The 52785-nt window shown below is 32.8% G+C and carries 45 protein-coding genes, 3 tRNA genes and 4 rRNA genes; 46 read left to right on the plus strand and 6 right to left on the minus strand.

The window, feature by feature from the left end; translation table 11 throughout:
- From C7N71_RS06870 to C7N71_RS06895, 6 genes are all read left to right on the plus strand, one after another.
- Nucleotides 1–317: ribosomal RNA gene (locus tag C7N71_RS06870) — 16S ribosomal RNA — on the plus strand; the annotation flags it as partial.
- Between the two features lie 88 nt (nt 318–405).
- Nucleotides 406–480: transfer RNA gene (locus C7N71_RS06875), tRNA-Ile, on the plus strand.
- A gap of 34 nt (nt 481–514) precedes the next feature.
- Nucleotides 515–587 (plus strand) — tRNA-Ala (locus tag C7N71_RS06880).
- A 171-nt stretch (nt 588–758) separates the two neighbouring features.
- Nucleotides 759–3648 (plus strand): 23S ribosomal RNA (locus C7N71_RS06885).
- A 60-nt stretch (nt 3649–3708) separates the two neighbouring features.
- A 5S ribosomal RNA gene (gene rrf, locus C7N71_RS06890) occupies nt 3709–3825 on the plus strand.
- A 55-nt stretch (nt 3826–3880) separates the two neighbouring features.
- Nucleotides 3881–3953 (plus strand) — tRNA-Thr (locus C7N71_RS06895).
- 44 nt (nt 3954–3997) lie between these two features.
- Here the strand turns inward: C7N71_RS06895 and helD are convergent.
- Nucleotides 3998–6301 (minus strand): RNA polymerase recycling motor HelD, encoded by a 2304-nt coding sequence (gene helD / locus C7N71_RS06900; RefSeq protein WP_105988370.1) that lies wholly within the window; start codon nt 6299–6301, stop codon nt 3998–4000.
- Between the two features lie 318 nt (nt 6302–6619).
- On the opposite strand from helD, the gene trpS reads away from it, so the two are divergent.
- The 16 genes from trpS (at nt 6620) to C7N71_RS06980 (ending at nt 22067) form a co-directional block, all read left to right on the plus strand.
- Nucleotides 6620–7639, plus strand: coding sequence for a tryptophan--tRNA ligase (trpS, locus tag C7N71_RS06905; RefSeq protein WP_404799027.1), 1020 nt, complete (start codon nt 6620–6622; stop codon nt 7637–7639).
- A 36-nt stretch (nt 7640–7675) separates the two neighbouring features.
- Nucleotides 7676–8608, plus strand: coding sequence for a Ppx/GppA family phosphatase (locus C7N71_RS06910; protein ID WP_105988372.1), 933 nt, complete (start codon nt 7676–7678; stop codon nt 8606–8608).
- A gap of 95 nt (nt 8609–8703) precedes the next feature.
- Nucleotides 8704–9960 carry a hydroxymethylglutaryl-CoA reductase, degradative gene (locus C7N71_RS06915; protein WP_318530535.1) on the plus strand — a complete coding sequence of 419 codons (1257 nt, stop codon included), beginning with the start codon at nt 8704–8706 and terminating at the stop codon, nt 9958–9960.
- Between the two features lie 19 nt (nt 9961–9979).
- Complete coding sequence (locus C7N71_RS06920) at nt 9980–10942, plus strand: IpaB/EvcA family protein (protein ID WP_105988374.1); 963 nt, start codon at nt 9980–9982, stop codon at nt 10940–10942.
- Nucleotides 10943–10961: 19 nt separating this feature from the next.
- Nucleotides 10962–11669, plus strand: a complete 708-nt coding sequence (locus tag C7N71_RS06925) for an NAD-dependent protein deacylase (RefSeq protein ID WP_404799028.1) — start codon at nt 10962–10964, stop codon at nt 11667–11669.
- 15 nt (nt 11670–11684) lie between these two features.
- Nucleotides 11685–12536, plus strand: a complete 852-nt coding sequence (locus C7N71_RS06930) for a DUF72 domain-containing protein (protein ID WP_105988376.1) — start codon at nt 11685–11687, stop codon at nt 12534–12536.
- 79 nt (nt 12537–12615) lie between these two features.
- Nucleotides 12616–14658, plus strand: coding sequence for a methionine--tRNA ligase (gene metG / locus C7N71_RS06935; protein ID WP_105988377.1), 2043 nt, complete (start codon nt 12616–12618; stop codon nt 14656–14658).
- 90 nt (nt 14659–14748) lie between these two features.
- Nucleotides 14749–15516 carry a TatD family hydrolase gene (locus C7N71_RS06940; RefSeq protein ID WP_105988378.1) on the plus strand — a complete coding sequence of 256 codons (768 nt, stop codon included), beginning with the start codon at nt 14749–14751 and terminating at the stop codon, nt 15514–15516.
- Nucleotides 15516–16067 (plus strand): ribonuclease M5, encoded by a 552-nt coding sequence (rnmV, locus tag C7N71_RS06945; protein WP_105988379.1) that lies wholly within the window; start codon nt 15516–15518, stop codon nt 16065–16067. The genes C7N71_RS06940 and rnmV overlap by 1 nt, the downstream gene beginning before the upstream one ends.
- A 10-nt stretch (nt 16068–16077) precedes the next feature.
- On the plus strand, nt 16078–16965 hold the full coding sequence (gene rsmA, locus C7N71_RS06950) for a 16S rRNA (adenine(1518)-N(6)/adenine(1519)-N(6))-dimethyltransferase RsmA (RefSeq protein WP_105988380.1): 888 nt from the start codon (nt 16078–16080) through the stop codon (nt 16963–16965).
- A gap of 85 nt (nt 16966–17050) precedes the next feature.
- A complete protein-coding gene (locus C7N71_RS06955) occupies nt 17051–17305 on the plus strand; it encodes a Veg family protein (RefSeq protein ID WP_105964048.1) in 255 nt (84 codons plus the stop codon).
- 125 nt (nt 17306–17430) lie between these two features.
- Entirely contained in the window at nt 17431–18279 is an 849-nt protein-coding gene (gene ispE / locus C7N71_RS06960; protein ID WP_105988381.1) for a 4-(cytidine 5'-diphospho)-2-C-methyl-D-erythritol kinase, read from the plus strand.
- Between the two features lie 107 nt (nt 18280–18386).
- A complete protein-coding gene (purR, locus tag C7N71_RS06965) occupies nt 18387–19232 on the plus strand; it encodes a pur operon repressor (protein WP_105988382.1) in 846 nt (281 codons plus the stop codon).
- A gap of 1 nt (nt 19233) precedes the next feature.
- Nucleotides 19234–20607 carry a bifunctional UDP-N-acetylglucosamine diphosphorylase/glucosamine-1-phosphate N-acetyltransferase GlmU gene (glmU, locus tag C7N71_RS06970; protein ID WP_105988383.1) on the plus strand — a complete coding sequence of 458 codons (1374 nt, stop codon included), beginning with the start codon at nt 19234–19236 and terminating at the stop codon, nt 20605–20607.
- Nucleotides 20608–20739: 132 nt separating this feature from the next.
- Nucleotides 20740–21720, plus strand: coding sequence for a ribose-phosphate diphosphokinase (locus tag C7N71_RS06975; RefSeq protein ID WP_105957355.1), 981 nt, complete (start codon nt 20740–20742; stop codon nt 21718–21720).
- An 89-nt stretch (nt 21721–21809) separates the two neighbouring features.
- Nucleotides 21810–22067, plus strand: coding sequence for a DUF3899 domain-containing protein (locus tag C7N71_RS06980; RefSeq protein WP_157944379.1), 258 nt, complete (start codon nt 21810–21812; stop codon nt 22065–22067).
- A gap of 53 nt (nt 22068–22120) precedes the next feature.
- Here C7N71_RS06980 and yidA read toward each other — a convergent pair whose 3' ends face one another.
- Nucleotides 22121–22939 (minus strand): sugar-phosphatase, encoded by an 819-nt coding sequence (gene yidA / locus C7N71_RS06985; RefSeq protein ID WP_105988385.1) that lies wholly within the window; start codon nt 22937–22939, stop codon nt 22121–22123.
- 18 nt (nt 22940–22957) lie between these two features.
- The gene (locus C7N71_RS06990) at nt 22958–24301 is read right to left on the minus strand and encodes an HD domain-containing protein (RefSeq protein ID WP_105988386.1); all 1344 of its coding nucleotides are present in this window, start codon (nt 24299–24301) and stop codon (nt 22958–22960) included.
- A 155-nt stretch (nt 24302–24456) separates the two neighbouring features.
- Between C7N71_RS06990 and C7N71_RS06995 the strand changes: the two genes are divergently transcribed.
- The 5 genes from C7N71_RS06995 to C7N71_RS07015 all read left to right on the plus strand — a co-directional run bounded on the left by C7N71_RS06995 (nt 24457) and on the right by C7N71_RS07015 (nt 29101).
- A complete protein-coding gene (locus C7N71_RS06995) occupies nt 24457–24891 on the plus strand; it encodes a DUF1934 domain-containing protein (protein WP_157944380.1) in 435 nt (144 codons plus the stop codon).
- Nucleotides 24892–24980: 89 nt separating this feature from the next.
- Nucleotides 24981–25508 carry a DNA-directed RNA polymerase subunit delta gene (rpoE, locus tag C7N71_RS07000; RefSeq protein ID WP_404799029.1) on the plus strand — a complete coding sequence of 176 codons (528 nt, stop codon included), beginning with the start codon at nt 24981–24983 and terminating at the stop codon, nt 25506–25508.
- A 186-nt stretch (nt 25509–25694) separates the two neighbouring features.
- Complete coding sequence (locus tag C7N71_RS07005) at nt 25695–27311, plus strand: CTP synthase (RefSeq protein ID WP_105988389.1); 1617 nt, start codon at nt 25695–25697, stop codon at nt 27309–27311.
- A gap of 164 nt (nt 27312–27475) precedes the next feature.
- Nucleotides 27476–28750 (plus strand): UDP-N-acetylglucosamine 1-carboxyvinyltransferase, encoded by a 1275-nt coding sequence (locus tag C7N71_RS07010; RefSeq protein ID WP_105988390.1) that lies wholly within the window; start codon nt 27476–27478, stop codon nt 28748–28750.
- A gap of 105 nt (nt 28751–28855) precedes the next feature.
- On the plus strand, nt 28856–29101 hold the full coding sequence (locus C7N71_RS07015) for a type B 50S ribosomal protein L31 (protein WP_105957348.1): 246 nt from the start codon (nt 28856–28858) through the stop codon (nt 29099–29101).
- A 35-nt stretch (nt 29102–29136) separates the two neighbouring features.
- On the opposite strand, the gene C7N71_RS07020 is transcribed toward C7N71_RS07015, so the two are convergent.
- A complete protein-coding gene (locus C7N71_RS07020) occupies nt 29137–29598 on the minus strand; it encodes a low molecular weight protein-tyrosine-phosphatase (protein ID WP_105988391.1) in 462 nt (153 codons plus the stop codon).
- A gap of 131 nt (nt 29599–29729) precedes the next feature.
- On the opposite strand from C7N71_RS07020, the gene C7N71_RS07025 reads away from it, so the two are divergent.
- The 6 genes from C7N71_RS07025 (at nt 29730) to C7N71_RS07050 (ending at nt 35529) form a co-directional block, all read left to right on the plus strand.
- On the plus strand, nt 29730–30518 hold the full coding sequence (locus C7N71_RS07025) for a hypothetical protein (protein ID WP_105988392.1): 789 nt from the start codon (nt 29730–29732) through the stop codon (nt 30516–30518).
- A gap of 75 nt (nt 30519–30593) precedes the next feature.
- Nucleotides 30594–31967: a UDP-N-acetylmuramoyl-tripeptide--D-alanyl-D-alanine ligase gene (locus C7N71_RS07030; protein ID WP_105988393.1), complete on the plus strand. Its 1374-nt coding sequence runs from the start codon at nt 30594–30596 to the stop codon at nt 31965–31967.
- Nucleotides 31968–32132: 165 nt separating this feature from the next.
- Nucleotides 32133–33641: a DEAD/DEAH box helicase gene (locus tag C7N71_RS07035; protein WP_105988394.1), complete on the plus strand. Its 1509-nt coding sequence runs from the start codon at nt 32133–32135 to the stop codon at nt 33639–33641.
- A 101-nt stretch (nt 33642–33742) separates the two neighbouring features.
- Nucleotides 33743–34855 carry an alanine racemase gene (gene alr / locus C7N71_RS07040; RefSeq protein WP_105988395.1) on the plus strand — a complete coding sequence of 371 codons (1113 nt, stop codon included), beginning with the start codon at nt 33743–33745 and terminating at the stop codon, nt 34853–34855.
- 41 nt (nt 34856–34896) lie between these two features.
- Nucleotides 34897–35163: a hypothetical protein gene (locus C7N71_RS07045; RefSeq protein WP_105964033.1), complete on the plus strand. Its 267-nt coding sequence runs from the start codon at nt 34897–34899 to the stop codon at nt 35161–35163.
- 3 nt (nt 35164–35166) lie between these two features.
- Nucleotides 35167–35529, plus strand: a complete 363-nt coding sequence (locus tag C7N71_RS07050) for a type II toxin-antitoxin system PemK/MazF family toxin (RefSeq protein ID WP_167387726.1) — start codon at nt 35167–35169, stop codon at nt 35527–35529.
- 53 nt (nt 35530–35582) lie between these two features.
- Here the strand turns inward: C7N71_RS07050 and cbpA are convergent, their stop codons facing one another.
- The gene (gene cbpA / locus C7N71_RS07055; RefSeq protein WP_105964031.1) at nt 35583–36224 is read right to left on the minus strand and encodes a cyclic di-AMP binding protein CbpA; all 642 of its coding nucleotides are present in this window, start codon (nt 36222–36224) and stop codon (nt 35583–35585) included.
- A gap of 135 nt (nt 36225–36359) precedes the next feature.
- Nucleotides 36360–37310 carry an L-lactate dehydrogenase gene (locus C7N71_RS07060; protein WP_105988396.1) on the minus strand — a complete coding sequence of 317 codons (951 nt, stop codon included), beginning with the start codon at nt 37308–37310 and terminating at the stop codon, nt 36360–36362.
- 206 nt (nt 37311–37516) lie between these two features.
- On the opposite strand from C7N71_RS07060, the gene pth reads away from it, so the two are divergent.
- From pth to C7N71_RS07125, 13 genes are all read left to right on the plus strand, one after another.
- Nucleotides 37517–38074 (plus strand): aminoacyl-tRNA hydrolase, encoded by a 558-nt coding sequence (pth, locus tag C7N71_RS07065; protein ID WP_105988397.1) that lies wholly within the window; start codon nt 37517–37519, stop codon nt 38072–38074.
- Between the two features lie 23 nt (nt 38075–38097).
- Nucleotides 38098–41625: a transcription-repair coupling factor gene (gene mfd, locus C7N71_RS07070; RefSeq protein WP_181399278.1), complete on the plus strand. Its 3528-nt coding sequence runs from the start codon at nt 38098–38100 to the stop codon at nt 41623–41625.
- Nucleotides 41615–43180 carry a putative polysaccharide biosynthesis protein gene (locus C7N71_RS07075; protein ID WP_105988398.1) on the plus strand — a complete coding sequence of 522 codons (1566 nt, stop codon included), beginning with the start codon at nt 41615–41617 and terminating at the stop codon, nt 43178–43180. Before mfd ends, C7N71_RS07075 begins: the two co-directional genes overlap by 11 nt.
- A gap of 14 nt (nt 43181–43194) precedes the next feature.
- On the plus strand, nt 43195–43467 hold the full coding sequence (locus tag C7N71_RS07080) for an RNA-binding S4 domain-containing protein (RefSeq protein WP_105964027.1): 273 nt from the start codon (nt 43195–43197) through the stop codon (nt 43465–43467).
- An 82-nt stretch (nt 43468–43549) separates the two neighbouring features.
- A complete protein-coding gene (locus C7N71_RS07085) occupies nt 43550–43924 on the plus strand; it encodes an FtsB family cell division protein (protein WP_105964026.1) in 375 nt (124 codons plus the stop codon).
- Between the two features lie 92 nt (nt 43925–44016).
- Complete coding sequence (locus C7N71_RS07090; protein ID WP_105964025.1) at nt 44017–44469, plus strand: S1 domain-containing RNA-binding protein; 453 nt, start codon at nt 44017–44019, stop codon at nt 44467–44469.
- A gap of 105 nt (nt 44470–44574) precedes the next feature.
- Nucleotides 44575–45936: a tRNA lysidine(34) synthetase TilS gene (gene tilS, locus C7N71_RS07095; RefSeq protein ID WP_225361902.1), complete on the plus strand. Its 1362-nt coding sequence runs from the start codon at nt 44575–44577 to the stop codon at nt 45934–45936.
- Nucleotides 45929–46471 carry a hypoxanthine phosphoribosyltransferase gene (hpt, locus tag C7N71_RS07100; RefSeq protein WP_105988400.1) on the plus strand — a complete coding sequence of 181 codons (543 nt, stop codon included), beginning with the start codon at nt 45929–45931 and terminating at the stop codon, nt 46469–46471. The genes tilS and hpt overlap by 8 nt, the downstream gene beginning before the upstream one ends.
- Nucleotides 46472–46608: 137 nt before the next feature.
- Nucleotides 46609–48609, plus strand: coding sequence for an ATP-dependent zinc metalloprotease FtsH (gene ftsH, locus C7N71_RS07105; protein WP_105988401.1), 2001 nt, complete (start codon nt 46609–46611; stop codon nt 48607–48609).
- 88 nt (nt 48610–48697) lie between these two features.
- A complete protein-coding gene (gene hslO / locus C7N71_RS07110; protein ID WP_105988402.1) occupies nt 48698–49591 on the plus strand; it encodes an Hsp33 family molecular chaperone HslO in 894 nt (297 codons plus the stop codon).
- Between the two features lie 87 nt (nt 49592–49678).
- Nucleotides 49679–50674 carry a tRNA dihydrouridine synthase DusB gene (dusB, locus tag C7N71_RS07115; RefSeq protein ID WP_105988403.1) on the plus strand — a complete coding sequence of 332 codons (996 nt, stop codon included), beginning with the start codon at nt 49679–49681 and terminating at the stop codon, nt 50672–50674.
- Between the two features lie 99 nt (nt 50675–50773).
- A complete protein-coding gene (gene lysS / locus C7N71_RS07120; RefSeq protein WP_105988405.1) occupies nt 50774–52261 on the plus strand; it encodes a lysine--tRNA ligase in 1488 nt (495 codons plus the stop codon).
- Nucleotides 52262–52718: 457 nt separating this feature from the next.
- Nucleotides 52719–52785: ribosomal RNA gene (locus tag C7N71_RS07125) — 16S ribosomal RNA — on the plus strand; the annotation flags it as partial.

The following is a 52785-nucleotide window of genomic DNA, read 5'->3' on the forward strand; positions in this document are numbered from 1 at the left end:
GTTCGGATTGCAGGCTGCAACTCGCCTGCATGAAGTTGGAATCACTAGTAATCGTGGATCAGCATGCCACGGTGGTTCGGATTGCAGGCTGCAACTCGCCTGCATGAAGTTGGAATCACTAGTAATCGTGGATCAGCATGCCACGGTGAATACGTTCCCGGGCCTTGTACACACCGCCCGTCACACCATGRGAGTTTGTAACACCCAAAGACGATGGAGTAACCTTCGGGAGCTAGTTGTCTAAGGTGGGACAGATGATTRGGGTGAAGTCGTAACAAGGTARCCGTAGGWGAACCTGCGGCTGGATCACCTCCTTTCTAAGGATATTACGGRAACTTACATTAGGTTGATCAATCTTATTCAGTTTTGAGAGRTYTACTCTCAAACATAAAGGTTATGCTTTTTGGGCCTATAGCTCAGTTGGTTGAGAGCGCACGCCTGATAAGCGTGAGGTCGATGGTTCGAGTCCATTTAGGCCCATTGGACTAGTGGATTGCCACGAAACTTTATATATGGGGAATTAGCTCAGCTGGGAGAGCACCTGCCTTGCAAGCAGGAGGTCAGCGGTTCGATTCCGCTATTCTCCATTGACACGTAAGTGTCGAACTTGGTTCTTTGAAAACTAGATATTATTAATTTCTAAATTAAATTTGTATTAAWTACAATTTTAACCGAGAACACCGCGTTATTTTGAGTTTTTTTAAATAGTTTTATTCGTATAATACTCAATTAACCAAACATCACGTAGTGATGAATTAGGTTAAGTTATGAAGGGCGCATGGTGGATGCCTTGGCACTAGGAGCTGATGGGAGCTGTACGTAAGCTTTGATCCGGAGATYTCCGAATGAGGAAACTCGATAACCTTAATCGGTTATCACCAATTAGTGAATTAATTAGCTAATTTGGCGGCAGACGTGGGGAACTGAAACATCTAAGTACCCACAGGAAGAGAAAGAAATTTCGATTCCCTAAGTAGCGGCGAGCGAACGGGGAAYAGCTCAAACCAAAGAGCTTGCTCTTTGGGGTTGTAGGACTGAACATTTGAGTTACCAAGTTAAAYGATAATCGAATTATCTGGGAAGGTAAGCGATACAGGGTGATAGCCCCGTAGATGAAATCATTTAACCTCAGTTCAGRATCCTGAGTACAGCGACACACGTGGAACGTCGTTGGAATCCGGGAGGACCATCTCCCAAAGCTAAATACTCCCTAGTGACCGATAGTGAACCAGTACCGTGAGGGAAAGGTGAAAAGCACCCCGGAAGGGGAGTGAAATAGTTCCTGAAACCATGTGCTTACAAACAGTTAGAGCCCGTTAATGGGTGATAGCGTGCCTCTTGTAGAATGAACCGGCGAGTTATGTTAACATGCAAGGTTAAGATGAAAAGATCGGAGCCATAGCGAAAGCGAGTCTGAATAGGGCGTTTGAGTATGTTGAGATAGACCCGAAACCAGGTGATCTACCCATGTTCAGGCTGAAAGTGCGGTAAAACGCACCGGAGGGCCGAACTCGTGTACGTTGAAAAGTRCTGAGATGAAATGTGGGTAGCGGTGAAATTCCAAACGAACTTGGAGATAGCTGGTTCTCTCCGAAATAGCTTTAGGGCTAGCCTCGGACTTAGAATCATGGAGGTAGAGCCACTGTTTGGATGAGGGGCCCGTCATGGGTTACTAAATTCAGATAAACTCCGAATACCATTGATTTATATGTCCGGGAGTCAGACGATGAGTGATAAGATCCACCGTCRAAAGGGGAACAGCCCAGACCACCAATTAAGGTCCCTAAATATATGCTGAGTGGAAAAGGATGTGAAGTTGCATAGACAACTAGGATGTTGGCTCAGAAGCAGCCACCATTTAAAGAGTGCGTAATAGCTCACTAGTCGAGTGATTTTGCGCCGAAAATTTACCGGGGCTAAGCATATTACCGAGATTGTGGACATGACGTAGTCATGTGATAGGAGAGCGTTCTAAGGGCAACGAAGTTAGACCGTAAGGACTGATGGAGCGCTTAGAAGTGAGAATGCCGGTATGAGTAGCGAAAGATTAGTGAGAATCTAATCCACCGAATGACTAAGGTTTCCTGGGGAAGGCTCGTCCTCCCAGGGTAAGTCGGGACCTAAGCCGAGGCCTAGAGGCGTAGGCGATGGATAACAGGTTGAAATTCCTGTACTAGTTAATTATGTTTGAGCGATGGAAGGACGTAGAAGGCTAACTYGTGCACACTATTGGATTGTGTGTTCAAGCAGTGAGTCAGTTGAAGAGTGAAATGCTTTTCAGCGGGTTGACAAGCTGTGATGAGGATCGAATTATAGTAGAGAAGTGAGCCATGTCACGCTACCGAGAAAAGTTTCTAGTGAGTAATTAACTACCCGTACCGCAAACCGACACAGGTAGTCGAGGAGAGTATCCTAAGGTGAGCGAGTGAACTCTTGTTAAGGAACTCGGCAAAATGACCCCGTAACTTCGGGAGAAGGGGTGCTGCACTAACGTGCAGCCGCAGTGAAAAGGCTCAGGCGACTGTTTATCAAAAACACAGGTTTCTGCAAAATCGTAAGATGAAGTATAGGGGCTGACGCCTGCCCGGTGCTGGAAGGTTAAGTGGATGAGTTAGCTTCGGCGAAGCTCAGAAACGAAGCCCCAGTAAACGGCGGCCGTAACTATAACGGTCCTAAGGTAGCGAAATTCCTTGTCGGGTAAGTTCCGACCCGCACGAAAGGCGTAACGATCTGAGCACTGTCTCAACAAGAGACTCGGTGAAATTGAGATACCTGTGAAGAAGCAGGTTACCCGCGACAGGACGGAAAGACCCCATGGAGCTTTACTGTAATTTGATATTGGGTGTTGACATAGCTTGTACAGGATAGGTAGGAGCCGTGGAAACCGGAACGCTAGTTTCGGTGGAGGCATTGTTGGGATACTACCCTCGCTGTGCTAACACTCTAACCCGCACCACTTATCGTGGTGGGAGACAGTGTCTGATTGGCAGTTTGACTGGGGCGGTCGCCTCCCAAATAGTAACGGAGGCGCCCAAAGGTTCCCTCAGAATGGTTGGAAATCATTCGCAGAGTGTAAAGGCACAAGGGAGCTTGACTGYGAGACAGACAGGTCGAGCAGGGACGAAAGTCGGGCTTAGTGATCCGGTGGTACCATATGGAAGGGCCATCGCTCAACGGATAAAAGCTACCCTGGGGATAACAGGCTTATCTCCCCCAAGAGTTCACATCGACGGGGAGGTTTGGCACCTCGATGTCGGCTCATCGCATCCTGGGGCTGTAGTTGGTCCCAAGGGTTGGGCTGTTCGCCCATTAAAGCGGTACGCGAGCTGGGTTCAGAACGTCGTGAGACAGTTCGGTCCCTATCCGTCGCGGGCGTAGGAAATTTGAGGGGAGCTATCTCTAGTACGAGAGGACCGAGATGGACATACCGCTGGTGTACCAGTTGTCCCGCCAGGGGCACTGCTGGGTAGCTATGTATGGTTGAGATAAACGCTGAAAGCATCTAAGTGTGAAACCCACCTCAAGATGAAATTTCCCATTCCTTTATGGAAGTAAGACCCCTAAGAGATGATTAGGTAGATAGGCTAGAAGTGGAAGTGCAGCAATGTATGGAGCGGACTAGTACTAATTGGTCGAGGACTTAACCAAGTAAGGTTGTTCTCTAAAAGAAATTAGTTTTGAAAGAACGAAGTTCTTTCAGATAAATAGTGTGGTGGCGATAGCTAGAAGGATACACCTGTTCCCATGCCGAACACAGCAGTTAAGCTTCTAAACGCCGAGAGTAGTTAGAGGATCGCCTCTTGCAAGGGTAGGAAGTTGCCGCGCTAATATTAAATAAGGAGTCCTCGGTTTAATTATCGAGGGCTTTTTATTTATACTTGCCGTTTTAGCTCAGAAGGTAGAGCGTTTCCATGGTAAGGAAGAGGTCCCGGGTTCAAATCCCGGAAACGGCTTATAAAATAAAAGGTCTACTATTAAAAATAGTAGACCTTTTATTTTATATTTGATGATTAATATTTAACTCGTTGACTGGTAAATTAGCATTTTTAATAATAGGAGATACATTGCCAATACTAATTAATGATAAATGATGCATTGACCTAGTAGCGATTGTATATAAAGTGCCAATTAATTTATTAGAATTATAATTTTCATCAGAAATATTCCAAGCAATCACAGAATCAAATTCTAAGCCTTTAGCTAAGTAAATGGGCATTACTACAACACCTTTTGGTAATGAACGGTCAGTATCAGCCAATAATGTTGAATTTATTTTAGTAGTTATATGTTGATAAACAGCTTTGGCCTCGACTAAATTTTTAGTAATAACAGCTACTGTTCCTTCAGTTTTTAATTCTTTATTTGCTTTTCTGATTAATGAACTTATACCATCTTTTTCACTATGTCTAATAATTATTTCTGGTGAAGGACCTTGACGATTAAAAGGTTCAATCTTATCACCATTAGGGAGTAATGCTTTAGCAAAATTAGTTATTTGATAAGTGGAGCGATAAGATCGATTTAATGTTATTAATCTTGATTTTTTAGTAGCAAAAGCTTTGTTTAATTTATTTAGTAATATTTCCGGTGATTCTACCTCTTTAAATAAAGCTTGTTCACTATCACCAATTAAATTAATTTTAGTTTTAGGAAAGGCATGCTTGATATAAACTAATTGTGCAATTGAATAGTCTTGCATTTCATCAACGAATAGATATTGCATTTTTTGATTCTGTCCGCCGCCCATTAATAAATCACGCAAATATAAAATAGGGGCTGCGTCATCTAAATTAATTTTATGCATTTCTAATTGGTTATCGTAATTTTGGATATTATTTTGCCAATCACTAATTTTAATATCAGAATTTAAATGAGCTTGTTTCATAAAATTAATATACTGGGCATATGGATCAAAGAAATTGCCATTATAAATAGCATCGTACATTTTTCTAAAATGTTCAGTTACAATCTGTTTAGCAATAAAGTATCTTTCATCATCTTCATCTTGGAATCTACCAAGTTCATGTCCAGCAATGAAGTCATGATATTGTTCTGAATTAAGCTGATCAATTTTTGCATCTACCCATGGTTTATATACTTCCAGTTCAATTCTCTTTTTCAAAAGCTTAATTAATCGATTTTTAGTACTTAAGAATTTATCAGCAGTCTTCATTAATTTAGGTTGTGAATCATAAATATTTTCAATAACCTCATTATCAAAGATAACTTTTCCATCTAGCATTAAATCGTTAAAAAACATACTTTTGGCGTCAATGTTTTCAGCATAATCATAAATTTGTTGCATATATTCATGACTCTCTTTAAAATTTCTAATTGATGCTAATTTATCGTCTAAATTAACCTCATTTTCATATCTATCAAATAATCCTTGAACTTTTAGTCCTTCAAAACGGTGATCAATAAATTCTTTTAGCGTTACCTGACGCATATTACGTTCACCCAAGCTAGGTAAAACATCAGAAATATAATGTGAAAATAGTCGATTAGGTGAGAATAAAATAATTTGATCTGCTTCAAGCGAACTTCTACTGTGATATAGTAAAAAAGCAATTCTTTGCAAAATTGCTGAAGTTTTACCAGAACCTGCAACACCTTGTACTACTAACAAGTCACTATTAGTGTCTCTAATGATATCATTTTGTTCACTTTGAATAGTTGCAACAATATTTTGCATAGTTTCATCGTTTTGATCACCTAATGCACTTTGCAACATTTCATCACCGACAGTTTCATTAGTATCAAACATATTATCGATATGTCCTTTTTTAATTTGAAATTGTCGTTTTTTTAATAAATCAGTGCTCTGTTTACCAGCAGGAGTAGAATAATTAACCTTACCTAATGTGCCATTATAATAAATACTAGAAATAGGGGCACGCCAGTCATAAACTAAGAAATTATCATCATCATCAACAAAGGATGCAGTCCCAATATATAATTTTTCATTTTCTTGTTCACCATCATCTAAAATATCAATTCGACCAAAATATGGTGAGTCTGATAGTCTTTTATAAGTTTGCAATTGTTTTTTTATGATTGCTTCATTTTGGATAACCGTATTAACTAAACCTCTTTGTTGTTGCAAATCAGCTGAGGTTTCAATTCGGTCATCTACCTCAAAATAGTTAACAGAAGTATTGTTACCATAGTTTTGTTGAACTCTTTTAGTTTCGTTATGTGCTTGATCATATTCCATTTGTGTTTTTTCTAAACGGTGACCTAATTGTTTTACTACATAGTCAACACGTTTTTGTTCATTGTTTAAATCTTGAGTGTCCATTATAGTCCCCCTCAAATTTATAATACGTTTCGTTCAAATATGCTAAATAATTCTAATGAGATTTATAGGAAATGTCAATGAATAGCAATTTTGACAGAAGCTATTAAATCCAGTAAAATATAAATGATTATAAGAGATATTAGCTAACCAACTACAGAGAGATCATCATTTGCTGAGATTGATCAGGAAAGCGAATTGGATTAAAAATGGGTATGCACCCTTATCGCAGAGAGGCATTTTGCAAATTAGGTGGTACCGCGTGGAGGCGTCCTATTGTTTATTTAACAATGGGATGCCTTTTTTGAAAGGATGATAAATTTGGCAAATAAAAAAGTGATTTTAACTGGTGACCGTCCAACAGGTAAATTGCATATTGGACACTATGTAGGTTCATTAAAGAATCGTGTAGAATTACAAAATTCTGGTAAATATGATACCAATATTATGATTGCTGATATGCAAGCATTAACTGATAATGCTCGTGATCCAGAAAAAATCAGACATTCATTATTACAAGTAGCATTGGACTATTTAGCTGTTGGAATTGATCCTGAAAAGTCTACTATTTTAGTACAATCACAAATACCTGCTTTGAATGAATTAACAATGCATTATTTAAATTTAGTATCTGTAAATAGATTAAAACGTAATCCAACGGTTAAAAATGAAATTCAACAAAAGAAATTTGGCGAAAGCGTACCTGCTGGATTCTTTATTTACCCAGTTAGTCAAGCTGCTGATATTACAGCTTTTAAAGCTGATACTATTCCAGTGGGCGAAGATCAAGAACCAATGTTAGAACAAACTAGAGAAATTGTTAGAAGTGTCAATAATATTTATGGAAAAGATATTTTAGTAGAACCGGAAGGGTATTTCCCACCTAAAGGGATGGGACGTATTCCTGGTTTAGATGGTAACGCTAAGATGAGTAAATCATTAAATAATTGTATTTATCTATCTGATGATTCTGATACGATTAAAAAGAAAGTTATGTCTATGTATACGGATCCAAATCATATCCATATTGAAGACCCTGGTAAAGTTGAAGGTAACACAGTATTTACTTACCTAGACATTTTTGCTGATGATAAGCAAAAAGTTCAAGATTTAAAAGATCAATATTCCCATGGCGGTTTAGGTGACGTAAAAATTAAACGTTACTTAAACGAAGTGTTGCAAGCTGAATTACAACCAATTAGAGAACGTCGTGAAATGTATGCAAAAGACCCTCAAGCAGTTTATGACATCTTAAAAGCTGGTAGTGAAAAAGCTAATAAAGTGGCTAGCAAGACTCTTGATGAAGTTAGAGATGCTATTGGTATCAATTATTTTAAGTAATCAGTTTTTAATTACTTTTGATTAAGGTGGATTGGAATGAAAAACTTAGTAATTGTAGATATTGGTTCTAATTCATCAAGGATGGCCATCTATAAAATTGATGTAGATGGATTTTGCACAGAAGTAAGACGTTGTAAAAGTAGTAGCCGTTTGTCAGAAGGAATGGGACCTGAAAAGTATTTAACTCCCACAGCAATTAGTCGGACAATAGATTCTTTAAAGTCCTTTAAACAAATATATAGTAGTATTCCTAATCCAACAGTTATTACAATTGCAACGGCAGCTGTTCGCCAGGCAAAAAATCAGAAGTCATTTTTAAAAAAAGTACGTAAAAAAGTTGGTCTAAATGTTCGTGTGTTATCAGGACGTGAAGAAGCATATTATGATTATTTGGGTGTTATTAATCGAGTTAAGATGAATGATTATTTGGTAATGGATATTGGCGGAGCTAGTATCGAATTAGTTAGAGTGCGTGGTCGAAAGCGACGTGATTTAATTAGTATTCCAGTTGGTTCTGTTAATATTTCTGAGCGTTTTAATTTAAAGAATTATGTTAATGGCGCTGATTTATTTAATGCACAACGTTTTTTGAAAAACATTTTTCATCGGGTGCCATGGTTGAATAAAGCTTCTCATTATCAAATTATTTTACTGGGCGGAGCTGCTAGAACATTGGCTCGGATTAATCGCAATCATCAACATTTTTATAATGTCGATTATTTAAATGGCTATCATTTAAATCAACATCGTATTTTGGGAACTTATGAGATGCTATTACGTAAAAATTTATCTGATCGTAAAAATGTGAACGGATTAGAAAAAGATCGTGCAGATATAATTCTCGGTGGATTATTGCCTTTGATAACCCTTTTAGACGAATTAGACTCTAGAAGAGTTGTATTTTCAGATGGTGGTGTCAGGGAAGGAATTATTAACGAGTATATTAATAAACACTATAGAAAATATTAATTTTGGTTTTTAATCTTAAATTAAAGGTTAAAAACCTTTTTAATTATTAATCTTTTAATAAATGTTATCATTATGTAGAATTAAAAATATGAGAGGTGTTTGTTTTGGGCACTTTTAAACACTTTTATCATAAAAATTATGGTGAAAGACTAAGTATTATTTCTAATTTTGCTGATTTAAATAATCAGGAAGTTAAGGATTTTGCAAATAGTAAAAAACAAAAAAATAACAATCTAATTGAAAATTATATTACTGATTATTCATTACCAGAAGGTATTGCGGTTAACTTTATAATTAATGGCTTTAATAAAGTGGCTCCAATGGTCACAGAAGAACCATCAGTGATTGCAGCTGCTAGTAATGGGGCACGAATGTTTAGTAAAAGTGATGGCTTGCATGCAAAAGTGATTAGCCATAATTTAACAGGCCAGATTATTATTAAAACTGATAATTATAATTTACTTTATGGTTATGTAAAAAATCATTATGATGAACTTTTGCAAATAGCTAATGATGCTCATAAGTCCATTATTGATCATGGTGGCAGTGCTAAAAAAATGAAGGTAAGAAAATTGGATGAAAATTATTGTTCATTAGATTTATTCGTGGATGTTGCAGAAGCGATGGGTGCTAATATTATCAACTCGATGCTAGAAGCATTAGCTAATTTTATTAGTACTAATCATAATGCAGATGTTTTGATGAGTATCCTATCTAATTACTCAATTGATAGTTTAGTAAAAGTGACTGGAAAAGTGCCATTTTCTCAGTTAGGTAAAAATGGTATTTCTGGTGATAATGTTGCTAAGAAAATTGTTGAAGCATCACATATTGCACAGATTGATCCTTATCGAGCAGCTACGCACAACAAAGGTATTATGAATGGAATTGATGCCTTTGTAATGGCAATGGGAAATGATTGGCGTGCTGTAGAAAGTGGTGTGCATGCTTATGCTAGTCGTAACGGTAGTTATCAAGGTTTAAGTCAATTTAAAATCGAAGATGATGCTTTGTTTGGTGAAATGACGATTCCATTGTCACTAGGTTTTGTTGGTGGAGCTACTAAGGTTTTACCTAAAGTTAAAATTAACCAAAAAATTGCCAAAGTTCAATCTAAAAATGAACTAATGCAAATGGCTGCAGCTGTTGGTTTATCTCAAAATTTAGCAGCTCTAAAAGCTTTGGTCACTGAAGGAATTCAAAAGGGTCATATGAATTTGCAACTAAAATCTTTAGCAATGAGTGCTGGAGCTAACGACGAAGAATTAGCACATGTTGTAGAAAAGCTTCGTCAATTAGCTAATCCTAATTTGCAAGATGCCCAAATAATCATTAAAAAATTAAGAAAATAATAACGAAGGTGAAAATAAAATGGATATTCAATTAAATAAAGAAACACAAGGACTAATTAACGTAGTAAACAAATATTTTCCTGGTAAAATTGAAGTACAATTTATCGGTCAATTACAATCTGGATACGTTCGTCATGATCAAGCCCAGGTAGTGCAAGATGGCAAAAATCTTTTTGTACAAATCTCTGACTTATCTGATCCTGATTACACTGCTTCACATGAACTAATTCACTTATTAATGACTTTACGTGGTTTTCCACAACTGTTTTTCTCACTATCGACTGGTAATGAAAAAATCGATGAGCAACTACAAGTAATGGGTACCGAACTTTTTGATATTGTTTCACATTTTATCGTAGTTTCAGAGCAACGTAAGCACAATTTAATTAATGATGATATTGAATCAATGTATTTGAAGGGTATTCAAAATACGATTGAACCTGAATCAGATGAACTAGATAATTCAATGGAATTACGTTTACTAACACTGATTGATGCCCACGTCTTTTATGGTGATTCTTTTGATAAGAAAGTTCGTGACATTTTAGAAAAAGATTATCCAGTGGCTTTAAAAGCAGCTGATAAAATTTATGAAATCATTACTGAAAAACCTACTGATTCACCATTTGGGTTGCGTCGTAATGTTGTTAAATTGTTTAAAGCATTTGATAAACAATTAATAGAGTGGGGATTACCTGCATTGCATAATACTGAATATGCTACGATTTCTAGTGTAGTTTCAGAACGTCAATTAAACTTGAACGTTCAACAAATGTTTGAAATCTTTCATTCAGAAATGCACGAAAGTAATACTAATCGTCGTGCGTACGTTGGGTTTAACAAGAGTGATGATCAAAATTCATTTGTTGTCCCAGCACCAACTGGCATGGATGATAGTCCTGCATACTTCAAAAAATTATATGCACTAAAGGTTAAAGATTTATTTAAAGAATTAAAGATGCCATACATCATTAGAAAATAATTTTGGGAGGCTTTTTATAATGAATGAAGAAATTCAATCATTATTTGATAACGCAAAACATATTGTATTCTTAACGGGAGCTGGAGTTTCAACAGCATCAGGGATTCCAGATTATCGTTCTAAAAATGGATTGTACACAACTGATACCACTGGTAAACCAGCTGAATACTATTTAAGTCATGCTTGTTTAAATAATGAACCAGATACCTTTTATACTTTTGTAAAAGAAAATATGTATTATCCGGATGCTAAACCTAATGCGATCCATGAAAAACAAGCAGAACTAACTCGTCAAAATCGTGCATCAATTGTTACACAGAATGTTGATGATTTATATCAAAAAGCAGACGCTAAAAATTTAATTGAATTTCACGGTAATTTATACAATGTTTATTGCCAAAAATGCCATCAATCAGTTGATTGGCATGAATATATGCAAAGTCCAATTCATAAAGATTGTGGTGGAATTTTAAGACCAGGCATTGTTTTATATGACGAAGGTTTAAATCAAGAAAACATTATGAATAGTGTGAACTTAATGGAAAAAGCTGATTTAGTTGTAATTGTCGGAACTTCAATGCGTGTCTATCCATTTGCTGGATTATTGGATTATCGTAATCCAAAAGCACAGGTTTTGGCAGTTAATCAAGAAGAACTTAATTTTAGTTTTCCATTTAAGATGATCAAAGCAGATGCTACTAAGTTCTTTAGTGAATTGAAAGTGTAAAAGTGTGATGATTTTATGATAACGATTGGTTTAACAACTTGGTCTGATCATCCGGCCTTAATTAATGATGAGCAACGTAAAGTTAAATTAAATGAGTATACAGGATATTTTCCGACAGTTGAAGTCGATAATCCATTTTATGGCATTCCGCGTTTGACAACGATTAAGCAATGGCAGCATCAAGTTCCTGAAGATTTTCAATTTGTGATTAAGGCTAACAAGTTAATGACTAAACATGATTTAAAATCATTAATGCCGGCAAATGATGAACAAAGATTACAAGCATTTGCTAACTTTAAGATAGCCATGCAACCATTATTAGAAGCTGGCCAATTAAAGACAATACTATTTCAATTTCCTCCTTATTTTCAGAGAAATAATGACAATATTAGGTATTTAATTAAGATACGAAAATTATTAGGCAAAAAAATGCCAATTACAGTTGAATTTAGAAATCCTAGTTGGACTGAAGATGGTGTTTATTCATCAGTAGTTCAATACTTAAAACATTTTAATATGACCTTAGCAATTGTGGATGAACCGCATAACTTAAATAATGGAATTGAATTTAAACCGGTTATTACTAATAATAAATTAGCCTTTTTAAGGTTACATGGACGCAATGAAGATGGTTGGTTTCATCAAGGGAAAGATTGGCGCAGTCAAAGGACACTTTATCGTTATAATGATTCTGAACTTAAATCTTTTGCTGATAGTATTAAAGGCCTTGAAAAACAAGTTGATGAGGTATGTATTATTTTTAATAATAATTCAGGCAAAGATGCTGCTCCAAATGCTTTAAAACTAAAAGACTTGCTACATTTACGTTTTAAAAATTTAGCACCTAAACAGTTAGATTTGTTCTAATGAGGAATATTTTTGCATAACTAAATATGATATACTTATTAATAATATTATATAAATACAGGTTGAAAGGATGATTTAAATGGCTGATAACAATACATTTTATGTTACAACCCCAATTTATTATCCATCTGGACGTCTACACATTGGTAACTCATATACAACTATTGCATGTGATGCCTTAGCACGTTATAAACGTTCTGAAGGATATGATGTCTTTTTCTTAACTGGAACCGATGAACACGGTTTAAAAATTGAAGAAAAAGCTGAAAAATTAGACATGAGTCCACAAGCTTACGTGGATAAAATGGCTAAACAAATTAAGCAACTTTGGAAGACTTTAGATATTACAAATGATAAATTTATTCGTACGACTGACGAAGATCATGAAAAAGCTGTACAAAAAATTTTTCAAAGATTGTTAGACCAAGGTGACATTTATCTTGGTGAATATAAAGGTTGGTATTCAGTTTCAGATGAAGAATTCTTTACTGAATCTCAATTAGCAGAAGTCTATAAAGATGACCAGGGTAATGTAACTGGTGGAAAGGCTCCTTCAGGACATGAAGTTCAAATGGTCCATGAACAATCATATTTCTTTAAGATGAGTAAATATGCTGATTGGTTAGTTCAATACTATAAAGATCATCCAGATTTTATTCAACCTGAATCCCGAATGAATGAAATGATTAATAACTTTATTAAACCTGGTTTGGAAGATTTAGCGGTTTCTAGAACTTCTTTTAAATGGGGAGTACCTGTTAAATCAGATCCTAAGCATGTTATTTATGTTTGGATTGATGCGCTAAGTAACTATATTACTGCTTTAGGATATGGTAGTGATGATGAATCACTATTTAATAAATTCTGGCCTGCAGATATTCAAATGGTTGGTAAAGAAATTGTGCGTTTCCATACTATTTACTGGCCAATTATTTTACATGCACTTGGTTTACCATTACCAAAACATATTATTGGGCATGGTTGGTTAACTATGAAAGATGGTAAAATGTCCAAGTCAAAGGGAAATGTTATTTATCCTGAAACATTATGTGATAAATATGGTCTGGATGCAGTTAGATATTACCTATTAAGGGCAGTTCCATTTGGAAATGATGGAATTTTCACTCCAGAAGACTTCATTGATCGAATTAATTATGACCTAGCTAACGACTTGGGTAACTTATTAAATCGTACTGTTTCAATGATTAACAAGTATGAAGATGGTGTAATTCCAGATTATCAATCAGAAATTACACCTGCTGATAAAGAGTTGGAATCAATTGCGACTACTGTAATTACTGAATACAAAGAAAAAATGAACACTGCTCATTTTTCTGATGCATTATCAGCTATTTGGAAATTAGTTTCTCAAACTAATAAGTATATTGATCAAACAACTCCTTGGATTTTAGCTAAGCAACAAAATGAAGGGGATTCCGAACAACTATCAGCTGTTATGGCACACTTGGCAGCTAGTTTACGTTTGATTGCATTACTAATTAGTCCAATTATGACTAATGCACCAAAACAAATCTTTACTCAATTAGGTTTGGATAATCAAGACTTAGATTTAACTGATCCTAAATTATCAGATCTAGGAACTGGACATAAAGTTGTTGCCAAAGGGACTCCAATTTTCCCACGTTTAGATAAGGAAGAAGAAGTTGCCTTTATTAAGGGTCAAATGACTAAATCTGATAAGAAAAAAGGTCGTGCTGTAAAAGAAGAAGCTAAACAAAAAGCACAAGTTAATATGGATGCAGGCAAACCACTAGAGGCTAATGATAAGAAAGAAATTCGCTTTGATGCCTTCGAAAAGGTTGAATTAAAAGTAGCTCAAGTTAAATCAATAGCTAAAGTTGAAGGTGCTGATAAGTTACTTAAGTTTACTTTAGATGCTGGTAAGCAAGAAGATACTCAAATTCTTTCTGGTATTGCTAAATGGTATCCTGATTTTGATAAATTAATTGGTAAAAAAGTAATCATCGTTTCAAACTTGAAACCTAGAAAGATGCGCGGTGAATTAAGTCAAGGGATGTTACTATCAGTTGAACATAAAGATGGTAATGTTGAATTGGTAACCGTTGGCAGTCAATTTGAAAATGGTTCAACCCTAGAATAATGGTTATTTAATAACTAGATAATTGAATAATAGCCATTAATTCTTTATTGAATTAATGGCTATTTTAGTGAAATGGAGTGTAATTAATATATGAAAATTTTTGATTCGCATACACATTTAAATGACGATGCATTTCGTGATAATGTTGATGCTTACATTGAACATGCACATCGATTAGGTGTAGATAAAATGGCAATTGTTGGTTCGAATGCTGAAATGAATCAAGAAGCCGTTGAGTTAGCTCATAAATATGATAATTTGTATGCGATTGTTGGTTGGCATCCTGAAGATTCATTAAAGTATGATGACGAACAAGAGGCCATTTTAAAAGAACAATTAAAAGATGATAAAGTTGTTGCTTTAGGTGAAATTGGTTTAGATTATTTTCAATCAGTCGCACCTAAAAAATGCCAATTTCATGTTTTTAGACGTCAAATCAGACTAGCTAAAGCCATGAATATGCCCATTTCTGTTCATAATCGCGAAGCTTTTGAAGATACTTATAAAATTTTAAGTGAAGAAGGCGTGCATAATGGCATTATTCATAGTTTTAATGGCGATCCAGAATGGTTGAAGAAATTTATTGATCTGGGGATGTATGTTTCATATTCTGGAGTTGCAAGCTTTAAAAAAACTCATGAAGTCCATGATGCGGTTAGACAAACCCCTATTGATCGAATGTTAGTTGAAACTGATGCACCCTATTTAGCTCCAGAACCATTACGTGGTCATCAAAATGAACCAGCATATACTTTATATACAGTTGAAGCAGTTGCTCGTTTTAGGGATACAACCCCTGATAAAATAGCGGATGCTACTTATAATAATGCAATGAGAATTTTTGGATTGGATAAATAATGAAAAAAATTAAAGAAGTAATCGTTGTTGAAGGTAAAGATGACACGAAGCGAATTAAACGAGCTGTTAATGCTGATACAATTGAAACAAGAGGCTCTGCGATTGATGAAACTACTTTAGCATTGATTAAAAAGGCAGCCCAAAAAAGAGGAATTATTATTTTTACTGATCCTGATTTTTCTGGCGAACGGATTCGTCGAATTGTTTCAGAAGCCGTGCCTAATGCTAAACATGCCTTTGTAGATCGTAAAAAATCGGTACCTACTAAAAGCGATGGTTCACTGGGAGTTGAACACGCTAGCGTTAATACAATTAAAGAAGCATTAAAAAATGTCTATACATCTGATTTAGAAAATCATATTGAAATTATTAGTCATGATGATTTAGAAGGGGCGCGCTTGATTAATGACGATCAAGCTAAAATTAGAAGAACTAAATTCTGTAATATTTTACAAATTGGATATGTAAATGGAAAACAGTTACCTAAACGTTTAGCAATGTTTTCCATTTCTAAAGAACAATTTTTAAATGCAATTAAAGAATTAAAATAAAGGAGTAACTATGACAAACAATCCAGATATTGCTAGTCCAGCAAGAACCCAAGCTATTTTGAATCGTTACCACTTGTCAGCTAAGAAAAGTCTAGGACAAAATTTTTTAACTGATTTAAATGTTTTAAATAATATTGTTAAAGCTGCTAATTTAAGTGATGCAGATAATGTTATTGAAATTGGTCCTGGAATTGGTGGATTAACCGAATACTTAGCAAGAAGTGCAAAAAATGTATTAGCTTTTGAAATTGATCAAAACTTATTACCGGTTTTAGACGATACTTTATCACCTTATAATAATGTAAAAATTATTAATGACGATATATTACAGGCAAATTTGCCTAAAATTATTAAAGATGACTTTAATGATGAACATCCAATTAAAGTTGTCGCTAATTTACCTTATTATATTACGACGCCTATTATATTAGATTTATTAAAGGGTAATGCTGAATTTGATAATATTACAGTTATGATGCAAAAAGAAGTAGCTCAAAGATTGGTTGCTAATCCTGGTAGCCGTGATTATGGTTCGTTATCAGTAATTATTCAGTACATGAACGATGTTAAAATTGCATTTGAGGTGCCTCGTAAATCATTTATTCCAGCACCTAATGTTGATTCTGCAATTGTTACGCTATCTCAAAAAGAATCAATTGAAAATGAAGTTTTTGATGTTAAAGCATTTTCAAGTTTTGTAAGGGGATGTTTTGCTCATCGTCGTAAGACATTTTGGAATAACATGCAAGGCCTTTTTGGGAAAGAACCAGCTACTAAAGAACGAGTTCAAGCAGTGCTAGATAATTTAAATATTAAACCTAGTATTCGTCCAGAGAAAATTTCGGTTAATCAATATGTTAAAATGGCGAATGCATTTCATTCTAAAAATATGATATAAAATGATTGTTATTTTATATTGGTTATGATATAATTTGATTTTATTTATTTTTCATGGTATAATCATTAAAGTGAGGTGAATGATTATGCCAACAAGTTTGAACACAATCAAAAGTGAGTTGGAAGATCGTCTTGGCCAAAAGGTTGTGGTGACCGTTCAAGTAGGTAGAAATAAAACATTAAAGCGTCATGGAAAACTATCTGAAATTTTTCCAGCAGTCTTTATTGTTGATTTAGAAAAAGATGAAAATTTAAAACGAGTATCTTATAGTTATACTGATATTTTGACCAAAAATATTGATGTTGACTTTGAAGATGACAATAAAACAGAAGAAGTATAATTAAGCTAATATTTTGTATTAGCTTTTTTTATTTACATAATTTCTTATAAAAAGTTTCACTGACTTTTATATTTTATTTTAGTATAATATTAAATAAATAAATGATATGAAACGAGGTGTAATGCTTGAGAATCGTAGAAAAAGCAAGAGCCAAGCTTAATTTAGGCTTAGATACTTTGTATCGACATAAAGATGGTAGTCCTGAATGGAATATGATAATGACTTCAATTGATTTATCTGATTATGTAGAAATTATAACTACTCAGGGGAACAGTATTCATGTTAGTTCAAGTCAAGTTTTTCTTCCTCATGATCAACGAAACTTAGCATATCAAGCAGCGCTATTAATGAAAAATACATTTGATATCAAAGAAAAAATTACTATTAATATTAAGAAAAATATTCCAGTAGCTGCTGGACTAGGCGGAGGTTCTTCTGATGCTGCCGCTGTTATTCGAGGATTGAATAGGATTTGGAATTTGAACCTATCGTTAAAAGAAATGGCAATTCTTGGTTTAAAGTTAGATTCTGACGTTCCGTATTGTATCTATAGTAAAACTGCACAGGTAACTGGCAAGGGTGAAATTATTAAATTAATGCCTAAATTACCTAATATGTATTTTGTATTAGTAAAACCAAGAATTAGCGTTTCCACTCCTGAAATATTGAGTAATATTAATTATGATAACTTAAAACATGTGAATGTTAATGGATTAATCGATGCAGTTAAAAAGCAAGATTATCCGCAAATTGCAAAGAATATAGGGAATGTTTTAGAGCCTATCTCTTCTAAAAAATATCAAGATATTTTTAAAATAAAAGCTAAATTTATTAAATATGGTGCTGATAATGCTCAAATGAGTGGTACTGGTCCTAGTGTTTTTGGCCTATGTAAAAGTGAGCGACATGCTAAACATATTTTTAATAGTATTCGTGGCTTTTGTTCGGAAGTATACATTGTTAAGTCTATGTAAAAACGATATTTTTTCGTTATTTGTAATTAAAACTAACAAAATTGTGTCTTAAATCCGAACATTATGATAAAATTTATTTGTAGTTTTTACTTTTACGAGGTGAAAAAATGAAAGCCAAACGTAGTACTAGATTAGTTGATATGACTAGATTCTTAATGGAAAATCCTAACACGGTAGTTCCATTAACATTTTTTGCACACAGATATGAATCTGCAAAGTCATCAATTAGTGAAGATTTAACAATTCTAAGAAAAACTTTTCAAGAAAGTGGGACTGGAATATTGGAAACAATTCCAGGTGCTGCTGGTGGAAGTAAATTTATTCCAAGTATCGAAAAAGATGAGGCGGTTCGTTTTATTGAAGAACTACAATCATTTTTAGACGACAATACAAGAATGTTACCTGGTGGATATGTTTATATGAATGATTTATTAAACCGTCCATCAATTTTAAGACAAATTGGTAGATTGATTGCTACAATGTATAAGAACAAGAAAATTGATGCAGTATTAACAGTTGCTACTAAGGGGATTCCAGTTGCTCAAAGTGTAGCTACTTTGTTAAATGTTCCATTTATCATTGCCAGGCATGATTCCAGAATTACCGATGGTTCTACTATTAGTGTTAATTATGTTTCTGGCTCACAACGTCGGATTGAAAAAATGGTATTATCTAAAAGAAGTTTACCCGCTAATTCGAATGTTTTAATCGTGGATGATTTTCTACGTGGTGGTGGATCTGCAGCTGGTCTTTGCAGCTTAATCAATGAATTTGATAGTAAGGTTGCTGGTATTTCTTTTGTTGCTGAACGCGATTATGATGGTAAACGTAAAATTAGTAGTGATCAATATACTTCTTTATTCAAAATTGATACTAACAGTGATGAGATAAAGGTTTCACAAGGTAATTTTGATTGGAAACCATTTGATAATTTTAGTAAGAAGGGGAATTAGCATGAACACTAGAAATACAATCATTTTAGCTGCGGGCAAAGGTACTCGTATGAAATCTAAGTTGTATAAAGTCTTACATAAAGTTTGTGGTAGAACAATGGTGGACTGTGTATTAACTCAAGTTGAAAAAATTAATATGGATAATGTTGTAACGGTAGTAGGCTATGGCGCTGATTCTGTTGAAGAAAAGTTAGGTAAAAGAAGCCAATATGTACTTCAAGAAAAGCAATTGGGCACTGGCGATGCTGTTAAAAAGACCGCACCCATTTTAGGTGATTTAGAAGGCTCTACCATGGTAGTTAGTGGAGACACACCTCTTTTTAAAGCCGATACATTTCGAAAATTATTTGATTATCATGAAGAAAGTAATGCTGTTGCGACTGTTTTAACTTCTAAGGCACCTAATCCTTTTGGTTATGGAAGAGTTATTCGTGATTCAGAAGGCAATGTTAACAAGATTGTTGAACAAAAAGACGCTAGTGAAGCTGAAAAGAAAATTGATGAAATTAATACCGGTGTATATGTATTTGATAACAAAGAATTGTTCAATGCTTTAAATCAAGTTAATAATGATAATGCTCAAGGTGAATATTACTTGCCAGATGTTATTGGTATTTTTAAAGAACAAAATAAAAAAATCGGTGCATATCAAATGGATGATTTTAATGAATCCATGGGTGTAAATGACCGCATTGCTTTATCTAATGCCAATCAAGTWATGCAAAGACGAATTAATGAAGAACATATGGCTAATGGAGTAACAATGATTAACCCTAGTAATACTTACATTGATTTTGATGTTAAAATTGGCCAAGATACAGTCATTGAACCAGGGGTACAAATTCACGGCAATACTGAAATTGGTGAAAATTGTAAAATTGGTGCTAACTCAGAAATTCATGATTGTAAAATTCATGATGGTGTTACAATAACTTCATCTTATCTACAAGAATCTGAAATGATGGAAGGCTCCGATATTGGTCCTTATAGTCATTTAAGACCACATGCAATTATTGGTAAAAATGTTCATCTCGGTAACTTTGTTGAAGTCAAAAAAGCTCAAATTGATGAAGGTACTAAGGTGGGACATTTAACTTATGTTGGGAATGCTCATCTAGGTAAGAATATTAATGTTGGTTGTGGAGTTATTTTTGCTAATTATGACGGTAAGAATAAGCATGAAACTAACGTTGGAGATGCATCATTTATTGGTAGTAATTCTAATTTGATTGCGCCTGTAAATATTGATGATCATTCATTTATTGCTGCAGGTTCTACAATTACTGATGATGTTAAACAATATGATATGGCAATTGCTAGACAACGCCAGACTAACAAGCCAGGTTATTACAAAAAATTACCATATAATGGATAATTAATAATCAAAACATTTATTTATAACTTCTATAACTTTTAAGTGAAAAAAATATGATTTTAGTGTAAAATAATGTTGAATGATTTATATCGAACTGATGAATAATATTTTATTGTTAGGTGGAGGAACTTTATGGCTGAAAAATATTCTGATCCTAAATTAAAGATTTTTGCATTAAATTCAAACATCCCTTTAGCTGAAAAAATTGCTGATCGTGTTGGAGTAGATTTAGGTAAAACATCTGTAGATAGATTTAGTGATGGAGAAATCAAAATTAACATTGAAGAAAGTATCCGTGGAGATAACTGTTACATCATTCAATCTACATCTGCTCCAGTAAATGACAATTTAATGGAATTGATGATTATGATTGACGCATTGAGACGTGCTAGTGCAAAAACTATTAATGTTGTAATTCCTTACTACGGTTATGCAAGACAAGATCGTAAGGCTCGTTCAAGAGAACCAATTACTGCTAAGCTAGTTGCGAACATGCTAGAAACTGCTGGAATTAATCGAGTAGTTGCATTAGACTTGCATGCTGCTCAAATTCAAGGTTTCTTTGATGTCCCAGTCGATCATTTAATGGGCGCACCATTATTAGCTGACCATTTTATGAATCATGGATGGAATTCTGATGCAGTTGTAGTTTCTCCTGATCATGGTGGAGTAGTTCGTGCTCGTGCATTGGCAGAATTCTTGAAGTCACCAATTTCTATTATTGATAAACGCCGTCCACAAGCAAATGTTGCTGAAATTATGAATATTATTGGTGATGTAAAAGGTAAATCATGTCTAATGGTTGATGATATGATTGATACTGCTGGTACAATTACTTTAGGTGCTCAAGCTTTAATGGAAGCTGGCGCTAAAGAAGTATATGCTTGTTGTACTCATCCAGTATTATCTGGTCCAGCAATTGATCGAATTGAAAAATCACCAATTAAAAAATTGGTGGTTACTGATACAATCCGTTTACCAAAAGAAAAACAAATCGATAAGATTGAACAAATTTCTGTTGCCCCATTAATTGGAGATGCAATTAAACGTATTAATGAAGATCGTGCTGTTAGTCCTTTATTCAGTAATCGTTTTAGAACTGATGACAAATAATGAATAAAAGATTTCTTAGTCTGATTATTTATGCTGTGAGTATAATTGTTGGCTTAATAATTTATATATTTAATATACAGATTATTATAATGAGTAATGTCTTTTTTATACTAGGCTTATTATTGGTTGTAATAGGATCTATTATGATAATTACTAAAGGTCATTTATTTACTGGTTGGCGTATTTTTCATCGCAAAGGTGATAACGATCGTTTTGAAAATGAAAAAATTCCAGCCAAAGAAATTGGTCGTAAGAAGAATGAATCAATAGTAATAAACGATTTTGCCAAATTGTGTTTAACAGTGGGAATTATATGGATTTTAATCGCGATTTTAATTACCTTATAATAAAAAAGTTCCCCTTAGCATTTTTCAATGTTAAGGGGAACTTTTTTTAATTATTATTCTTCGTTTAAAGCAAAATTGCGAATGGCATATGCAACACCATTTTCTTTATTAGTCTTAGTAACTTTATTAGCAATTTCTTTTAATTCATTTACAGCATTACCCATGGCTACACCAGTACCAGCATATTTAATCATAGTCATGTCGTTGTTTTGATCACCAATAGCCATTACATTATCAGCAGTTAAGTTTAAATCTTTAGCTAAGCTATCAAGGGCATTTCCTTTTGATGATTTTTTATTCATAAATTCAATAAAAACAGGGGTACTTTTTACAACGGAAAAACGATCGAACAAATCTTCTGGGATTTCTTTAAAAGCTTTATCAATTACATCTGGATTAGCAATTAACATGGCTTTAACTACTTCAACACTTTCATCAATTTCATTGGGTTCACGAACTTTAATTGGCATTTTAACTAAATAACTTTCTGCAATTGAAAAAGGACTTAAATCACGGTTAGTAGCATAAATATAATCAGCAGTTTCAATTTGAAAATTAGTATCTAATTTATGGCTTAATTTTTCCAGTTCTAAAAATTCATCATGAGTAATATTTTCTTTTTCGATGATGTTACCATCAGCATCTTGTACTTGTGAACCATTAAAAGTAATAGCATATTCATCATGACCAGAAATATTTAATGCTTTAAGGTAAGTTTTAACTCCAGTTAATGGACGGCCGGTACATAAAACGACTTTAATACCTTGCTTTCTAGCTTCTGTAATAGCGTCAATAGTTTCTTGTGCTAAATTATTTTCTTCATTTAATAATGTGCCATCAATATCAATAGCAATCAATTTAATGTCTTTCATAATGTTACCTCCAAATAATTATGTTAATTGATTATTTTTTATATGCTTTTGAAATTCTTCATATATAGGTTGGAAAATTTCGATGTTGTTTACAGAATTCAGCATTTCCTTAGGGAAAAAGAATCTTTCATCACCAAGTTGCTTACCGGTTACCGCATTTACCAAACGAGATACTTTTGATAACTCAACCATCGTACCATCTGGACGACGCAATTCAATTTGCGTTGCATGATGTTTCTTTTTAGGATCGTAAGCATCATATGGTAAATCAAAACTATTGTTAGTATCCGTATAGTATTCTGGATCAAAACCAACTTGCTTAATTAATTTTTGCAATTTAGGAATTAATTTTTTAGTGTCACTATTAAATTCTACAGATTTAAGGGGACGTCGATTAATAAAACGATCGGCCAAATCAGAAAGAATACTATCTTTTGAATCTACCCAATGAATAAAATATGTGTTTAATACACCATCATCTAATTTTAAATAGTCATCTATATCAAAATTATTTTGAAAAAATGGCATTAATAGATAAGGAGTGGATCTATCATTAGTAGGCATTTTGTCAGCTAATTGTTTTGCTCGTTTTAACAAGTGACTTAAAATGACTTCCATTGATCGAGATACGGGATGAAAGTAAACTTGCATGTACATTTGCAGACGGCTGATAATATAATCTTCTACAGCATGCATCCCAGAAATATCGAAGCAAATGCCACCACTATATGGACGCATTACTCGTAAAATTCTGGTTAAATCAAAGTTGCCATAACTTGCGCCAGTATTATATGCATCTCTTAATAAATAATCCATACGATCAGCATCACATTGACTAGAAATCATTTGAACAACTTGAGGGTTACTATAAGTATGATTAATTACGGCAGCTACTTGTTTAGGAAGTTCCGGATCAACCTTACGTAAGACCTTATTTACCTCAGTTTTAGGAGAAGTAATAATTTCTTGTGTAATCATTTCATGATTAGTATGGAAAATATGTTCAAAAGTATGTGAATATGCACCATGTCCAATATCATGTAGTAATGCTGCACATAAGGCAACCAATCTTTCAGAATCGTCCCAAAGTCCATCGCCAGGTTCTTTAGTAGGATAGTTTCTTAAAAATAAATCACAAATTCTTCGTGTTATTTCATAAACGCCTAAGCTATGAGTGAACCTTGAATGTTCAGCACCATGAAATATGAATGATGAAGCACCTAATTGTTTGACTCTTCTTAGCCTTTGCATTTCCTTAGTATTAATTAGATCTAAGATGACTTGATGTTGCACATATATGTAATCATGAACAGGGTCACGAAAAACTTTTTCTCGTGGTAACAACTTATCTGTAAACTTCAATGATTGTCCCCCTTATAAATATATATTTAATAACTATCATTATAACAAATAATATTAATGAAGAATTAAAATTAAACTTATTAAATTAATGCATTTAAGGTAGATACCATATATAATTAAATATATGAATTCACAATATAAAGGAGTGAATAAATTTGCCCGACAATAGTGAAAGTGTAGTTGTAGATTTAACTACCTATATTAAGCAAGATGATGAAAGCGAAACATTTACTTTTCGTGAATTAGGAACATTAGTAAATGTTGGCGATAAAACTTATTTGCGTTTTAAAGAAACTCAAAAAGGAGAAAAGGTTGCATCAGTTACTATCAAAATTAGTGATGCTCATGTTCAATTAACTAGACAAGATAAAATGGGTCATCATTCAAGATTGATTTTTGCCGATAAAGAACAACATGATACTATTTATCAAACTCCATATGGCCCTGTTAAACTTGCAGTTAATACTAAAGATTTATTATATAATTACCAAGAGTCTCCACAAGCAGGTGATTTAGATATTAAGTATGAACTAATGTCTGGAAACATGATGATTGGTGAGTACAAAATGGAATTGCATTTTTCTGCTTAAACGAGTATTATATTATTTAGTATTTTGAAAGGACGTGCACCGATTTGAAACTAGAAGCCTTAGAAGGTAAAGACAAGAAAGAATTATCAATGGTAGAAGTCGCTCATGCTATCTTAGCTGAACATGGGGATGTTATGGCCTTTGCTGATATCGCAAACGAAATCCAAAAATATTTGGGTGATTCTGATGAAGAAATTCGTAAACGATTAGTTCAATTCTATACAGATATGAACGTTGATGGTAGTTTTATTTCTTTAGGTGATAATCTTTGGGGATTAAGAACATGGTACCCATACGAATCAATCGATGAAGCTACTGTTCATCCAGAAGATGAAGATATTGATCGTCCTAGAAATAAAAAACGTCGTAAAGTTAATGCTTTCCTTGCTGATGCTTCTGATGATGATGACGTTATTGATTATGATGACGATGATCCAGAAGACCAAGACGACGAATTTGAAGATGCCGATGAAGGCACTGACGAAACCGATAAATATCATAAAGATTTAGATGACATTGACGAAGAAAACGATACTAATGAAGAAGACATTCCAGATGGTATCGAAGGAGAATTATCAGAGTTGCATGATGACGATGATGATGATTCTAAAGATTAATTAAAATAATTTTACTTTATATATCTTGACTAAATATATATAACCATGTATTATTATTTTTGGGCTCCTTACAAAAGGTTTTGTGAGGACAATTGATCGATTAAAGTAATCAATAACTCCCTATTCTCGTGAATAGGGAGTTTTTACGTTTTTACCCTAATAGATTTTATGAGGAGTTATATACACATGACTAAATATGTTTTTGTTACTGGTGGGGTTGTTTCTTCACTAGGAAAAGGAATTGTTTCTGCATCACTAGGCCGTTTATTAAAGAATCGTGGATTAAATGTTACAATTCAAAAATTTGATCCATACATTAATGTCGACCCGGGTACAATGAGTCCTTACCAACATGGGGAAGTTTTTGTTACCAACGATGGTACAGAAACTGACCTTGATCTTGGACATTATGAACGTTTTATTGATAATGATTTGAATAAGTACTCAAACGTAACTACTGGTAAAATTTATTCAGAAGTTTTACGTAAAGAACGTCGTGGAGATTACTTAGGAGCTACTGTTCAAGTTATTCCTCATATTACCGGAATGATTAAAGAAAAAATTATGCGTGCTGCTAAGGTTTCTGATGCTGATATTGTAATCACTGAAATTGGTGGGACTGTTGGTGATATTGAATCGCTTCCATTCTTAGAAGCCATTCGTCAAATGAAGGCTGAAGTAGGTGATGACAATGTATTCTACATTCATACTACTTTAATTCCTTACTTACGTGCTGCTGGTGAAATGAAAACTAAGCCAACCCAACACAGTGTTAAGGAATTACGTGGACTAGGTATTCAACCAAATTTATTAGTTGTTAGAACTGAACAAGATGTTACTGATGATATGAAGAGAAAGATTGCTCTATTCTGTGACGTTAAGCCAGAAGCAGTTGTTGAATCTAAAGATGCACCAACCTTGTACACTATTCCATTAATGTTACAAGATCAAAAAATGGATCAACAAGTGTTAGATCATTTTGGTGTAAAAGCACCAGCTGCTGATATGACTGTATGGAAACAACTTGAAAATAAAGTACAAAACTTAAGTAAAGAAATTAACATTACTTTGGTTGGTAAGTATGTTAAGTTGAAGGATGCTTATATTTCAATTACTGAATCATTAAAGCATGCTGGATACCCATTAGACGCTAAAGTGAATCTAAAAATGTTAAATTCAGAAAAAGTTAATGAAGATAATGTAAAAGATTTATTAAGTGATGCTGATGGTATCTTAGTTCCTGGCGGTTTTGGTGATCGTGGAATTGAAGGTATGATTACCGCTGTTAAATATGCTAGAGAAAATGATGTTCCTTACTTTGGTATTTGTTTAGGTATGCAAATTGCAAGTATTGAATTTGCTCGTGATGTCCTAGGTTATAAGGATGCTAATACCACTGAAATTGATCAAGATACACCACATAAGATTATTGACTTGATGGCAGACCAAAGTGACATTGATGGTATGGGTGGGACTCAACGTTTAGGTGCTTATCCATGTAAACTAATTCCTGGAACTAAAACAGCTGCTGCTTATGATAATAAAAAAGAAATTTCAGAACGTCACCGTCACCGTTATGAATATAACAATGCATACAGAAAAGAAATGGAAGATAACGGCTTAGTTATTTCTGGGACTTCACCTGATAATCATTTAGTTGAAGTTATTGAAATTCCAGAAAATAAATTCTTTATCGCTGCTCAATATCATCCAGAATTCTTATCTAGACCAACTAAACCAGAAGGTTTATTTAAAGCATTTGTTAAAGCTGCTGGTGAAGAACACGATATTAAAAATAAATAGATAATAAAAAGGGACTAAATAATTATTTAGTCCCTTTTTTATTAACTTTTAATTAAATATACGTATAATTTGCTATAAAGTATTGTTTTTTTCAATGTTATTATTTATGATTGTTAATGTATTGTTCACTAAATTAAGTGAAACGTAAGTGAGGAATTTAAATAATGAATAAAATGATAATAAGAGGTGGACATCGACTATCTGGTGATGTAACTATTGGTGGTGCTAAAAATAGTACGGTAGCTTTAATTCCTGCTGCTATTTTAGCAGATACACCGGTTCAATTCGATATGGTTCCTAACATATTAGATGTACATAATCTAATGGTTATTTTGGAATCTATGAATGTTAAATCAGATTTTGCCGATGGCATTTTAAACGTTGATCCAACCAATATAATAGAAAATGCTTTACCTAGTAAGGCAATTAAAAGTCTAAGAGCATCATATTATTTCATGGGAGCATTATTAGGTCGTTTTGGTAGAGCCAAAGTTACCTTTCCAGGTGGAGATAATATTGGTCCTAGACCAATTGATCAACATATTAAGGCTTTCAAAGCAATGGGAGCTAAAGTTGTTAATGATAAAGATAAGGTTATAATTACAACCGATGAAAAAGGTTTACATGGAGCATCTATCTTTTTAGATGTTGTATCTGTAGGGGCTACAATTAATGCGATTTTAGCAGCTGTTAAAGCCAATGGACACACTGTAATTAGAAATGCAGCTAAAGAGCCTGAAATTATTGATATTGTAACCTTTTTAAATAATATGGGAGCTAAAATTAGAGGTGCTGGTACTGATGTAATCAGAATCGAGGGTGTTGCAAAGCTTGTTGCGCAAAACACCCATATTATTATTCCTGATCGCATTGAAGCAGGTACTTACTTAGCAATGGCATCAGCTTATGGTGATGGTGTTAATATTCATAATGTAATTCCAGAACATTTGGAATCATTTATTGCTAAATTATTGGAAATGGGTATTGATTTAAAAATTAATGAAGACAGTATTTATGTTCCTAAAAGTCATAAACTTAATAGCATTGAAATTAAAACAATGCCTTATCCAGGATTTGCTACTGATTTACAACAACCAATCACTCCATTGTTATTAAAAGCTAATGGTGATAGTACAATTATTGATACCATTTATCCTAAACGAACTAAGCATATTAGTGAGTTGAATAAAATGGGCGCTAAAATTCGTTATAATGATGGAAATGGTAGTATTATTGTTAGTCATACTGATGATTTAGATGGAACTACTATTTCGGCAGGCGAAATTAGAGCGGGAGCATCAGAAATGATTGCTGGATTAATGGCTAATGGGACTACAGTTATAAATAACGCGGATAATATTTTACGTGGTTATGATAATATTGTTGATAAATTAACCCAATTAAATGCCGAAGTTGAAATTATAAATGATGAAAAATAATTTGTTTACTATTGATGAAATTATTTTTTAGTGTTAGTATAATGAAGTCGACTAATCGATAATCTCTGAATCAACATATGATACAGGGCAAAGGAGCGATATATAATGAAACAAGGAATTCATCCAGAATACCACGAAGTAGTATTCCAAGATACTAGTACTGGTGCTAAATTCGTTGCTGGTTCAACTATGAACTCAAGCGAAACTATCAAGATGGACGATGGTAATGAATACCCATTAGTACGTCTTGAAATTTCTTCAGATTCTCATCCATTCTACACTGGCCGTGAAAAATTCACTCAAGCCGATGGTGCTGTGGATCGTTTCAACAAGAAATACGGTTTCAAGTAAATAAAAAAGCAAGTCCAATTGGACTTGCTTTTTTATTAATTTTTTAAAATATAATTAATCCATTTGGGCATTATTTTATTAATAACTTCAAATGTTTGTTCAAATTTACCAGTAAACCATGGATCTGGAATTTCACGATCACTTTTTTGGTCATCAACATTCAAATATAAATGAATTTTTTGTAAATCATCTTTTGGTGACCAATGCATTAGATTATCCATATTTTCTTTATCCATACCAATTATGTAATCATATTTATCAAAATCTTTTGCCTCAATTTGAGTTGCATACATACCGGAATAATCTAGATGGTGTTTATCTAAAATAGTTCTAACATTAGGATGCGGAGGATTACCAATTTCCTCAGAGCTAGTTGCGGCAGAATTTACTTCAATTTTGTTTGATAGATTATCTTTTTTTATTTGATCTTTTAAAATAGCTTCAGCCATCGCAGAACGACATACATTTCCATGACATACGAATAAGACTTTTTTCAAACTGATGACCTCCAATTTTATATTCATATAAATTTTAACAGGATTTCATAGAATATTAAATTATATAGTTATTAAATATTTATAAATAGTTGTACAATTAAGGGTGGAATAATTGAAAGAGTGATTTTTAAATGCGTGATAATTTTATTTATATTAATGCTAATTTGTTACGTAACATGGTTAGTACTCATGGTATTAGTTCAGACGACTTTGTTAACGGATTAGATAAATTGCCTCAAAACATCATTTTACTTAATGATGATCGTATTAATGCTAATAATGTTAATGCACATACTAAGTTTAGTGTGATTAATGGAAAAGATTCTATTCAAAAATTTTTATTAAATAAGCAAATTGTTAATAAGAAGTTTATGGATTTTGAACGTAATTATGATTTGAATTTATTGTTAAACACAGAGATAGCAAGTTTATTATATTTTGGTCATATGGGATTACCAATGAACAGTCCATTTTCTTCTAAACTGCAAAATAAATATGTTTATCTTGCTTATAAAAACAATTTGTTAATAACTTATTATCGTAATTTTTCTGATTTTAATCATATCCTTGAAATAAGTATTAAGCGTCATCTAAGGGATTTACATAGTAGCAGAAGAATGTTTCAGCGACCATTATCATTAAAGCCGGTTCCTTTAGATGTATTAAAATTATTAATTAAATTGAGTAGTGAAGGCTTAGTTATTAATTTTGATTCAATTCTTGGTAGACATCGATTATACCGAATTCCTTTATTATTGGAAAATAAACCACAAAATCATTATGTTTGGCATACGCAAAACGATTTATATAGAAATACAATTAATATTGGTTATTTAAAATATGATATTATTAAATCAAAGTGGGATATTGATATTAAGAGTAAATTACTTCCTAAAGAAATGGATGAATTTTTGAATTAAAATAATTTAATATTTCATGTTATACTATGATAATAATTATTTTTGTAAAAAGAAATGTATAGGAGATTAAAATTTATGAAAATGTCGCTTGCAGAAATCGCAAGAGCAGTTTCCGCACAAAATGATATTAGTGATTATGATGATGTTAATGTTACTAATGTTTCTTTTGATAGTCGAAAATTAGAACCAGGTTCGTTATTTGTCCCATTAGTTAGTCAAAATGATGGCCATGATTATATTGCAGATGCAATAAAGCATGGGGCAAAGGCTGCTCTATGGCAATCAGATCATGATAATGCACCGTCTGATTTTCCGATAATAAAGGTAGATAATACATTAAGTGCACTTCAATTTTTAAGTCAATATTACCTGGCCAAAATTAATCCTAGAGTAGTTGCAGTTACCGGTAGTAATGGAAAAACTACTACTAAGGATATGATTGCATCTATTCTATCTACCCAATTTAATGTTACTAAAACGCATGATAATTTTAATAATGAAATTGGTGTACCCATTACTATTTTGTCCATGGAACCTAATACAGAAATGTTAGTAATTGAGATGGGGATGGATCGTCCTGGCCAATTAGACTTATTGAGCCACTTAGTAGAGCCAGATATAGCAATTATTACAATGATTGGGGAAGCACATATTGAGTTCTTTGGTACTCGTGACAAGATAGCTGATGCTAAAATGGAAATTACTCATGGCTTAAAAGAAGATGGTGTCTTTATTTACAATGGAGATGAGCCATTGCTAAGACAAAGAGCTAAAAATTTACCATTTAGAATGTTAACCTTTGGTAAAAATGAAGACAATGATTTGTATTCAACCAATATTGATAGTGAAGAAGATCAAACTAGTTTCACTGCTAGTAATTGGGATGCTAAATTTACCATTCCAATGATTGGTTCATATAACGTTAGTAATGCTTTAGCTGCTTTATCAGTGGGGAATTTATACCGTATTCATGAAAATTATATGATTCAAGCATTAAAGGACTTTTCTGCAACTAATAATCGTACTGAATGGATAGAAGGTAACAAACATGAAAAGATTTTGTCTGATGTTTATAATTCTAATCCAACAGCTGCTAAATTAGTTTTAAAAGCATTCGCTAATAGTGATACTAAAGGTATTCGAATTGCCGTATTAGGTGATATGTTGGAACTCGGTGATAAATCAAAAGAACTACATGAGTCATTGGCTGATTCATTAGATCCATCAATTATTAAAAGTGTTTATTTGATTGGTGATGAAATGAAATATTTAGCAGATAAATTATCTAATAAATATGAGCCACAATCATTACATTATTTTAAAACAGGTGATTTAGATCGACTATTTGATCAATTGAATTCAGAAATTTATGAAGATGATGATGTATTATTAAAAGCTAGTCATGGAATTCATTTGGAAAAAATACTAAATAAATTAACTGAAGTTTAAGTTAATTTATTTGCTAATTGTTGATAAAAGGTTTAATATAGGCTAGTTACATTTTTTAGATTATCGGAATTTTTATAATCAAATCATTAACGTAATGGTGGGAACGGATTTTTCTCAAGTTAGTGATGGTATTGTATAAAATGTTTCGTTTAGGAGGAAACATATTTGAAGTTTAGAGAGTTAGGTCTTTCAGAAGACTTATTAAAAGCAATTGAGGAAAAAGGTTTTAAGGAAGCCACCCCAATCCAAGCTGAAACTATTCCTTTAACATTAAAAGGTGAAGATGTTTTGGGACAAGCTCAAACAGGTACTGGTAAAACAGCTGCCTTTGCTTTACCAATTATCGAACATATCGATTTAGAAAATCCTAATGTTCAAGCCTTAGTTATTTCACCAACCCGTGAATTAGCTATTCAAACCCAAAGCGAAATTAGTCGTTTTGGTAAAAATAAGGGTGTAAATACTACTGCCGTATATGGTGGTTCAGATATTAGAAGACAAATTAAGGATTTGAAGCGTCATCCACAAGTTGTGGTTGGGACTCCAGGTCGTTTATTAGATCATATTAATCGTCGTACTTTAAAATTGGCTAATGTTAAAACATTAGTTCTAGATGAAGCTGATGACATGTTAGACATGGGATTCTTGGAAGATATTGAAAATATTATTAAACAAGTTCCTGAAGACAGACAAACATTATTATTCTCAGCTACAATGCCACCATCTATCAAACGTGTTGGGATTCAGTTCATGAAGGATCCTAAGCAAGTTAAAATTAAAGCTAAAGAATTAACTACTGATTTAATCGATCAATATTATATTCGTGTAAAGCAATTTGAAAAGTTTGATGTAATGACTAGATTCTTTGATATTCAAGCACCAAAGGTAACAATTGTATTTTGTCGTACTAAGCGTCGTGTTGATGAAGTATCAAAGGGACTACTATTGAGAGGTTATCGTGCTGCTGGATTACACGGTGATTTAACTCAAAATCGTCGTTCACAAATTATGCGTGAATTTAAAAACGATAAGATTGATGTTTTAGTTGCTACTGATGTTGCAGCTCGTGGAATTGATGTTTCAGGAGTTACTCACGTTTATAACTATGATATCCCTCAAGATTCAGAAAGTTACGTTCATAGAATTGGTCGTACTGGTCGTGCCGGTAATCATGGTATTTCAATGACTTTTGTTGAACCTAATGAAACCAGTTACTTAAGAGATATTGAAAAGCTAACTAAAGTTAGAATGTTACCATTGAAGCCACCTTCAGCTGATGAAGCATTGAAGGGACAATTAAAGGCTGCTACTAAACAAATCGGTTCATTAATTAAGAAAACTAAAGTTGAAAAATTTGCTGATACTGCTGATCAATTATTAGAAGATTATGATGCAAAAGATTTAGTTTCAGTTCTATTAAGTAAGATGACTAGAAACCAAGTTAAAGTCCATATTTCATCTGAAAGACCATTGCCAAGTCGTAACAAGCATCATCGTGGTGGTGGATACCATGGTGGCGGTCGTCGTGGTAACTTTAGAAGAAATAATAATCATCGTAATGGTGGTGGATTTAATCATGGTGGTAAGCGCCGTAATGGTGGTAATCATCACAATGATAATCATTCTTCAAAGCGTCGTTCAAATAAGTCTTTTACAATTAAAAACAAAGATTAATTTTAATAAAAGCTGTCGGTTTATAATATAAGTCGATGGCTTTTTTGTTATCATAGATATACAATTAAATTATAACTAGTGTTAATTGGAGGATAAAAATTATGGTGGTAGCAAAGCATCGTAATGCTGAATTAATTATTGATAGAAGTGCCATATATAAAAATATTAATGCTGAAAAACAACGTTTACAAAATAATGCTGCTTTGTTTATGGTAGTTAAAGCTAATGGATATGGACATGGGGCAATTCAAGTTGCTAAAACAGCTGTTAAAGCTGGTGCTGATGGCTTTTGTGTTGCAATGTTAGATGAAGGTATTGAATTGCGAGATGCTGGTTTTAAGCAGCCCATATTAATTTTAGGGATTAGTCGAATTGAAGACGTCTCATTAATTGCCAAAAAAAATATTTCAGTAACTGTTGCTTCTTTGGACTGGTTAAAACGTGCGAATGAAATATTAAAAAACACGAATTTATTATTACATGTTCATTTGGGATTAGACACCGGAATGGGAAGAATTGGTTTTCAGAGTGCTACAGAATTAAAAGCTGCTATTGATTATTTGAAAAAAAACAATAGTTTTGATTTTGAAGGTATCTTTACTCATTTTGCTACAGCTGATGAGCATGACAAGACATATTTTGATTTACAGGTAAGTAGATTTAATGACTTTATGAAAGTTGTTAATCCTAGACCTAAATATGTACACGTATCAAATACTGCTACCAGCTTGTGGCATAGTCAATGTAATGGTAATATGGTAAGATATGGTATTGCAGGTTATGGTTTAAATCCTTCGGGAGGATATGTAAAACCTCCATTTAAATTATATCCGGCTTTATCTTTAACTAGTGAGATTGTTCATTGTAAGTTGGTAAGTCCTAATCATTCTATTGGTTATGGTGCTACTTACACAACGAAGGAACAACAATGGATTGGAACAGTACCAATTGGCTATGCTGATGGTATTACTAGGAAAATGCAGGGATTTTCATTATTAGTAAATGGATATGAGTGTCCAATTGTGGGACGCGTATGTATGGATCAACTAATGATAAAATTACCTGAAGAATTACCTGTTGGGACAAAGGTTACAATTGTTGGTAAAAATGGTGATAAAGAGATAACTTTACAGGATATTGCTAATTATTGTGATACAATTCATTATGAGGTTGCTTGTTTATTTACTAATCGTCTGAAACGAGTTTATATATAACTAATATAAATATAATTTAGAAAAATAGGAGTAATTTATATATGGTATTGAATAATGGAACTTATTTTAACATTAACAGAGATTCATCAGCTCAATATGAGTTAAATGAAATCGCTAATGGTATTTCAGCAAAATTAGATAACCAAAGAAGTGTTAAAGTTAGTCCAATGCTTGATGACTATTTATTAATTAATTCTATGATTAATGGATATACTGAAATGGGTAATCTTAATCAAGAAATATCTCGTGAATTTGCACCTTGTGAAGCAGATGCAGAAAATAAATTGATTAGAATGAGATTTAGATAGGGGATGTTAAGATTGTCAAACGTTGAAATTAAACGTGGCGATATTTTTTATGCTGACCTATCACCAGTAATTGGTTCAGAACAAGGTGGGATGAGACCAGTATTGATTATTCAAAACAATATTGGTAATCATTACAGTCCTACTGTTATTGTGGCTGCAATTACTGCTAAAATTTCAAAGCCTAAAATGCCTACCCATGTAGGTATTAGTGCTGATAGAACAAAAATTGAAAAAAATTCTGTTGTTTTATTGGAACAAGTTAGAACAATCGATAAACAACGCTTAAATGATCGAGTTGATCATTTAAGTGATAAATTTATGCAACGTATCGATAAAGCTTTGAAGTTAAGTGTTGGGGTTCAGTAATTTTAATACATAAGATAATAAAAAGATGCGATTTTACAAATCGCATCTTTTTATTATCTTTCATCATTTAAATCCTCAATTTCTGCAACCCTAAATGCTTTACGGTCAAGAGCAGAAGTAATTCGATTTAATAAATCTTTATCAACATTTGCAGGTAATGTAAACATGATTCTATGTACAAGTTCACCTTCCTGCGCGTCTAAACTTATAACACTAGCGATAGATGTATACTTTGTTATAATTTTAGAGATTGCTTCTAAATCACCGCGATTACCAGGAGCTAAGACAGTTATTACATAACTACCAATATTAACATTCCATGATTGTGATAGCATATCTAACAATCTAGTATGGGTTAAGATACCATAAAATTTATTTTCTTTGCTTAAAACAGCAATGTAAGGTAAATCTTTAATTGAGAAGAATACATGGAAAAATGCTGAGTCAACACTAATAAACTTTGTAGCATTTTTTAATAAAGTTGTTACAGGCAAGTTCATATCACCGCCACGTGACTTATGACGATAAATATGCATTTTATAAATGTTTCCTCTAAAGATAGTACCTGTTTCATCTAAAATAGGCACACATCTAAATCCCGATTCCTCTAAAACATTTAATGCATCTTTTAAAGATACATTCTCTGTTACAGTAACTAATCTACTCTTTGGTTTTACTAAAGATTTTAATAACATATATGTCACTCCTTTAAATATTAGAAAAAGTCTAATAATCTCATTTTAGCATAAATAATTAACATTTATTAATTATTTAGCAAATAAAAAAAGCCACGTTGAGAAATTCAACGTGGCTTTTTTTATTAAATTATATTACTTTAAAGATTCCATACCTTTTTCAGCAGTTTCCTTTAAAGTCTTAGCAGAAGAATCCATCTTAGCTTTTTCTTCATCACTTAGAGGAACTTCAATAACTTGTTTTACACCTGAAGCATTAACAACAGCAGGAGTACCAATGTAAATATCGTTTAAACCATATTCACCATTCATTGGAGCACCAATAGGTAATACTGAGTTTTCATCACGTAAAATAGCACGTGAAATTCTCATCAATGCGGTAGCAACACCATAGAAGGTAGCACCTTTCTTGTTAATGATAGTGTAAGCTTTATTTCTAGTTTCATCTTCAAGTTTTAGTAAGTCATCTTTGCTTACTCCAGCATCTTTAGCTACGTCTAATAATGGACGTGAACCAACAGTTGCTTCGTCGATAGCAGCAAATTCTGAATCACCATGTTCACCCATAATGTATGCATTAACATCAGCAGGGTTAACACCAATCTTCTTAGCAACAGCTACTTGGAAACGAGTTGTATCTAGTGAAGTACCAGAACCAACAACTTTTTCCTTTGACCAACCTGAAAGTTTTTGAACACCGTATGTTAAAACGTCAACTGGGTTAGCAGCAACTACAAAAATACCATCAAAACCAGATTTAACAACTTCTGGTACGATTGAAGATAAAATCTTTAAGTTCTTACCAACTAGGTCAAGGCGAGTTTCACCTGGCTTTTGTGGTGCACCAGCAGTGATAACAACTAAGTCAGCATCTGCACAGTCACTGTAATCACCAGCGTAAATGTTCTTAGGAGCAGTAAATACTTGAGCATCTTCTAAATCAAGTGCGTCTCCTTCAATACGATCTCTAATAATATCAACGATGACGAATTCTTCGCCGATTCCTTGTTGCATCATAGCAAATGCATATGATGAACCTACGGCACCGTCACCAACTAAAACGACTTTTTGATGTTTCAAAGCCACAATAATCATCCCTTCAAAAACATATTTAAAGTTACATGAAAATTATATCATTAAAATTTGATTTCGTAAGGATATACCCTCAAAAAATCGTATTTTCTTAAGATTTTCTATATATATTAATCTTATATTGCATCGTTGAATTCCAGAAAAAAACCTTAATTATGATATAATTTATAATAATTAGTTAAAATAAGGAGCGCTTAAATATGAAGATGATTGTTGGATTAGGAAATATTGGTCCACAATATGATGGAACTAGACATAATACAGGATTTTCAGTAGTGGATGAATTTGCTGAAAAACACGATATTGATTTATCTACTAGAAAAATGGAAGCTAAATTTGGATCAGGAGTAATTGATGGTGAAAAGGTTATGTTAGTTGAACCTTTAACATTTATGAATGAATCTGGTCGTGCAGTAGGCCCATTAATGAAATATTTTAAACTATCTTTAGAAGACCTAGTAGTAGTTTATGATGATATGGATTTACCGGTTGGAAAAATTAGATTAAGAAATCATGGTTCAGCTGGTGGCCATAATGGAATTAAAAGTTTAATTGCTCATTTACAAACTGATAAATTTAACCGTGTCAGAGTAGGAACTGGTCATCCGACAAAAGAAAGCGTTATCGATTATGTACTAGGTAAATTTACTACAGAACAAAAACCTGATTTTGAAAAAGCAGTTGATAATTCAGTTGCAGCCTTAGAAGATTTTGTTGCTGGTAAAGAATTTAGCCGTTTAGAAAATAAATATAATTAAGATTACAAGAAGGGGGAACTAAATTGGAAATCAAACAATTTTTCTCTCAATTACCACAATATTCTTCGATAATTGAAGATTTAAAACTTAATCATCGTCAGTTGGTAACTGGACTTTCTGGTTCAGCAAAATTAATGTTAATTGCAACTTTGATGCAAGATACACAAAAGACATTTTTAATTGTGACCGATTCATTATCGCGAGTTTCTGATATTGTTGAAGATTTGCAAAATATTTTGCCGCCAGAGGATGTTTTAGAATTTCCAGTTGAAGAATTTTTGGCAGCAGAAATTGCAACTAGTTCACCAGAATTTAAATCAGCCAGAGTTTTAGCATTGGATGCTTTACAAAGCAGAAAGCCTAAGATAGTGGTTACTTCTGTATCTGGAGTTAAGAGATATTTGCCCAATGTTGATAATTTTAATCAATCTAAATTAACTATTGAAACTGGGATGGACATTGAGCTAGAACAACTAAGATCAATGCTTTATCAAATGGGATATAATCCTGAAAAGGTGGTTGCAGCACCAGGAGAGTTTTCTATTAGAGGCTCAATTGTTGATATTTATCCATTAAACTCAGAGTATCCCATCAGAATTGACTTTTTTGATACTGAAGTTGATTCATTAAGATATTTTGATATCTCTAATCAACGTAGTATCGAGAACACACAAAAAGTTTCGGTCTTACCTGCTAATGATATGGTAGTTAGTTCAGAGGAAAGAAAAATAGCTTCTGATAAAGTTAGCGAGACTTTAAATCAAAGATTACTTTCAATTAAAAATGATGATGACAAGCAAAAATTATCTAATGCAGTTCAACCAATGATTGATGATATGAAGAAGGGCATTGTTGATAGTAATTGGCTTTTATATGCCAAGGACTTATTTAATCAACCTAATTCAATATTTGATTATGTACCTGATGATGGTGCGATATTATTTGATGATTATAGCCGTTTGCTAGATTCTAATCGTCAATTAATGACTGATGAAAATAATTGGGCTGAGGATAAATTAGAACATGCGGAACTATTATCTACTGATAAAATAACTTTAGATTTTAAAGAACAATTTCATAAAGTTAAGCAAGCTGAAATACTGTTTTCATTATTTCAAAAAGGTTTAGGTAATATTAAATTAACCCAATTGCAAGATATCAAAGTGCGTCCAATGCAAAAGTTCTTCGGTCAAATGCCCTTATTAAAAACTGAAATTGATAAGTGGTCAAAACAAGGTGAAACCGTAATTATTTTGGTTAAAGATAAAAATCGTATGCAGAAGGTTACGCAAACTTTAAATGATTTTGAAATTGAAGTCGTTCAAAATACTGCTGATAATATTTTGCCACATAAAGTCCAGGTCATCCCAGAAAGATTGAAAAATGGATTTGAAATTCCAATTAATCAATTAGTTGTTATCACTGAATCAGAAATGTTTTCTAAAGTGCATAAAAAACGTCCACGTCGACAAAATTTTTCAAATGCACAAAGAATTAAAAGTTATACTGATTTAAAGCCTGGAGACTATGTTGTGCATGCTAACCATGGGATTGGTAAATATGAAGGCATGAAGACAATGGAGGTTGATGGAAAACATCAAGATTACATTACAATTACTTATCGTGATAATGCACAATTGTTTATTCCAGTTACACAATTAAATTTAATTCAAAAATATGTTTCATCAGAAGATCGGCATCCACGTGTCAATAAATTAGGTGGCAGTGAATGGCAAAAGACTAAACGTAAGGTTCAAGGAAAGATTGAAGATATTGCTGATGATTTAATTGATCTTTATGCTAAAAGATCTGCTCAAAAAGGTTTTGCATTTCCTAAAGACGATGAATATCAAGATAAATTTGAAGCTTCATTTCCATATGAACCCACTCCTGATCAAGTGCGTAGTTCTGAAGAAATTAAGAATGATATGGAACATCCACATCCAATGGATCGCTTGTTAGTAGGAGATGTTGGTTATGGAAAAACGGAAGTAGCCTTGCATGCTGCTTTTAAAGCAATTGAAGCGGGTAAACAAGTAGCCTTTTTAGTGCCAACAACTGTTTTAGCACATCAACATTATGAAACGATGCTTAATCGTTTTGAAGGATTTCCTATCAATATTTCGGTTTTATCAAGATTTAGGACTCGAAAACAATTAAATGCCACTAAAGATGGTTTATTAGATGGTAGTGTTGACATTGTTGTTGGGACTCATCGTTTATTATCTAAAGATATTAAATTTAAAGACTTAGGATTGTTATTAGTAGATGAAGAACAACGTTTTGGTGTAAAACACAAAGAAAAAATAAAAGAATTAAAATCGAACGTTGATGTTTTAACATTGACTGCAACCCCAATCCCTAGAACTTTAAATATGTCGATGATGGGGGTACGTGATCTATCAGTGATTGAGACCCCACCTGCTAATCGTTATCCTATTCAGACATATGTGATGGAAGAAAATGCTGGTGCAATTCGTGAAGGAATTAATCGAGAAATGAGTCGTGGTGGACAAGTCTTTTATATGCATAATCGAGTATCCGATATTGAAAAGACAGTTAATCATCTACAAGCACTGGTTCCAGATGCCAGAATTGGTTATATTCATGGACAAATGACTGAAAATCAATTGGAATCAGTGCTATATGATTTTGTAAATGGCGAATATGATGTATTGGTAACTACTACTATTATTGAAACTGGTGTGGACATTCCAAATGCTAACACGCTATTCGTTGAAAATGCTGATCATATGGGATTATCACAGTTGTATCAAATTCGTGGACGCATTGGTCGTTCTAACCGTGTTGCTTATGCTTACTTTATGTATAAGCCTAATAAAGTACTAACTGAGGTTTCTGAAAATCGTTTAGAAGCAATTCGTGATTTTACTGAATTGGGTTCTGGTTTTAAAATTGCTATGCGTGATCTATCATTACGCGGTGCTGGTAATTTATTAGGTAAACAACAATCTGGATTTGTAGATTCAGTTGGATATGATATGTATACAGAAATGCTTTCAGATGCGGTTGCTAGAAAACGCGGTCGTAAGACGGATGCTAAAGTTGAAACTAATATGGACTTAAATGTTGAAGCTTATTTACCAGATGAATATATTCAAGATACACAACAAAAGATTGAATTATACAAACGAATTAGGCAAATGAGTAACGATGATCAATATCGCGAATTACAATCTGATATGATTGATCGTTTTGGTGATTATCCAAAAGCAGTTACCAATTTATTAACCATTAGTAGAATCAAAATGTATGCAAGTACGGCTTTAGTACAGAGCATTACCAGAGGTTCTAAACAAATAGTGATTACATTATCTAAAATTGGAACTGAATTTTACGATAGTAAGCAAGTATTAAAAGCAATTGCAGCAACTGAATTTCGTTCAATGATTGGAACCGCTGATGGTAAAATACAAATTGCATTAACTGTTCAGCCAACTATGTCTGAAGATAAATGGATGAATGAATTGATGAAATTTGTTTTAGCATTAGATAAAGAATATACAGGAAATTTGAATAATGAAAAATAGCGAAAATAAACTATCGTCTCTTATGCAAGGAGCAATGTTGTTATCAATTGCTTCATTGATTAGTAAAGTATTAAGTGCTTTTTATCGAGTCCCATTTCAAAATTTGGTTGGAAATGTTGGTTTTTACATTTATCAACAGGTTTATCCAATCTATGGGATTGGAATGACACTTGCATTAACAGGATTACCTATTTTTATATCCAGAGTGATTGCCGAACAAGATAGTCAAATGAATAAAAAAGCTTTATTGAGGCAGATATTAATTACACTATCTGGCTTTGGTTTTATTATATTTATAGTCTTACAGATTAGTGCATTTCAAATTGCTCGATTAATGGGCGATCCTAATTTAGTAGGCATAATTCAAGCAGTTAGTTGGATGTTTTTATTTATGCCATTCTTGGCTGGCTTCCGTGGATACTTTCAAGCAATTCTTTTTATGAAACCAACCGCTTATTCACAAGTAATTGAACAGCTGATGCGTGTATCGGTAATTTTGCTAGCTGCATATATTGGAGTTATTAATCACTTAAGTCCTTATACTGTAGGAAAATATGCAATGCTAGCAGTACCAATTGCAGAGGTTTTTTCATTAGCAGTTTTATTAATATATTATCGCAAAAACATTGGTAAACTACCGAACATTAAACAAATGGCTTATCCTAATTTAACTAAGCAACTATTATTAGAAGGTGGAACCCTTTGTTTATTAGCTTCCATTATGGTTTTATTACAGTTGGTTGATTCATTTACTGTTAGAAAGGGGCTAGTATTATCTGGACTGTCAGTAATTGATTCACAAGTATCAAAAGGCATTTATGACCGTGGTCAGACTTTAGTTCAACTGGGGCTAGTATTTGCGACTTCATTTTCAACAGCAATTTTACCTTCATTAAGTCAAGCATATAAGAAAAAAGCATATGATAGCTTTAATGGTATTGCCAATGAGATGATGCGTGTTAGTATTTTCTTGACGGTAGCAATTACTGCTGGGATGATTAGTTTAATGCCAATGATTAATCAACTGTTATTTAATAGTCAAACTGAAAGCCATACACTTAGTGTTTACTGCTTTAGTATTTTGATAACGACGATTATCACAATTTATAGCAGTATTTTGCAAAGTGTTGATCAATTTAAGATTGCTGCATTTTCCATAATGGCGGGTTTATTATTAAAGTTAATAATAACTGAATTTTTGACTGCAAAGATTGGCATTATGGGTGCTAGTATTTCAACAATTATTAGTCTTCTTTTTGTATTAATCTTAGAATTATGTTTTTCAAAATTTAAATTAAAGATGCATAATAAATTATCTTTTACTGTTAAATTGATGATAAATGCTATGATAATGTTTATTATGGAATTTTGGCTTTCGAATATTGTTATTAAGCATATTCCATTCAATAATTTTAGATTAAAAGCATTGATTGTATTATTAATTTTAATACCAATAGGGGCACTTTCATTTATATTTGTTGCCAAAAAAATTAATATTTTGAGTGATGAAGAATGGAAATCGGTGCCAATAATTAATAAATTTATAAATAGATAAGAGGGATTAGTTTTATGAGATTAGATAAATTTTTAAAGACTTCAAGAATTATTAAACGTAGAACTGTCGCTAAAAGTATTGCTGATCAAGGTAGAATTTTAGTTAATGGTAATGTTGCTAAGTCTTCAACTGATATTAAATCTAACGATAAATTAGTTATAAAGTTTGGTAATAAGACTCTAACATTACAAGTTAATCAACTTTTTGAAACTACTAAAAAGGCTGAAGCTGATCGTATGTATACAGTCTTAGATGAACAATATGAACGTGATTTTTCTAATGAATAATTTATAAAAACTTATATTTATGATTTTATTTTTTGCAAATAATGATTATACTGGTTTATAACAACTATGGAGGTTACTAAAAATGTCTAATAAGGTACGTCACTTAAATAATGATTATGAAAAACTTAAGATGTCTAGGCATCAAAGAATTTTACGTACTCGTAAAAAACGTGCGTTTATTTTAATATTGATATTTTTAGTTGTCGCTTTAGTTCTTGTTTATCAAATAATAACAACAAAAAATGAATCTAGTAGAGTGGAAAATAAGACCAATAATACACAGGTTGTTTTGCAAAATAATAAAGATAATAATAAGAAATTAAAGCAAAATGTTAAGCAACTCTATAATAATGATTATTTGGAAAAATTGATTAGACAAAAGTATTATTATAGTAAGCCAGGTGAAACAGTTTATGGTTTACCTGGGGATGTATCTAAAGATGTTACTCAAAATTAAAATGGTATAAAAATACCATTTTTTTTGTACAATAATACTAATAATGGTGCTATACTTAGGATACTTACTTTTTTAGGAGGAACATTTTTTTTATGGCAATTGAAGTTGGATCAAAAATTTCCGGCAAAGTCTCAGGAATTACTAATTTTGGAGCATTCGTTGATTTAGGAGATCATAAAACAGGATTAGTTCATATTAGTGAAATTTCTGATAGCTATATTAAAGACATCAAAGATGTTTTAACAGTTGGCGATGAAGTTAAAGTTAAAGTTTTGAAGATTGGTGATGATGGTAAAATTGCTCTTTCAATCAGAAAGGCAAAACCAGAATCTGAAAGAAAACCAGAACATCATTCACATAATCATAATAATCATGGTAATTCTAAACGTGATTTTGGTAATAACCACCGTCATAACGATAACCATAAAAAAGCTAGTTTTGATGATTTAATGAATAACTTCTTAAAAGATAGTGAAAGCAGACTAGCAACAATTAAGAAAAATACAGAGGGCAAACGTGGTGGCCGTGGTGGTCGTCGTAGCTAAAACTAAAAATGATTGAGGCATTGGCCTTAATCATTTTATTTTTATAAAATTTTAAGGAGAAAAATGATGCAAAGTGGTAAAACATTGTGCGAAAATTTTTTCAATTTGATAGCTAAAAATCATTGGTGGAATAATGATGAATATGTTGTAATTGGTGTTTCTGCAGGTGTTGATTCGATGTGTTTATTATATCTAATGAAAAACTTACCTATAGGTTTAAGACCTAAGATTGTAGTTGCACATGTTAATCATAAGCTAAGGTCGCAGAGCGAAATAGAAGAACAATACATTAATCATTATTGTATGCAAAATGATTTAAACTTGGAAATTGGCATTTGGCCTAAAACAGATCATCCAACTAATGGAATAGAAAATGCTGCACGTAATTTTCGTTATGATTTTTTTAAAAAGGTTATGGAAAAATATAATGCTAAAATGTTGTTAACTGCACATCATTTAAATGATCAAGCAGAAACCATTATAATGAAGCTCATTAGGGGATCATACGTTAAACAAGTTAGTGGAATTAATAGGATTAGAAAATTTAATGATGGATTTTTATTAAGACCATTATTAGACTTTAAAAAAGCATCTTTAAAACAATTTGCCATTGATAATAACATCAAATGGTTTGAAGACGAAACTAATCAAGAACTTGATGTACAACGTAATCGGATTCGTCATCAAATTCTACCAATGATGGAAAAAGAAAATCCCAAAGTGGTTGAACATTTAGGGGCATTTTCTAGGCAGTTGAATCAATTATTAGGTACTAATAAGGAACTATTATTAAAACTAATCGAAAATTTGAAGCTTGAAAATGATAAGTATAGTTTAGAAAAATTTACTAATCAAAGCTATAATATTCAATTCGAAATTTTGGAAGAACTGCTGAATCCAGTTAATAATTCTTCCTTAGCTAATCAAGATACAATTTTGTCTATTATTTATTTATTAAATAATAGACAAAAACCCCAAGTAAGGTTTAAATTAAACAATAATTATTATCTTGATAAGTCATATAATGAATTTAGCATTCAAAAATATAAAAATAATTTTATAAGTTTATCAAAGAAAGATGAGTTTGTGGTAACATTAAACCAATGGTTTTCTACATTGAATGGGGAGCTATTTATGATTACTGATCAGGAAATTAAACATCCCGATAAATATCAAAGAATTTCCCAATTTAATTTGTCAAAAGAGGACTTCCCTTTATCTGTTAGGATGACTAAAACTTCAGATAAGATTACTTTAAAAAATGGTGGTCATCAATCGGCTAAGAGAGTCTTTATTAACAAAAAAATTCCTAATAAACTTAGAAAAACTGCACAGACGTTAGTAAACTCGAATAATGMTGTTTTATCTATTTTAGGGTATAGTGAATCCACTATTTTAAATTCTGTTAATAAAAGATATAATTTAATCATGAAACAAAAGCTTTTGGAAGGAGAACGTAATGAATAACGACATTCTTAAGACCTTATATAGTGAAGAAGATATTGAAAATGCATGTAAAAGATTGGGTGAACAGATCACAAAAGACTATCAGGGTGAAAATCCGATAGTTATTGGAGTCTTGAAGGGTGCAATCTTCTTTATGACTGATATTGTTCGTGATATAGACTTATATATGGATATTGATTTTATTGATGTATCTAGTTATCATGGTGGAACTCAATCTAGTGGATCAATTGAGTTAATGAAGGATGTTGATATTGATGTAAATGGTCGTAATGTTTTGTTTATTGAAGACATTATTGATACTGGTAGAACATTAAAGTATTTAGAAGATTTATTATCTGATCGTGGAGCTAAATCTATTAAGGTATGTACTTTAATGGACAAACCAGAAGGCCGTGTGGTTGAAGCTAAAGCTGATTATGTAGGATTAGAAGTACCTAATGAATTTGTGGTTGGCTATGGCTTAGATTACAATGGTAAATATCGTAATTTACCATATGTAGGAGTTTTAAAACCAAAAGTTTATTCAAACAAATAGATAGTCTATGTAATAAAAAAATGATAATATATGTCTTGTGTCTTAAATTTAAAAATCACAATAAGCTTTATTTACTTTAAAGTGATATAATAAATTATTAAATAATGGTCTAAGACATTAAGAACAGGAGGCAATTGATGCGTAATAATAAAGGATTATTCAAGAACAGTCTGTTCTATATTGTTGCTTTCTTGATTTTAATGGGAGTATTCTTTTTTGCCACTAGTAATAAAGGAGAAACTCATAATCAAGAGATTCAATCTAGTCAGTTTGTTAAACAATTAAAAGATAATAAGGTAAAAGACTTCTCTGTTCAACCTTCCGATGGTGTTTATAACATCTCCGGTCAATATAGAGAAGCGCAAGAAACTAAATCTAATAGTGGTGGTAGTTTCTTATTTGGTAATTCTCAAAAGACTACCAAAGTTTCATCGTTTAAAGCTAATGTTTTAAAGAACAATAGCACAATTTCTGAAATCACTAACTATGCTAAGAAAAATGAMGTTAAAATGAATGCCAAAGAGGCTGATACTAATGGTGGTTTCTGGACTAACCTACTAATTTCAGTTGTACCTATGCTAATTATTTTAGTATTCTTCTTCATTATGATGAATCAAGCCGGCGGTAAAAACGGCGGTAAAGGTGGCATCATGGGAGTAGGTAAGTCTAAAGCTAAACCTACTCATAGTAATGTTAAGTTCTCAGATGTTGCTGGTGAAGAAGAAGAAAAGCAAGAGTTAGTTGAAGTCGTTGAATTCCTAAAGAATCCAAAGAAATATTCTAAATTAGGTGCGAAGATTCCTCATGGTGTTTTACTAGAGGGTCCTCCTGGTACTGGTAAAACTTTACTAGCTAAAGCTGTTTCTGGTGAAGCAGCAGTACCATTTTACTCAATTTCTGGTTCTGATTTCGTTGAAATGTTTGTCGGAGTTGGTGCTAGTCGTGTTCGTGACTTGTTTACTCAAGCTAAAAAAGACAGTCCTGCCATTATTTTCATTGATGAMATTGATGCTGTAGGTAGAAAACGTGGTAACGGCATGGGTGGTGGCCATGATGAAAGAGAACAAACTCTTAATCAATTACTTGTTGAAATGGATGGTTTCTCAGGTAATGATGGGGTCATTGTTATTGCTGCTACTAACCGTTCTGATGTCTTGGATCCTGCTTTGACTAGACCAGGTCGTTTTGATCGTAAAGTATTAGTAGGTCAACCTGATGTACGTGGTAGAGAAGCAATCTTAAAAGTTCATGCTAAGAATAAACCTGTTTCTGATAAGGTAGATTTACATGAAATTGCTAAGCAAACTCCAGGATTTGTCGGAGCGGATTTAGCTAATTTACTTAATGAAGCTGCCTTGTTAGCTGCTCGTCGTAACAAGGATAGTATTGGACCTGATGAATTAGACGAAGCTGAAGATCGTGTTATTGCTGGTCCAGCTAAGAAAGATAAGGTTGTTAGCAAGAAAGAACAAAATATTGTTGCCAATCATGAAGCTGGTCATACAATCGTAGGATTAGTATTAAATGATGCTCGAGTTGTTCATAAAGTTACAATTGTTCCTCGTGGTCGTGCTGGAGGATATGCAATTATGCTCCCTCGTGAAGATCAACAATTGATGTCTAAGAAGAATGCCATGGAACAACTTGCTGGATTAATGGGTGGTCGAACTGCTGAAGAAATTATTTTTGATTCAGAGTCATCTGGAGCTTCTAATGATTTTGAACAAGCTACAAATCTAGCTCGTGCAATGGTTACTCAATATGGTATGAGTGAAAAATTAGGTACTGTTCAATTAGAAAGCCCAACTCAAGATCCATATGCTCGTAAGTATTCTGAGAAGACTGCCGCAACTATTGATGATGAAGTAAGAAGAATTATCAATGAAGCACATGGCGAAGCTCACGATATTATAGAACAACATCGTGAACAACATCGTGCAATTGCTGATGCCTTACTTAAGTACGAAACACTAGATGAAAAACAAATTCTAAGCTTATATCGTACTGGTAAGATGCCAGAAGAAAATAATGATGTTGATGAGAATGCATCTTTTGAAGAATCAAAAGAAAAATTAGAAAAACATGATGAAGAAATAAATAATCATGATGATTCTGATGATTCAAATAATAATCAATAATAAATTTGATTAAATAAAAGCGTGGGTTGAATAAAATATTTAACTCACGTTTTTTTATAAATGTTTAATTATAAAAGGGGTTTTGATAATGTCAGACTATTTGACTAAAAGTGTTACTAAAGATGGAATGTTTAGAGCCTATGCGATGGAAGCCACTGAATTAGTTTCTGAAGCACAAAAAGATCATAATACTTGGCCAACTTCTTCCGCTGCATTAGGTCGTAGTTTGGTTGCTAGTTTATTATTATCTTCTTCAGTTCTAAAAGGAAATGAATCAATGACGGTTAAAGTTATTGGTGACGGACCTGCAGGTACAATTGTAGTTGATGCTGATGCAAAGGGGCATGTTAAAGGATATATGCATAATCCCTATGTTGATATACCATTAAATAAACATCATAAGCTAGATGTTGGTGGAGCAATTGGTCATAATGGAACATTACAAGTAATGAAGAGTCAAGGTGGGACTGAACCTTACACTAGTAATGTAGATTTAGTATCTGGTGAAATAGGTGATGATTTTACCTATTATTTAGCCCAATCAGAACAAATTCCTTYAGCAGTTGGTGTTTCTGTTTATGTAAATCAAGATGGAACGATTGGTGCAGCTGGAGGCTATTTAATCCAAGTGTTACCAGGAGCTTCTGATGATGCAATTGCTAAATTAGAGGAACGCTTGAAATCAATTCCTATGATTTCAGAATTATTCTTATCTAAGCAAAAACCAGAAGATATTCTAAAACTTATTTTTGGCGAAGATAATTTAACCATTTTACAAAATTTACCAGTTGCATTTAAATGTGATTGTTCTAAAGAAAAATTTGCTGATGAAATTGCTGGAATTGGCAATAAAGAAATTCAAGCAATGATTGACGAAGATCATGGTGCAAAGGTAGTTTGCAACTTCTGCCAAACTACTTATAATTTTAGTGAAGATGATTTAAAAAAATTAGAAAAACCAACTAAAGATGATAAAAAATAAGTATTATAAAAATGACCATTAACATTTATTGTGCTATTATATCTAGCAGAATAAATATCTGACTGATTTATATATGAGGTGAAAATTATGGAATGGAAAATTGGGGACGTTACAATCCCAAATCAAGTGGTAGTGGCTCCAATGGCGGGAGTAACTAATACAGCATTTCGAATGATTTGTAAGGAATTTAATGCTGGTTTGGTTGTTTGTGAAATGATTTCTGATCGTGGAATTATGTATAACAATCAAAAAACTTTAGATATGATTAATGTTGATGCTAAGGAACATCCAATGAGCATTCAAATATTTGGTGGTAGTAAAGAAACTTTAGTACAAGGTGCTAAATTTATTGATCAAAAGACCGACGCTGATATTATTGATATTAATATGGGATGTCCAGTTAATAAAGTTGTGAAAACTGATGCTGGTTCAAAATGGCTATTAGATCCTAATAAAGTTTATGAAATGGTTTCAGCTGTTACTTCAGCAGTTAACAAACCAGTGACTGTTAAAATGAGAACTGGTTGGGATGAAGATCATATTTATGCTGTGGAAAATGCTCTAATGGCTGAAAAAGCAGGTGCTTCAGCAGTTGCAATGCATGGTAGAACTAGAAAACAAATGTATCAAGGTTCTGCTGATTGGGATGTCTTAAAAGCGGTTGCTGATAAATTGACTATTCCATTTATGGGGAATGGTGATGTTACTACTCCACAAAAGGCCAAAGAAATGCTTGATTATGTGGGATGTGATGCAGTGATGATTGGACGTGCTGCTGAAGGTAATCCATTTATGTTAAAACAAACAGCATATTATTTAGAAACTGGTGAAATGTTACCAGAACCATCAGTTGAAGAAACAATTAAAACTGCCAAAGAACATTTGCATAGATTAGTGGGCATTAAGGGAGATTTTATCGGTCCTCGTGAATTTAGAGGGCAAGCTGCTTACTATCTAAAAGGACTTAGACGTTCAGCTAGAACTAAGGCAGCTTTAAATGAAGCTGGTACAGAACAAGAAATGGTTGATATCTTTGATGATTTTCTTGAAAAGACAGCTAAAAGGAATGCTACTCGAGTATAGAATTTAATTAATGTTAATAGGTTAAGCTGATTTATGGTATTATTATTATAGAAAATAATTTATTCTGATGGAGGTATTACTGTGGCAAAAGAAAAGCAAATGAATGATCAATTGCGAGTTCGTCGCCAAAAGATGAATGAATTACGAGAAGAAGGCATCGATCCATTTGGTGGCCGCTTCGAACGTACTCATTTAGCTAAACAATTGCATGATGCATACAATGATTTAACAAAAGAAGAACTAGAAGAAAAAGATAAAAAAGTTGTTATCGCTGGTCGTATGGTTGCAAAACGTGGTAAAGGTAAAGTTGGTTTTGCTGATTTACAAGATCGCTCTGGCAAAATTCAACTCTATGTTAGAAAAGATGTTGTTGGTGAAGACAATTACCATATCTTTAAGCGTTCTGATATTGGTGATCATTTAGGCTTTGAAGGTGAAGTTATTAAAACTGATATGGGTGAACTAACGGTTAAGGCTACCCATGTAACTTTCTTAGCAAAAGCATTACGTCCATTACCAGATAAATACCATGGTTTACAAAATAAAGAACAAAAGTATCGTCAAAGATATTTAGATTTAATTGCTAACCGTGATAGTTTCGATCGTTTTCAAAAACGTACTAAAATTATCTCAGCTATTCGTAGCTATTTAGATAATCAAATGGATTGTACAGAAGTTGAAACTCCTGTACTTCATAATCAAGCTGGTGGTGCTAATGCTCGTCCATTTATCACTCATCATAATGCACTAGATATTGATTTATACTTACGTATTGCCCTTGAATTACATCTTAAACGATTAATTGTTGGTGGTATGGAACGTGTATATGAAATTGGTCGTGTATTTAGAAATGAAGGTATGGATCAAGACCATAATCCTGAATTTACTGAATTAGAATCATACATTGCATATTTTGATTTTCATGATGTAATGGATGAAACTGAGGGTATTTTTAAAGCTGCATCTAAAGTTGTTTCAGATGATGGGATTATTGAATACCAAGGTGACAAGGTAGACTTTAATAAGCCATTTACTCGTTTACACATGGTTGATGCTATTAAGCAATATACTGGCGTTGATTTCTGGAAAAAAATGAGTTTAGAAGATGCTAGAAAATTAGCTGATGAACACCATATTGAATATAAAGACTTCTGGAAGGTTGGACATATTATCAACGAATTCTTTGAAGAATTAGTACAACCTAAGATTCAAGATCCTACATTTATTTATGGTCATCCGGTTGAAATTTCACCATTAGCTAAAAAGAATGCTGATGATCCTAGATTTACTGATCGTTTTGAATTATATGTATCTGGTATGGAATATGCTAATGCATTTTCTGAATTGAACGATCCTATTGATCAAAAGGCAAGATTTGAAGCTCAAGCTGCAGAAAAAGCTCAAGGTAATGATGAAGCTCAACCTGTAGATTTAGATTATGTTGAAGCCTTAGAATACGGTATGCCTCCTACTGGTGGTTTAGGTATTGGAATTGATCGTTTAGTTATGTTATTAACTAATGCGGAATCAATTAGAGATGTTTTATTATTCCCAACTATGAGACCAGGGGATAATTCTGAAGAATAATAATATAAAAAAAGTTCCTACGATGAATAATTGTAGGAACTTTTTTTATTTGTATATTGACTTATGCATTTATTATTGATATTATTATTTCTGTTGTCATTTTAGTAACGAAATTTACAAAGTGTTTAAAAAATAATTACAAAAAGTTATTGACTTTTACTTATTAAAATGGCATAATAATTAATGTTGCGTTGTTGATATGACAAACGACAACATATTAATTTAAAAATTAATTATAAAAAGGTTGTTGACATTAAATTGACGACGTGATATAATTAAAAAGCTGCTTCATAAAAGCGGTTAACTGATAAGTAGATCTTTGAAAACTGAACAAGATTGATAATCGATGATGTGTAAGGAACTTGCAATTTAGATTGTAAGTAATTAAACACAGCGAAGTCAATTCGCTTATAAAAAAACAATTAATTTGATGAGCTAGTTAAAAGCTTTTCATCTATAAGATGAGAGTTTGATCCTGGCTCAGGACGAACGCTGGCGGCGTGCCTAATACATGCAAGTCGAAC

The sequence above is a fragment of the Apilactobacillus timberlakei genome, from assembly GCF_002993965.1.
Taxonomy (GTDB): Bacteria; Bacillota; Bacilli; order Lactobacillales; family Lactobacillaceae; genus Apilactobacillus; species Apilactobacillus timberlakei.

What these genes read in the sequence shown, in the direction of transcription:
- C7N71_RS07075 (WP_105988398.1), top strand. Translation starts at nt 41,615, where the DNA reads ATGAAAAATAGCGAAAATAAACTATCGTCTCTTATGCAAGGAGCAATG.
- C7N71_RS07005 (WP_105988389.1), top strand. Translation starts at nt 25,695, where the DNA reads ATGACTAAATATGTTTTTGTTACTGGTGGGGTTGTTTCTTCACTAGGA.
- C7N71_RS07085 (WP_105964026.1), top strand. Translation starts at nt 43,550, where the DNA reads ATGTCTAATAAGGTACGTCACTTAAATAATGATTATGAAAAACTTAAG.
- C7N71_RS06930 (WP_105988376.1), top strand. Translation starts at nt 11,685, where the DNA reads ATGATAACGATTGGTTTAACAACTTGGTCTGATCATCCGGCCTTAATT.
- dusB (WP_105988403.1), top strand. Translation starts at nt 49,679, where the DNA reads ATGGAATGGAAAATTGGGGACGTTACAATCCCAAATCAAGTGGTAGTG.
- C7N71_RS07080 (WP_105964027.1), top strand. Translation starts at nt 43,195, where the DNA reads ATGAGATTAGATAAATTTTTAAAGACTTCAAGAATTATTAAACGTAGA.
- C7N71_RS07030 (WP_105988393.1), top strand. Translation starts at nt 30,594, where the DNA reads ATGAAAATGTCGCTTGCAGAAATCGCAAGAGCAGTTTCCGCACAAAAT.
- rpoE (WP_404799029.1), top strand. Translation starts at nt 24,981, where the DNA reads ATGGTAGAAGTCGCTCATGCTATCTTAGCTGAACATGGGGATGTTATG.
- helD (WP_105988370.1), bottom strand. Translation starts at nt 6,301, where the DNA reads ATGGACACTCAAGATTTAAACAATGAACAAAAACGTGTTGACTATGTA.
- alr (WP_105988395.1), top strand. Translation starts at nt 33,743, where the DNA reads ATGGTGGTAGCAAAGCATCGTAATGCTGAATTAATTATTGATAGAAGT.
- purR (WP_105988382.1), top strand. Translation starts at nt 18,387, where the DNA reads ATGAAAGCCAAACGTAGTACTAGATTAGTTGATATGACTAGATTCTTA.
- C7N71_RS06955 (WP_105964048.1), top strand. Translation starts at nt 17,051, where the DNA reads ATGCCAACAAGTTTGAACACAATCAAAAGTGAGTTGGAAGATCGTCTT.
- C7N71_RS07045 (WP_105964033.1), top strand. Translation starts at nt 34,897, where the DNA reads ATGGTATTGAATAATGGAACTTATTTTAACATTAACAGAGATTCATCA.
- C7N71_RS06975 (WP_105957355.1), top strand. Translation starts at nt 20,740, where the DNA reads ATGGCTGAAAAATATTCTGATCCTAAATTAAAGATTTTTGCATTAAAT.
- C7N71_RS06980 (WP_157944379.1), top strand. Translation starts at nt 21,810, where the DNA reads ATGAGTAATGTCTTTTTTATACTAGGCTTATTATTGGTTGTAATAGGA.
- C7N71_RS06940 (WP_105988378.1), top strand. Translation starts at nt 14,749, where the DNA reads ATGAAAATTTTTGATTCGCATACACATTTAAATGACGATGCATTTCGT.
- hpt (WP_105988400.1), top strand. Translation starts at nt 45,929, where the DNA reads ATGAATAACGACATTCTTAAGACCTTATATAGTGAAGAAGATATTGAA.
- metG (WP_105988377.1), top strand. Translation starts at nt 12,616, where the DNA reads ATGGCTGATAACAATACATTTTATGTTACAACCCCAATTTATTATCCA.
- C7N71_RS07025 (WP_105988392.1), top strand. Translation starts at nt 29,730, where the DNA reads ATGCGTGATAATTTTATTTATATTAATGCTAATTTGTTACGTAACATG.
- C7N71_RS06920 (WP_105988374.1), top strand. Translation starts at nt 9,980, where the DNA reads ATGGATATTCAATTAAATAAAGAAACACAAGGACTAATTAACGTAGTA.
- lysS (WP_105988405.1), top strand. Translation starts at nt 50,774, where the DNA reads ATGAATGATCAATTGCGAGTTCGTCGCCAAAAGATGAATGAATTACGA.
- C7N71_RS07050 (WP_167387726.1), top strand. Translation starts at nt 35,167, where the DNA reads ATGTTAAGATTGTCAAACGTTGAAATTAAACGTGGCGATATTTTTTAT.
- yidA (WP_105988385.1), bottom strand. Translation starts at nt 22,939, where the DNA reads ATGAAAGACATTAAATTGATTGCTATTGATATTGATGGCACATTATTA.
- C7N71_RS07010 (WP_105988390.1), top strand. Translation starts at nt 27,476, where the DNA reads ATGAATAAAATGATAATAAGAGGTGGACATCGACTATCTGGTGATGTA.
- C7N71_RS06925 (WP_404799028.1), top strand. Translation starts at nt 10,962, where the DNA reads ATGAATGAAGAAATTCAATCATTATTTGATAACGCAAAACATATTGTA.
- C7N71_RS06910 (WP_105988372.1), top strand. Translation starts at nt 7,676, where the DNA reads ATGAAAAACTTAGTAATTGTAGATATTGGTTCTAATTCATCAAGGATG.
- rsmA (WP_105988380.1), top strand. Translation starts at nt 16,078, where the DNA reads ATGACAAACAATCCAGATATTGCTAGTCCAGCAAGAACCCAAGCTATT.
- cbpA (WP_105964031.1), bottom strand. Translation starts at nt 36,224, where the DNA reads ATGTTATTAAAATCTTTAGTAAAACCAAAGAGTAGATTAGTTACTGTA.
- pth (WP_105988397.1), top strand. Translation starts at nt 37,517, where the DNA reads ATGAAGATGATTGTTGGATTAGGAAATATTGGTCCACAATATGATGGA.
- C7N71_RS07090 (WP_105964025.1), top strand. Translation starts at nt 44,017, where the DNA reads ATGGCAATTGAAGTTGGATCAAAAATTTCCGGCAAAGTCTCAGGAATT.
- C7N71_RS07015 (WP_105957348.1), top strand. Translation starts at nt 28,856, where the DNA reads ATGAAACAAGGAATTCATCCAGAATACCACGAAGTAGTATTCCAAGAT.
- rnmV (WP_105988379.1), top strand. Translation starts at nt 15,516, where the DNA reads ATGAAAAAAATTAAAGAAGTAATCGTTGTTGAAGGTAAAGATGACACG.